62 protein-coding genes and 1 pseudogene (2 of these 63 only partly in view) are annotated in these 57,245 nt (G+C 36.3%); 30 read left to right on the forward strand and 33 right to left on the reverse strand.

The window, feature by feature from the left end; all coding sequences use genetic code 11:
* Both rsmG and IC610_RS04695 read right to left on the reverse strand, forming a co-directional pair.
* A protein-coding gene (rsmG, locus tag IC610_RS04690; protein ID WP_191735455.1) for a 16S rRNA (guanine(527)-N(7))-methyltransferase RsmG crosses the window boundary here: on the reverse strand, positions 1–417 show its 5' portion. 219 nt of this gene lie to the left of the window's left edge; the window shows 417 of its 636 coding nt (coding positions 1–417); the start codon lies at positions 415–417; its stop codon lies beyond the left edge, outside the window.
* 62 nt (positions 418–479) lie between these two features.
* Positions 480–1,301 (reverse strand): GLPGLI family protein, encoded by an 822-nt coding sequence (locus IC610_RS04695; RefSeq protein WP_191735456.1) that lies wholly within the window; start codon positions 1,299–1,301, stop codon positions 480–482.
* Positions 1,302–1,459: 158 nt separating this feature from the next.
* Between IC610_RS04695 and IC610_RS04700 the strand changes: the two genes are divergently transcribed.
* The 4 genes from IC610_RS04700 (at position 1,460) to IC610_RS04715 (ending at position 4,220) form a co-directional block, all read left to right on the forward strand.
* Positions 1,460–2,653: a pyridoxal phosphate-dependent aminotransferase gene (locus IC610_RS04700; RefSeq protein WP_191735457.1), complete on the forward strand. Its 1,194-nt coding sequence runs from the start codon at positions 1,460–1,462 to the stop codon at positions 2,651–2,653.
* Positions 2,654–2,899: 246 nt separating this feature from the next.
* Positions 2,900–3,532, forward strand: a complete 633-nt coding sequence (locus tag IC610_RS04705) for a peroxiredoxin (protein WP_056030238.1) — start codon at positions 2,900–2,902, stop codon at positions 3,530–3,532.
* A 122-nt stretch (positions 3,533–3,654) separates the two neighbouring features.
* Positions 3,655–3,960, forward strand: coding sequence for a thioredoxin family protein (locus IC610_RS04710; protein WP_056079399.1), 306 nt, complete (start codon positions 3,655–3,657; stop codon positions 3,958–3,960).
* Between the two features lie 11 nt (positions 3,961–3,971).
* Positions 3,972–4,220: a DUF6952 family protein gene (locus tag IC610_RS04715; RefSeq protein ID WP_191735458.1), complete on the forward strand. Its 249-nt coding sequence runs from the start codon at positions 3,972–3,974 to the stop codon at positions 4,218–4,220.
* Positions 4,221–4,561: 341 nt separating this feature from the next.
* Here IC610_RS04715 and IC610_RS04720 read toward each other — a convergent pair whose 3' ends face one another.
* Positions 4,562–6,964, reverse strand: a complete 2,403-nt coding sequence (locus IC610_RS04720; protein WP_191735459.1) for an alpha/beta hydrolase family protein — start codon at positions 6,962–6,964, stop codon at positions 4,562–4,564.
* Between the two features lie 97 nt (positions 6,965–7,061).
* Complete coding sequence (locus IC610_RS04725) at positions 7,062–7,772, reverse strand: DUF6261 family protein (RefSeq protein ID WP_191735460.1); 711 nt, start codon at positions 7,770–7,772, stop codon at positions 7,062–7,064.
* 326 nt (positions 7,773–8,098) lie between these two features.
* On the opposite strand from IC610_RS04725, the gene IC610_RS04730 reads away from it, so the two are divergent.
* Positions 8,099–8,962: a hypothetical protein gene (locus IC610_RS04730; protein WP_191735461.1), complete on the forward strand. Its 864-nt coding sequence runs from the start codon at positions 8,099–8,101 to the stop codon at positions 8,960–8,962.
* A gap of 203 nt (positions 8,963–9,165) precedes the next feature.
* Here IC610_RS04730 and IC610_RS04735 read toward each other — a convergent pair whose 3' ends face one another.
* The 4 genes from IC610_RS04735 to IC610_RS04750 are packed head-to-tail and all read right to left on the reverse strand — an operon-like array spanning position 9,166 to position 11,127.
* Entirely contained in the window at positions 9,166–9,756 is a 591-nt protein-coding gene (locus IC610_RS04735; protein WP_056080269.1) for a Crp/Fnr family transcriptional regulator, read from the reverse strand.
* On the reverse strand, positions 9,753–10,139 hold the full coding sequence (ytxJ, locus tag IC610_RS04740) for a bacillithiol system redox-active protein YtxJ (protein WP_191735462.1): 387 nt from the start codon (positions 10,137–10,139) through the stop codon (positions 9,753–9,755). Before ytxJ ends, IC610_RS04735 begins: the two co-directional genes overlap by 4 nt.
* Positions 10,136–10,597: a DUF1569 domain-containing protein gene (locus IC610_RS04745; protein WP_317173350.1), complete on the reverse strand. Its 462-nt coding sequence runs from the start codon at positions 10,595–10,597 to the stop codon at positions 10,136–10,138. The genes ytxJ and IC610_RS04745 overlap by 4 nt, the downstream gene beginning before the upstream one ends.
* Positions 10,591–11,127 carry a YfiT family bacillithiol transferase gene (locus IC610_RS04750; RefSeq protein ID WP_191735464.1) on the reverse strand — a complete coding sequence of 179 codons (537 nt, stop codon included), beginning with the start codon at positions 11,125–11,127 and terminating at the stop codon, positions 10,591–10,593. The genes IC610_RS04745 and IC610_RS04750 overlap by 7 nt, the downstream gene beginning before the upstream one ends.
* Positions 11,128–11,415: 288 nt before the next feature.
* Here IC610_RS04750 and pncA point away from each other — a divergent pair, with 288 nt between their 5' ends.
* A complete protein-coding gene (gene pncA / locus IC610_RS04755; RefSeq protein WP_191735465.1) occupies positions 11,416–12,021 on the forward strand; it encodes a bifunctional nicotinamidase/pyrazinamidase in 606 nt (201 codons plus the stop codon).
* A gap of 36 nt (positions 12,022–12,057) precedes the next feature.
* On the opposite strand, the gene IC610_RS04760 is transcribed toward pncA, so the two are convergent.
* The 3 genes from IC610_RS04760 to pdhA form a co-directional block, all read right to left on the reverse strand.
* On the reverse strand, positions 12,058–13,302 hold the full coding sequence (locus tag IC610_RS04760) for a PQQ-dependent sugar dehydrogenase (protein ID WP_191735466.1): 1,245 nt from the start codon (positions 13,300–13,302) through the stop codon (positions 12,058–12,060).
* 135 nt (positions 13,303–13,437) lie between these two features.
* Positions 13,438–15,063 carry a pyruvate dehydrogenase complex dihydrolipoamide acetyltransferase gene (locus IC610_RS04765; protein ID WP_191735467.1) on the reverse strand — a complete coding sequence of 542 codons (1,626 nt, stop codon included), beginning with the start codon at positions 15,061–15,063 and terminating at the stop codon, positions 13,438–13,440.
* Positions 15,064–15,143: 80 nt separating this feature from the next.
* Positions 15,144–16,148, reverse strand: coding sequence for a pyruvate dehydrogenase (acetyl-transferring) E1 component subunit alpha (pdhA, locus tag IC610_RS04770; RefSeq protein ID WP_191735468.1), 1,005 nt, complete (start codon positions 16,146–16,148; stop codon positions 15,144–15,146).
* A gap of 125 nt (positions 16,149–16,273) precedes the next feature.
* Between pdhA and IC610_RS04775 the strand changes: the two genes are divergently transcribed.
* Positions 16,274–16,876, forward strand: coding sequence for a phosphatase PAP2 family protein (locus IC610_RS04775; protein ID WP_191735469.1), 603 nt, complete (start codon positions 16,274–16,276; stop codon positions 16,874–16,876).
* A 9-nt stretch (positions 16,877–16,885) separates the two neighbouring features.
* Entirely contained in the window at positions 16,886–17,353 is a 468-nt protein-coding gene (locus tag IC610_RS04780; RefSeq protein WP_191735470.1) for a BlaI/MecI/CopY family transcriptional regulator, read from the forward strand.
* A gap of 312 nt (positions 17,354–17,665) precedes the next feature.
* Here the strand turns inward: IC610_RS04780 and IC610_RS04785 are convergent, their stop codons facing one another.
* The gene (locus IC610_RS04785) at positions 17,666–18,061 is read right to left on the reverse strand and encodes an RNA recognition motif domain-containing protein (RefSeq protein ID WP_056080296.1); all 396 of its coding nucleotides are present in this window, start codon (positions 18,059–18,061) and stop codon (positions 17,666–17,668) included.
* A 254-nt stretch (positions 18,062–18,315) separates the two neighbouring features.
* On the opposite strand from IC610_RS04785, the gene IC610_RS04790 reads away from it, so the two are divergent.
* The 11 genes from IC610_RS04790 to IC610_RS04840 all read left to right on the forward strand — a co-directional run bounded on the left by IC610_RS04790 (position 18,316) and on the right by IC610_RS04840 (position 28,607).
* On the forward strand, positions 18,316–18,732 hold the full coding sequence (locus tag IC610_RS04790; protein ID WP_191735471.1) for a DUF6157 family protein: 417 nt from the start codon (positions 18,316–18,318) through the stop codon (positions 18,730–18,732).
* A 69-nt stretch (positions 18,733–18,801) separates the two neighbouring features.
* Positions 18,802–19,215 (forward strand): acyl-CoA thioesterase, encoded by a 414-nt coding sequence (locus IC610_RS04795; protein WP_056080302.1) that lies wholly within the window; start codon positions 18,802–18,804, stop codon positions 19,213–19,215.
* A complete protein-coding gene (locus IC610_RS04800; RefSeq protein WP_191735472.1) occupies positions 19,199–19,759 on the forward strand; it encodes a helix-turn-helix domain-containing protein in 561 nt (186 codons plus the stop codon). The genes IC610_RS04795 and IC610_RS04800 overlap by 17 nt, the downstream gene beginning before the upstream one ends.
* 89 nt (positions 19,760–19,848) lie before the next feature.
* Positions 19,849–22,371, forward strand: a complete 2,523-nt coding sequence (locus IC610_RS04805) for a copper-transporting P-type ATPase (protein ID WP_191735473.1) — start codon at positions 19,849–19,851, stop codon at positions 22,369–22,371.
* A gap of 1 nt (position 22,372) precedes the next feature.
* Positions 22,373–23,185, forward strand: a complete 813-nt coding sequence (locus tag IC610_RS04810; protein ID WP_228462850.1) for a DUF72 domain-containing protein — start codon at positions 22,373–22,375, stop codon at positions 23,183–23,185.
* A gap of 48 nt (positions 23,186–23,233) precedes the next feature.
* The gene (locus IC610_RS04815) at positions 23,234–23,893 is read left to right on the forward strand and encodes a YggS family pyridoxal phosphate-dependent enzyme (protein WP_191735474.1); all 660 of its coding nucleotides are present in this window, start codon (positions 23,234–23,236) and stop codon (positions 23,891–23,893) included.
* Positions 23,894–24,156: 263 nt separating this feature from the next.
* Positions 24,157–25,341 carry a sigma-54-dependent transcriptional regulator gene (locus IC610_RS04820; RefSeq protein WP_056080317.1) on the forward strand — a complete coding sequence of 395 codons (1,185 nt, stop codon included), beginning with the start codon at positions 24,157–24,159 and terminating at the stop codon, positions 25,339–25,341.
* A gap of 71 nt (positions 25,342–25,412) precedes the next feature.
* A complete protein-coding gene (locus IC610_RS04825) occupies positions 25,413–26,777 on the forward strand; it encodes an MATE family efflux transporter (RefSeq protein WP_191735475.1) in 1,365 nt (454 codons plus the stop codon).
* 114 nt (positions 26,778–26,891) lie between these two features.
* Positions 26,892–27,449 (forward strand): hypothetical protein, encoded by a 558-nt coding sequence (locus tag IC610_RS04830; RefSeq protein WP_191735476.1) that lies wholly within the window; start codon positions 26,892–26,894, stop codon positions 27,447–27,449.
* Between the two features lie 120 nt (positions 27,450–27,569).
* Positions 27,570–28,082: a GNAT family N-acetyltransferase gene (locus IC610_RS04835; protein WP_191735477.1), complete on the forward strand. Its 513-nt coding sequence runs from the start codon at positions 27,570–27,572 to the stop codon at positions 28,080–28,082.
* A 3-nt stretch (positions 28,083–28,085) separates the two neighbouring features.
* Positions 28,086–28,607: a GNAT family N-acetyltransferase gene (locus IC610_RS04840; RefSeq protein WP_191735478.1), complete on the forward strand. Its 522-nt coding sequence runs from the start codon at positions 28,086–28,088 to the stop codon at positions 28,605–28,607.
* A 71-nt stretch (positions 28,608–28,678) separates the two neighbouring features.
* On the opposite strand, the gene IC610_RS04845 is transcribed toward IC610_RS04840, so the two are convergent.
* The 10 genes and pseudogenes from IC610_RS04845 to IC610_RS04890 all read right to left on the reverse strand — a co-directional run bounded on the left by IC610_RS04845 (position 28,679) and on the right by IC610_RS04890 (position 35,487).
* Positions 28,679–29,257, reverse strand: a complete 579-nt coding sequence (locus IC610_RS04845) for a glutathione peroxidase (RefSeq protein ID WP_191735479.1) — start codon at positions 29,255–29,257, stop codon at positions 28,679–28,681.
* Between the two features lie 15 nt (positions 29,258–29,272).
* Positions 29,273–29,935, reverse strand: a complete 663-nt coding sequence (locus IC610_RS04850) for a hypothetical protein (RefSeq protein ID WP_056080331.1) — start codon at positions 29,933–29,935, stop codon at positions 29,273–29,275.
* Between the two features lie 295 nt (positions 29,936–30,230).
* Positions 30,231–30,344 (reverse strand): annotated as a pseudogene (locus IC610_RS20250) (3-deoxy-manno-octulosonate cytidylyltransferase); the annotation flags it as partial.
* 65 nt (positions 30,345–30,409) lie between these two features.
* The gene (locus IC610_RS20230; RefSeq protein ID WP_394368291.1) at positions 30,410–30,586 is read right to left on the reverse strand and encodes a hypothetical protein; all 177 of its coding nucleotides are present in this window, start codon (positions 30,584–30,586) and stop codon (positions 30,410–30,412) included.
* 2 nt (positions 30,587–30,588) lie between these two features.
* Positions 30,589–31,311, reverse strand: coding sequence for a 3-deoxy-manno-octulosonate cytidylyltransferase (gene kdsB, locus IC610_RS04865; RefSeq protein ID WP_191735480.1), 723 nt, complete (start codon positions 31,309–31,311; stop codon positions 30,589–30,591).
* 92 nt (positions 31,312–31,403) lie between these two features.
* Positions 31,404–32,021, reverse strand: a complete 618-nt coding sequence (locus IC610_RS04870) for a hypothetical protein (protein ID WP_191735481.1) — start codon at positions 32,019–32,021, stop codon at positions 31,404–31,406.
* 48 nt (positions 32,022–32,069) lie between these two features.
* Complete coding sequence (locus IC610_RS04875) at positions 32,070–32,636, reverse strand: hypothetical protein (protein WP_191735482.1); 567 nt, start codon at positions 32,634–32,636, stop codon at positions 32,070–32,072.
* A gap of 67 nt (positions 32,637–32,703) precedes the next feature.
* Positions 32,704–33,708: a peptidylprolyl isomerase gene (locus IC610_RS04880; RefSeq protein ID WP_191736208.1), complete on the reverse strand. Its 1,005-nt coding sequence runs from the start codon at positions 33,706–33,708 to the stop codon at positions 32,704–32,706.
* 78 nt (positions 33,709–33,786) lie between these two features.
* Positions 33,787–34,296 (reverse strand): FKBP-type peptidyl-prolyl cis-trans isomerase, encoded by a 510-nt coding sequence (locus IC610_RS04885; RefSeq protein ID WP_191735483.1) that lies wholly within the window; start codon positions 34,294–34,296, stop codon positions 33,787–33,789.
* Between the two features lie 117 nt (positions 34,297–34,413).
* A complete protein-coding gene (locus tag IC610_RS04890; protein WP_056080348.1) occupies positions 34,414–35,487 on the reverse strand; it encodes a branched-chain amino acid aminotransferase in 1,074 nt (357 codons plus the stop codon).
* Between the two features lie 83 nt (positions 35,488–35,570).
* On the opposite strand from IC610_RS04890, the gene mnmD reads away from it, so the two are divergent.
* Both mnmD and IC610_RS04900 read left to right on the forward strand, forming a co-directional pair.
* Positions 35,571–36,245 carry a tRNA (5-methylaminomethyl-2-thiouridine)(34)-methyltransferase MnmD gene (gene mnmD, locus IC610_RS04895; RefSeq protein ID WP_191735484.1) on the forward strand — a complete coding sequence of 225 codons (675 nt, stop codon included), beginning with the start codon at positions 35,571–35,573 and terminating at the stop codon, positions 36,243–36,245.
* A gap of 126 nt (positions 36,246–36,371) precedes the next feature.
* Positions 36,372–36,788: an NUDIX domain-containing protein gene (locus tag IC610_RS04900; RefSeq protein WP_191735485.1), complete on the forward strand. Its 417-nt coding sequence runs from the start codon at positions 36,372–36,374 to the stop codon at positions 36,786–36,788.
* Between the two features lie 19 nt (positions 36,789–36,807).
* Here IC610_RS04900 and IC610_RS04905 read toward each other — a convergent pair whose 3' ends face one another.
* Positions 36,808–37,515, reverse strand: a complete 708-nt coding sequence (locus IC610_RS04905; protein WP_191735486.1) for a DUF4294 domain-containing protein — start codon at positions 37,513–37,515, stop codon at positions 36,808–36,810.
* Positions 37,516–37,568: 53 nt separating this feature from the next.
* On the opposite strand from IC610_RS04905, the gene chrP reads away from it, so the two are divergent.
* Together chrP and rpe are read left to right on the forward strand one after the other, a co-directional pair.
* Entirely contained in the window at positions 37,569–38,645 is a 1,077-nt protein-coding gene (chrP, locus tag IC610_RS04910; RefSeq protein WP_191735487.1) for a chryseobasin maturation metalloprotease ChrP, read from the forward strand.
* Between the two features lie 59 nt (positions 38,646–38,704).
* Complete coding sequence (rpe, locus tag IC610_RS04915; RefSeq protein ID WP_191735488.1) at positions 38,705–39,355, forward strand: ribulose-phosphate 3-epimerase; 651 nt, start codon at positions 38,705–38,707, stop codon at positions 39,353–39,355.
* A gap of 281 nt (positions 39,356–39,636) precedes the next feature.
* Here the strand turns inward: rpe and IC610_RS04920 are convergent, their stop codons facing one another.
* From IC610_RS04920 to IC610_RS04945, 6 genes are all read right to left on the reverse strand, one after another.
* The gene (locus IC610_RS04920; RefSeq protein ID WP_056029264.1) at positions 39,637–40,053 is read right to left on the reverse strand and encodes a nucleoside-diphosphate kinase; all 417 of its coding nucleotides are present in this window, start codon (positions 40,051–40,053) and stop codon (positions 39,637–39,639) included.
* A 316-nt stretch (positions 40,054–40,369) separates the two neighbouring features.
* Complete coding sequence (rsgA, locus tag IC610_RS04925; protein WP_191735489.1) at positions 40,370–41,302, reverse strand: ribosome small subunit-dependent GTPase A; 933 nt, start codon at positions 41,300–41,302, stop codon at positions 40,370–40,372.
* Between the two features lie 107 nt (positions 41,303–41,409).
* Positions 41,410–42,489 carry a chorismate mutase gene (locus IC610_RS04930; RefSeq protein WP_191735490.1) on the reverse strand — a complete coding sequence of 360 codons (1,080 nt, stop codon included), beginning with the start codon at positions 42,487–42,489 and terminating at the stop codon, positions 41,410–41,412.
* Positions 42,490–42,869: 380 nt separating this feature from the next.
* Entirely contained in the window at positions 42,870–43,355 is a 486-nt protein-coding gene (locus IC610_RS04935; protein WP_191735491.1) for a hypothetical protein, read from the reverse strand.
* A gap of 128 nt (positions 43,356–43,483) precedes the next feature.
* The gene (dnaX, locus tag IC610_RS04940; RefSeq protein ID WP_191735492.1) at positions 43,484–44,569 is read right to left on the reverse strand and encodes a DNA polymerase III subunit gamma/tau; all 1,086 of its coding nucleotides are present in this window, start codon (positions 44,567–44,569) and stop codon (positions 43,484–43,486) included.
* 87 nt (positions 44,570–44,656) lie between these two features.
* Positions 44,657–45,295 (reverse strand): TetR/AcrR family transcriptional regulator, encoded by a 639-nt coding sequence (locus IC610_RS04945; RefSeq protein ID WP_191735493.1) that lies wholly within the window; start codon positions 45,293–45,295, stop codon positions 44,657–44,659.
* A 559-nt stretch (positions 45,296–45,854) separates the two neighbouring features.
* Here IC610_RS04945 and IC610_RS04950 point away from each other — a divergent pair.
* The 7 genes from IC610_RS04950 to IC610_RS04980 all read left to right on the forward strand — a co-directional run bounded on the left by IC610_RS04950 (position 45,855) and on the right by IC610_RS04980 (position 51,577).
* Positions 45,855–47,318 (forward strand): phytoene desaturase family protein, encoded by a 1,464-nt coding sequence (locus IC610_RS04950; RefSeq protein WP_191735494.1) that lies wholly within the window; start codon positions 45,855–45,857, stop codon positions 47,316–47,318.
* A gap of 9 nt (positions 47,319–47,327) precedes the next feature.
* Entirely contained in the window at positions 47,328–48,164 is an 837-nt protein-coding gene (locus IC610_RS04955) for a phytoene/squalene synthase family protein (RefSeq protein ID WP_191735495.1), read from the forward strand.
* A 6-nt stretch (positions 48,165–48,170) separates the two neighbouring features.
* Positions 48,171–48,632, forward strand: coding sequence for an SRPBCC family protein (locus IC610_RS04960; protein WP_191735496.1), 462 nt, complete (start codon positions 48,171–48,173; stop codon positions 48,630–48,632).
* Complete coding sequence (locus IC610_RS04965; protein ID WP_191735497.1) at positions 48,629–49,087, forward strand: sterol desaturase family protein; 459 nt, start codon at positions 48,629–48,631, stop codon at positions 49,085–49,087. Before IC610_RS04960 ends, IC610_RS04965 begins: the two co-directional genes overlap by 4 nt.
* The gene (locus IC610_RS04970; protein ID WP_191735498.1) at positions 49,084–49,791 is read left to right on the forward strand and encodes a lycopene cyclase domain-containing protein; all 708 of its coding nucleotides are present in this window, start codon (positions 49,084–49,086) and stop codon (positions 49,789–49,791) included. The genes IC610_RS04965 and IC610_RS04970 overlap by 4 nt, the downstream gene beginning before the upstream one ends.
* Positions 49,763–51,052 carry a cryptochrome/photolyase family protein gene (locus IC610_RS04975; protein WP_191735499.1) on the forward strand — a complete coding sequence of 430 codons (1,290 nt, stop codon included), beginning with the start codon at positions 49,763–49,765 and terminating at the stop codon, positions 51,050–51,052. The genes IC610_RS04970 and IC610_RS04975 overlap by 29 nt, the downstream gene beginning before the upstream one ends.
* A 108-nt stretch (positions 51,053–51,160) precedes the next feature.
* Positions 51,161–51,577 (forward strand): hypothetical protein, encoded by a 417-nt coding sequence (locus IC610_RS04980; RefSeq protein ID WP_056080396.1) that lies wholly within the window; start codon positions 51,161–51,163, stop codon positions 51,575–51,577.
* A 60-nt stretch (positions 51,578–51,637) separates the two neighbouring features.
* Here the strand turns inward: IC610_RS04980 and IC610_RS04985 are convergent, their stop codons facing one another.
* The 4 genes from IC610_RS04985 to IC610_RS05000 form a co-directional block, all read right to left on the reverse strand.
* The gene (locus IC610_RS04985) at positions 51,638–52,327 is read right to left on the reverse strand and encodes a YetF domain-containing protein (RefSeq protein ID WP_191735500.1); all 690 of its coding nucleotides are present in this window, start codon (positions 52,325–52,327) and stop codon (positions 51,638–51,640) included.
* Positions 52,328–52,381: 54 nt separating this feature from the next.
* The gene (locus IC610_RS04990) at positions 52,382–53,233 is read right to left on the reverse strand and encodes a helix-turn-helix domain-containing protein (protein ID WP_191735501.1); all 852 of its coding nucleotides are present in this window, start codon (positions 53,231–53,233) and stop codon (positions 52,382–52,384) included.
* Between the two features lie 121 nt (positions 53,234–53,354).
* Positions 53,355–54,845 (reverse strand): hypothetical protein, encoded by a 1,491-nt coding sequence (locus IC610_RS04995; protein WP_191735502.1) that lies wholly within the window; start codon positions 54,843–54,845, stop codon positions 53,355–53,357.
* An 84-nt stretch (positions 54,846–54,929) separates the two neighbouring features.
* Positions 54,930–57,245: the 3' portion of a glycosyltransferase family 117 protein gene (locus IC610_RS05000; protein ID WP_191735503.1), read on the reverse strand. Its footprint extends 1,173 nt past the window's final position; 2,316 of the gene's 3,489 nt are visible here — the last part of the coding sequence; its start codon lies off the right edge, out of view — the gene reads right to left on this strand; the stop codon is at positions 54,930–54,932.

A 57,245-nucleotide genomic window follows, 5' to 3' on the forward strand; every position in this document is an offset into this window, starting at 1 on the left:
CACTGCCCTGCTGACCACAAAGTGGAATTTTTCTTTCAGTTTTTCAGCCCTTCCGTGAATCGCTGTTACGTTGGTTAATCCCGCACCTTCCGCCACTGCATTCACAACCGTGATTTTCTTACCAATAGAATCGATCAGCGTAAACTGAGTTTCAGGAAATAAGATTGCCAGTGGAATTCCGGGAAAACCTCCGCCAGTGCCAATGTCCAAAACTTTTGTTCCCGGAGCAAATTCCATCACTTTTGCGATTCCCAGGGAGTGCAGAATGTGCTTTTCATAAAGCGACTCCATATCTTTTCGGGAGATCACATTGATCTTTTCATTCCATTCCTTATAAAGTTCTTCAAGTTTTGCGAACTGTTCTTTCTGAACGTCAGTGAGATCGGGGAAATATTTTAATAATAACGCTGTAGACATCTTAAATAGTATATTTGAGCAAAAATAAAGTTTTTGATTTCTTAAATCAAGTTTAAAAGCAATTAATCTCTTTCAATCCTGTTTTTAGATTTGGAAAGTATTGCTGAAAGTGCTGCATCAAAATCTTTGGCTTTGGTAAGTCTGTCTTTCTTAATTGTGCTTGTATAGCCATCTTTCAGCTGTAGAACTACAGTTCCTTCTTTCGAATTGATATTCATATTATCAATTTCATCGGAAGCAAAACGATAGTCTGTCCACAGTTTTCTGAATTCTTTCTCGCTGATTTCCTTATTGGTTTTAGGCAAAAAACCATAGTTTGATTTCGTCTTTTTGATTTGAATTAAATTAAACTGATGGTCAAGTTCTGTGTCCTGAATCTGCACCACGAGCCCTGGAAGTCCTGAAAACTTGTATGGCCCGTCGCTTACAGGATAATCTTTGCTGAACCACGCCTCCCATTTTCTTCCTCTGTAATCCGCAACAGCTTTCTGACAGTTCACTTCACCAATCTTTTTAAATTCATTCTGAATTTTCCACACCGGAAATTTTTCTTCTCTGATGACAAGATTGGCAGTCTGGAACTTATCGTAAAATTTTATGCTTTTCGGGGAATAAATCTTGTGAACGGTGTAGGTAAGATTTCTGTCAAAATTTTTATATTCAGAAAACACCTTTGAGTCTTTCGTAGCAGCATAAGCCGAATCTTTCTCAAATTTTGCCGCGTTGTAAAAATACGATTCCTTTCCATCCGTATCAAGATTCATGTAATCAGTTACCAGTGAGTCTTTTATAATAACGTCCGGTCTGAATTTGTATTCATAAACAAAGCGGTAATTTTGTGCATATAAAGATGTTGTAATCAATAGCAGAAGCAGTCTCAGCATAATTTAAATTTTCTCAAAACTAATCAAAAATCTCTTGAAAGAGTGAATTTTTTAGATTTTAATGATAAATTTTCAGTTAAAAAATAAACAGATCTGTGATAATTTAGTTTTTAATCACGGTCATAATTTATATATTTGTTCGAAAGACAAAAAATTTCATGAATAAACTATCAGATAGAGTGAACAGACTGGGTTACTCGCAGACTTTTGTGATGTCTAACAAGGCAAGAGAAATGAAAGCCGAAGGCATCGATGTAATCAGCTTAACTTTAGGTGAACCAGATTTTGACGTTCCCGACAATATCAAACAGGCCGCTTTTGATGCCATCAACGAAAACTACAGCCACTACTCGCCCGTACCGGGATTTTTGGAACTCAGACAGGCGATTTCAGATAAATTAAAAAGAGACAATCAATTAGATTATAAACCTTCACAGATTTGCGTTTCCAACGGTGCAAAACAGGCCATCATCAATGTTTTGGCAGCAATTGTAAATGACGGAGATGAAGTAATTCTTCCTACACCATACTGGGTAAGCTACGACGAAATGGTAAAAATGATGGGCGGAGAATCTGTAATGCTTCCGACATCTTACGTTACCGATTTTAAAATCACGGCAGAGCAGCTTGAAGAAGCAATAACCGATAAAACGAAAGCCATTCTTTTCAGTTCGCCTTGTAATCCTTCAGGTGGTTATTACACTTACGACGAGTTGAAATCCTTGGCAAAAGTAATTGCAAAATATCCTCACGTAACGGTAATTTCAGACGAGATTTACGAATACATTAATTACGAAACCAAAACCACTTCCATCGCACAGTTTCCTGAGGTTTACGAGCAAACCGCAGTAATCAACGGAATGTCTAAAGCTTTTGCGATGACCGGCTGGAGAATCGGTTATTCGGCGTGTCCGGAATGGTTGGCTAAAGCCTGTGAAAAAGTACAGGGACAGATGACCAGCGGTGCCAACACTCTTGCACAAAGAGCTTCAATTGTAGCTTTAAAAACTGATCCTTCTGAGTATAAATATATGATTGATGCTTTCGAGCAGAGAAGAAATTTAATGTTTGAACTGATGAAGGAAATCACAGGTTTCAAGGTTCTTTTACCTAAAGCTGCCTTCTATTTCTTCCCAGATATCTCTTACTACATCGGAAAAACTTTAGACGGAACTGAGATAAAAGACGCAGACGATTTTGCGATGTTCCTTTTGGAGAAAGCGCACGTAGGCTGCGTTGGCGGAGTTTCTTTCGGCAGCCCAGAGTGCATCCGGTTTTCTTATGCAGCGTCAGAAGAAGAACTGAGAGAAGCGATGAGGAGAATTAAAGAAACTTTAGAAAAAGCGATTTAATATTAATTTGTTTTAAAATATATTTCAGATTTAGGTTTAAACTTAAATCTGATTTTTTTTGATAGATAAAAACTTTACTTTCGTAAGAATATCAAATTGCAACCAGCTGAACGGCATGAAATTCTGAAAATATCTGCTGTTGCATGTCAAAAATAATTATAGATTTTATTTATTAGATTACTTAAAATCAATAGACGAAAAGTAATATATTTGCACCAGAAAAATTTAAATAAAAACAAGAAAATTATGTCTTTAGTAGGAAAAAAATTCCCAAATGTAACGATTGACGCAATGTCTGAAATGGGTGATGATTTAAGAATCAATGTATTTCAGGAAGCTGCAGAAAACCAACAGAAAGTTCTTTTATTCTGGTACCCGAAAGATTTCACTTTTGTGTGCCCGACTGAGCTTCACGCTTTTCAGGAGGCTTTACCTGAATTCGAAAAAAGAAATACTAAAGTAATCGGTGCTTCTTGTGATACGAACGAAGTTCATTTCGCATGGTTAAATGTATCAAAAGACAACGGCGGAATCGAAGGTGTCACTTACCCGCTTTTGGCTGATACTCACAGACAGTTGGCAAACTTACTTGATATCGTAGATCAGGATCTTGATTTTGATGAAGAAGGAAATGAAGTTTTCACAGGATCAAACGTAACTTACAGAGCTACTTACCTTATCGACGAGACTGGAAAAGTATTCCACGAAGCAGTGAACGATATGCCTTTGGGAAGAAACGTAAAAGAATTCTTAAGAATGATCGACGCTTACACTCACGTTCAGAAGCACGGTGAAGTTTGCCCTGCCAACTGGGAAGAAGGAAAAGACGCTATGAAAGCTGACAGAACTTCTACTGCTGAGTATTTAGCTAAAAATTAAAAATTTTTAATCTAACAATGTAACAATCCAGCAATGTAACAATAGGATACCATGCGATAATATTGGTAAATTGTTACATTATTATATTGTTACATTGTTAAATTTTATTCTAAAATTTAACAATGTATACAGAATTAACAGAAGATACTTTGCAGAGCATCGTGGGCGATAACGAGAAAGTTGTTGTACAGTACGGAGCTACATGGTGCGGAAACTGCAGAATTATGAAGCCGAAATTCAAAAAACTGGCTTCGGAGAATGATGCAATTCCTTTTTTATATGTGGATGCAGAGAAACTTCCTGAAAGCAGAAAACTGGCTAAAGTGGATAACCTTCCTACTTTTGCCATCTTCAAAAACGGTGAACTGGTTAATCAGGTGCAGTCTAACAAAGCTGAAAGTTTAATTGAATTATTCAGCGAACTGTAAATTAAAATCAAATGAAATTACCGATTATCAGACAGTTTTTTCAGAATCAGACTCCTGAAAATTTAGAAAAAACTTTAGAAGTTCTTGAAAGCTTCACAGAATTCAGAGGAACCACCGAAGAAGATATGAATGTTGCCGGAGAATTGATCACCAACATTTGCGGCGCTCTGGAAGTTCACGCCAACGTACAAAACGGAATGAGCGAGAAAGATGCCTTAAACTTTTTTGCACAAAAGGTTTTAGGATCGATTGATAAATAAGACTTTACTTTGGCAAGCTCAGGATAAACTAACTAAAGCTAAAAGTGTTACAGTAGTAAAACAGCCCAGTATTAGAGATGTCACACTGAGCCCGTCGAAGTGTTCAGTGCAAGATGTTTTACCGATCTTAAAAAACACTGCCCCTGAAAGTTTAATCTTTCAGGGGCAGTTTGTTTTAAAAGCCGTTTTGAACTTATTTGTATTTTATCAAAATTTCCTTCGACAGGCTCAGGATGACACAAGCGTGATTTTGATAGTACTTTCTTGGCATTTTTCCACCCTTTAGGGAGGGGGAAAAGAAAAATGCTTTGAAAATTTTGTATTTAAATACTCTTTTACGATTATTTCTTCAGACACTTCTCCAAAAACTGATCCTGTTCCCAAAGCAAGTGCAGAATGTTTTCTTTGGCAACATATCCGTGCGCTTCTTTAGGCAGAAGAACCATTTTCACAGGTGCTCCCAGATTTTTTAATGCCTGAAAATATCTTTCCGTCTGCAAAGTAAATGTTCCGGGATTGTTATCTGCATCACCATGAATCAACAATAGTGGTGTTTTCATTTTATCAGCGTTCATAAATGGTGACATTCCGTTGTAGATTTCCGGTACGTCCCAATAATTTCTCTGTTCGCTCTGGAAACCGAATGGCGTCAGAGTTCTGTTGTACGCACCACTTCTTGCTATTCCGCAGGCGTAATCTTTGGAATGCGTCAGAAGATTTGCCGTCATAAAGGCACCATAAGAATGACCTCCTACAGCCACTTTTTTTCTATCGATGTAACCCAACTGATCCACGGCATCAATTGCTGCTTTTCCGTTGGCAACCAACTGAGTAATAAAAGTATCGTTCGGCTCCGTTTTTCCTTCTCCAATGATTGGGAACGCTGCATCATCCAAAACCGCATACCCTTTTGCCGTCCAGTAAACGAATGAACCATAATATGGGAACGTAAAGTCGTTCGGGTTTTGCGTATTCTGCCCTGCCGTATTTTTGTCTTTATATTCCGTAGGATAAGCCCAAATCAACAATGGTAACTTCTCTTTCTTCGCCTTTCTGTCATAATTGGCAGGCAAATAAAGGGTTCCCGTCAAAGTAACACCGTCATTTCTTTTGTAGGTAATCACTTCCTTGTACACATCTTTAATGCTTTCAAAAGGATTGGCAAACTGCGTTACCGGCTCAGATTTATTGGATTTGATATTCTTCTTAAAATAATTCGGATAAGAACTCGCCGACTGCTGAATGGTGAGAACATCGCCTTTTCTAGGATCAATAATATCGATGATTTCTTCCTTGGCATTTTTCAGATTTGAGGTGTAGAGTCTTTTCTTTTTTAATGATTTCATATCCAGTTCATCCACAAAAGGATGCTGACCGTCTTTCGTAAAGCCCGCCCCAATCAGGTAAGCCTTTTCCCCTTTCATATTCACCACATATCTTCCAAAATCATTTTTGGTCGTGTTGAAACTTCCAGGATCGCTGTATACATCCTGATAATTTCTGTCCTCAATGACTTGGGATTTTCCGTTGTTCAGGTCGATCAGATACGATTTTGTATTTCTTATGTCATACCAGCCTTCAGAAACAATGGCGTAATGATCGTTGGTCCAGCTCGTGCCTTCGTAACGCTGTTTGGTTTTAAAGAAAGACTTCGGACTTCCGTTAAAAGGAGCATCCAAAGTGAAAACTTCATCTCTGAACTCGACGGTTTTCGACTGATCGCCACCATCCAATGCTTCGGCATACACCAATGTTGCTGGCATATCGCTTCTCCAGCTCATGTCTCTTTTCCCCATTCTTACAGAGGAGAAACCTTTTGGCATAATTTCATTCAAAGGAATCTCATTGACTACTTTTACTACATTTCCGCTCGCGTCATAAACGGTTGAAGTCATTGGAAAACGGTTCAGAGGAACGATGTACGAATAAGGTCTCTTTATCGTAGTCGCCATCAGATATTTGCCATCAGGAGAATAAGACAGACCGGCATACAGATCTTTTTCCTTAAATTTTTTCTGATTTCCGTTAAGGTCTGTATGGAACAGTTCAGAACTCATCAGGTTGTCGAAATTCTTTTCGTCCTGAGGATTTTTAAGCAAATCCTGATAGGTTCTGTTCTGCGAAACCTTTCCGTCGGCAGTGGAAACAATCGGACCTGTCGGTAAGTCTTTTGAAGCGTCCATCAGTTTCGGTCTGTTGGCCGGAAGAACTTTCAGTAGGAAACTCTGAGAATCCTTCATCCATACGTAAGGCGAACCATAATTGGCATTCAGATTATCCTGACTGATTTTTTTAGCTGTGGCTGTTTCCAGATCGATCACCCAAAGTTCAACACCTTTGTCGGTGGTATTGGTAAACGCCATCCTTTTTTCGTCAGGCGAAAAACTTGTATTCGTGATTTTTGGATTCTGTGGCAATCCTTTCACCTGAACTTCCGTTTTATCATTCATCTTCCGCACTTTCAGATTGTTGATGTACGTTACTGAACTTGAAATATTGGTTACCGGATTTATTCTCAAACCGCCTAATTTCATTTCCTGCTGATTGAGATCATCAAGGGTCTTATACGTTGGTCTGTACACAAAAACAACCCAGTCTTTCTTCGAATTGGTCTGAACACTTGGCGGTCTCTCATAATCTGCCAGCTGCAGAATCTCCGCAGAAGGTTTCTGATAGCTGATATTTTCCTGCGCTTCATAAAAATTCAGAAAAGCCAGTAAACAGATGGTTAATTTGATCTTCATTATCTTTTTGATTTTTGACGAAATTAATGAAAAATTGTTTTTGTTGAATATTTCTTATAAAATAAAAACAGCCATTGTTATGTGGCTGTCTTCAGGGTTAATTAGAATTACCGTTGGTGTTTTCTTCGGAGGGTTTTTGCTGAGAATTTTTTGCTGCAGTTACAAACTCATTTATTTCAGCATACAATAATTTCCAGTCTTCGACAACCTTCATGGCAGTCAATATATTGATAAAAGATTTTAAAACTTTCTCTAAATCTCTTCGGATAGCTGTTGCGCTTTTCATTTGTCTCAAACTGGCATTGGCACCCGCTTGTTCGGCAAATATTTGCTCAAAAGCATCATGTTTAGATTTCATTTCATTCAAAGCCGGAACTAATGACAGTGTATTGACCTTTTGAAAGTTCTCTGGTTTTTCGAGATCCTCGAATAGTTTTTTCATTTGAGCAGACTGTGTAGAGTAACTTTCAACATCTAAACTAAGTCCGTACAGCTTAAAAATCTGATAAAGTTCTTCAGCATACAAATGATTAGGTAAGGTTTGCATTTTTCTGTAGGCATTGAGATAGTTCTTCAGAATTCTGAAAGCATGGTCTCTTTCTAAATCTGCACTTGCTACATTTACTCCTTTTCCACTGTAGATTTTTTTGGTGTAAACCTTGTCGTACTCTGCATACATTATTTTTAATTCTGCAAGTAAAGGATGATTGCTGATTACCGGAAAGTTTCCCGTTTCTGAAGAATTGATAATTCTCTGAGCAAGAGTAGCCAAATCTTTGGTACTCAATTTTGATAATGTAATTTTCATGTAATGTGTTTTAAAAGTGAATAATTCATTTACTAAAGAATTTAAATGTAAATAAATTATTGATTTGTTCCAAAAATTTTATGGGAAACAAGAAGAGTTAGTGTTTTGTCTCAAATGAAGTCTGGGAAACCTCCGCCAATTGTGTTTTGTTACGGAGACTTGATTTTAAAGAAAATTGAAGATTGTTTTGTTACGAAATGGTTGTTTTCTTATTTGTGGAGAAATTTTGGAGGCTTGGATATGGATATTGAAAGTATCCATTTAGATTCATTGGTTGTATTAACGTTAGTGAGTATTTAATATCTTTGATATTTAGATAAAATATCATGATGACTAATAGATTCTTTGAGAAAATTGTAGAAAGGATTAATTCAGATTCCGAGAAATATAAAAATGTGTTTCCTATAATTTTAATTCTTCCAACATTCATCGGTGGTTTATGGCAAATCTTAGAATTAATTTTTATTGACCCATCTTTAATAAGATTTTTTTCTATTACGCAATTAATCGCAGATGGCATATTAATATTATCCATTACTATCATTTTAGCACTTTATCTGCATCTTTTAGATAAGCATTTTGATTTCAAAAATTTAGTAAAGTTTGATTTATTAAATACCCAATTTAACCCTTACCAATTATTGGCTGGTCTGGTTCTAATAATATGCACATCATCATATTATTATATCGGATTTAATGATGTTGGTTTAGATTACATTGAGAATTCAAGAATAGGTGCATTATTAATTCAACTTTTATTGGCAGGTATTTTCTTACCGTTATTCTTAAAAGGAATTTTAGTATTTTCACGTGAAATATTGATAATATCTTTTTTTAAGAATCAGGAATTAAAAGTAAAACGTCTTAAAGAATTTAAAAATAAAAAAGGAGCATTATATTACTTAGTTCATTTCATATCACTGATCCTAATGTCAACAACTTTAATGCTGTTTATCATTTCAATAATTGTTTTAGTTGAGTTTCGAAATAAAACTATTTATCCTCAAAATTTAGAAAACCTTAAAAATATTTTTAAACAAATACATGATGAGTTTGGAAAAAATCAAAAGGCATCGATTTTATATTTTAATGATACTTACATTTTCGTAGAACTTGAAAATAACAGAACCGAAGAGAAAACTCCCAAACGTATTAAAATTTATAAAACAGATGATGTATTGTTTAAATAAATTCATAACTAAAACTTAGAAAAACTCCAAAAATTAAAAACCCACCAACGTAAAAGACCTCAAAATAGATTCAGAAAAACCTTGACAACGTTTGCTATAAATAAAAAATCTCCTTTAAAATAATTAAAAGAGATTCTTAAATTTTAAAAATTATTTTTCAAGTTGAGATCAACTTTAAGGTCTTACAATTGAATTCAAAAATCTTAATCCGTAATGAAATTCTTCCTCGCCAGTTCCTTTCTCACACGGCTCAGACTTTCGGGGGTGATGCCAAGATATGATGCAATCATCCACTGCGGAACTCTCAACATCAGATCCGGATACATTTTTGTGAATTTCATATAACGTTCTTCAGCGGTTTCGCCCAAAAGAGAATTGATTCTGTCCTGCAGACTTTTTACATGCTTCTGTATGATGAGATCGTTTCTTTCTATGCTGTTGGGAAACTCTTCCAAAAGCTTGCTGAAGAAGTCCGGATTTAAAAATAAAACTTCAGAATCTTCTACCGCTTCAATAAAATATCTTGATTTCTCATTAAAATAAAGACTGCTTCTGTCTCCGATAAGCCAGTTCTCCGGAGCAAACTGTATGATGTGCTCTTTGCCGTTTTTATCGATGGAAAACATTCTCAGCAAACCTTTTTCCACAAAAAAAGTATTGCGGCAAACTTCACCTTCCTGCAATAAAAATTCGTGCTTACCTACTTTTCTGGATTCGTACTGAATGCTGCAGAGATTCACCTTCTCGGCAGGTACTTCAAATACATTGGCTAAATAATTCTGTATATTGCTCATGCTGTGATTTGGCTTATGGAAATATCCTGGTGTGACGCTGAATTTTTTACTGACCCGTTTTCCAATACAAGAAGCTGCGGGCTTTCATGTCTTACTCCGAAATCGTCGGCGATTTTATTTGAAATGGCACGGTAGGCAATCAGATCCAAAAAGTAGAATTCTGCTTCTGCATTTTCATTTTCACGAAGTTCAGCTTCAAAATTTTTCAAAACAGTTTTGCTGATAAAACACCTTGTTGAATGTTTGAAAATGGCCACTGTCTTATTTTCCGAAGTTTCAATTGCTTTGGTTAAGTCATTTTCGCTCTCAATTAATTTCCATATAGGCAAACTGCTGTCGCTTTCCTCTTTTTTATCGCCGAATATTTTACCGAATAAACTCATACATTAAATTGTTTTAAATGATGATTAAGATGTTTGTACTCCAGAAATCCCCAGTTTTCATCGGTCATTTTTCCAAATAACTCATGCTTTGAAAGCATTTTCCGGTGGCGCCTGAATTCTTCATACTCATCAAGGGTCTTCAGAAGCTCTCTTTTTGAAACATTAAAATCACAGTCAAAATTAATGATTAGTTTTTTAAAAGTAGGCATATTCGGTGGAATTCCGTTGTTGAAGGTTTTCATTTCGTATTTTGTAAGAATTCCTATCCAGCGAAAAAGGAAAAATGTTTTGGGAAGCACAGTTCTTTTCATCGGAACTTTCAGCACCTGACTGCAGTGCGTAAGCATTTGGGCAGCGGTCATCCTGCCCCATTTTCGTTCAGCGTCTGGTTTTAAATTTAAAATCCTTTGTTTAATCTCCAGAAAATCTTTCTGATTGTGCAGACTTTTTCTTACCACCCTTCTGTGTTTTTCAGATTTTCGATATGTGCAAAATGATGGTGGCAATGCCATGAATACATAGCCAGACAAATTCTCAAATTGTAATTCCTGCCCTGTTCAGGATGATGAAAAGTACGTTCAAACTGTCTGTTGGTGAGAGATCTCAAAAGATGATACCATCGCTGATGTATTCCTTTCAGCATTCTCATCGCCGGTTTGATGCTTAGTGATGCGCTGTCCTGAAGTTCTGCCCATTTGGCTTCGTGATACGGTTTGATCACAGGATTTTCTTCCGTTAAGGCAAGTTTAAATCTTATGAAAGCGTTGGCATGGCTGTCGGCTAGGTGATTGACCAGTTGTCGCACAGTCCAGCCTTTTTCACGGTATGGTGTATCGAGCTGCTCATCAGAGAAATCCTCAATCAGAGTTTTCAGTTTTGACGGAAAATTTTTGATTATTTTAATGTGTTCTTCCAGTTGGGTATCCGGAATTTCATCAGGCTCATCAAATTGTCCGATTGGGAATCTTTTTAATTCAGGAATGCTCATGTGTCCGGTAGTTTCAGTTTTTACAGTTTGAATTTGAATGCTGTGCTGTCATGTTTGAAAGCATCAGCCTTCTATTTTTATTTGAATAATTGATGAATAATACGACTCCGGTCAAAGTACAGTTTAAAATTTCAGTGTACAGTGTCTATTTGTCCGATAAATATGATTTGGATAAATTTTTGAGTTTAGTCTGCTGTAAATTTATCAAAAATAAGAGGAGCTTTACAATGAATTTTGCAGTATTTTTATGCTTAAATATTAAATCTCCCATTTAAAAAATTATTAAATATGAAAAAAGCTCTGATCGTTGTAGATGTACAGAATGATTTCTGCGAAGGCGGCTCTCTTGCGGTTCCGAATGCCAGTGAAATTATTCCTTATATCAATTTGCTTATGGAGGAAAATCAGTATGACCAGATTGTTTTTACTCAGGATTTTCATCCGGCAAATCACAAAAGTTTTGCGTCGAACAACAACAGAAAGGTGGGTGAAAGCATAATCCTGAACAGTGTTCCTCAGTTCATGTGGCCGGATCACTGCGTTCAGGGAACTGACGGAGTAAAATTTCATCCTGATTTAAATATCGAAAAAGCCACGCACACCGTTCAGAAAGGCACCAATTCTGAGATCGACAGCTACAGCGGTTTTCAGGACAATAATCACTTTATGAAAACGGGACTAGATGATTTCCTGAAATATCACGACATAAAACTGGTTGAAATTGTTGGACTTGCTTTAGATTACTGTGTGAAATTTACAGCAATGGATGCTGTTGCCAACGGATATGTTACCTGCGTTCATTTTAACGGAACCCGGGCCGTGAATGTAAGACCGGACAACGGTAAAGATGCAATCTACGAACTGCTCCAGAAAGGCGTGACCATTTTAGGTTAAAACAAAAAAAATCTCCACTTCGGAGATTTTTTTGGTCTATTGTTTTGATATTTTATAAAGCCTGCCGCCATCTGTAATGGCATATAAAGATCCGTCAATGCCTTGGGTAACGTCTCTGAAACGCTGATCTTCTGTAGCCAGAAGTCTTTCTTCACCGTAGATTTTGTTGTCTTTGATGACAAGTCTCACAATGTGTTTTCCTGATAAAGCTGCCACAAAAAGATTGTTTTGCCACTCCGGAATAAGGTTTCCTCTGTAGAACGTCATACCGCTTGGTGAAATCACAGGATCCCAGTAGTAAACAGGTTGCTGCATCCCAGCCTGCTGCTGAATTCCCGATCCGATGGTTCCGCCGTCGTATTCAATTCCGTAGGTTATCGTTGGCCAGCCGTAGTTGGCTCCTGCAGTAACTTTATTGATTTCATCACCACCTCTCGGGCCATGTTCACTCTGCCACAGTTCACCCGTTGTAGGATGAATCGCCATCCCCTGAGGATTTCTATGACCAATGCTGTACAATTCCGGTAACGAACCGCTTCCTGCAAAGGTAGGATTTCCTGCCGCCGGCTGGCCGTCTTTTGTAATTCTTATAATTTTACCGATAGCCGCACTCACCGACTGCGCTAAAGGTCTTGTAGATATATCTGAACGTTCACCCGTACTTACAAGCAGATTTCCTGTAGAATCAAATAAAATTCTTCCTCCGTAATGCAGATTTCCGGCTGAAGCTGATGGATTTGCTCTGTAGATTACCGTTGGATTTTCGATAGCTGTTTCACTGGCTGAAAGTTTTCCTTTTGCTACGGCAGTGACAGTTCCTCCCGTTACATTTTCAGAAAACACCCAGTAAATCATTTTATTGCTTCCGAACTGTGGATCAAGACACAATCCCAAAAGTCCTCCCTGCCCATTTGAATTAACAGAAGGAATACCTGTAATGGCTGCTCCCACTGTACCTGCGCTTGAAACAATACGCATCGTACCGGCTTTCTGGGTGATCAGCAATCTTCCGTCCGGCATTGAAGTGATTCCCCACGGCGCTGTTAAGGCTGACGAAATAACTTCTGTTTTTACAGGTGTAACTGTTTTTACACTGTTGGCTCTGGTCTGTCCGGTGAAGGCCGGTGCATAACCTGTATTTGCAGGATTGGTTTCTATAGGCGGATAAAGTGTTTCCATAACCTGATCCTCAGGATCCGGAAGATTTTCTTCCATTTCCGAAGTACAACTGAATGTGAAAAATGCGGCTGCAACCCAAAGGTGACTGGTTTGTAATTTCATAATAAATTGTTTTGCGTGTTGGTTTAAATACCCCAACAGGTCAACAAAATTTAAGCCATTGAAATCTGAATTTCATTTAAATTAAAAAAACCTCCCAAAAAATGAGAGGTTTGTATTCATAAATCTAAAAAGTGTTTATACCAATAAAGATAAAGGACTTTCTAAATATGTTCTTAATGTCTGTAAGAATTGAGCTCCGGTAGCACCGTCCACTACTCTGTGGTCACATGCTAATGAAAGTTTCATTGTATTTCCTACTACAATCTGACCGTCTTTTACGATAGGTTTTTCAATAATTGCACCTACTGATAGAATTGCAGAGTTCGGCTGATTAATGATACTTGTGAAAGTTTCAATACCGAACATTCCAAGGTTTGAAATAGAGAAAGTAGAACCTTCCATTTCGTTAGCCTTAAGACCTTTGCTTTTCGCTCTACCTGCCATGTCTTTTACGCCTGCAGAAATCTGAGTGTAAGTCATCTGATCTGTATTTTTCAGTACCGGAACTACAAGACCGTCAGGAATTGCTACTGCCACACCAATATTGATGTTTCCTCTGTGAATGATTTTGTCACCTGCCCAGCTCGAATTTACCTGCGGATGTTTTCTCAAAGCGATTGCTGTCGCTTTGATAATCATATCGTTGAAAGAAATTTTAGTATCCGGTAAAGCATTGATTTCTTTTCTAGCCTCAATTGCCTTATCCATATTGATCTCCACCATTAAGTAATAGTGAGGAGCAGTAAATTTGCTTTCAGAAAGACGTTTTGCGATAATATTTCTTACCTGAGAGTTTGGAGTTTCAGTATCTTCACCCTGAACAAAACTTACGGCAACCTGTGCTGCTGCGCTTGGAGCAGATGTTGCAGCCGCAGCTTTTTCAGCAGGCTTGTAATTTTCTATATCTTTCTTAACAATTCTACCGTTTTCACCAGAACCCTGAAGTGCATTAATGTCAACTCCTTTATCCTGAGCCATTTTTTTAGCTAAAGGCGAAATTGCCACTCTGTCTGAAGAAGAAGCGGAAGCCTGTGCAGCCGGTTTTTCCACAGTTTTTGTTTCAGATTTTTGTTCTGCTGGTTTCTCAGAAGATTTTTCTGATGATTTCTCAGCTGGCTTTGAAGATCCAACGGCAGAAACATCAGTACCTTCAGGACCGATAATTGCCAACACGCTGTCAACAGGAGCTGCGCCGCCTTCTTCTACACCTTGCTTTAAAAGAACACCATTAAATTCAGATTCAAAATCCTGAACTGCTTTATCTGTTTCGATTTCAGCAAGAAGGTCACCTTCTTTTACTGTATCGCCTACGTTTTTGTGCCATTTAGCCACCTTACCTTCAGTCATTGTATCTGAAAGTCTCGGCATTGTGATTACTTCTACGCCTGCAGGAACTTCTGCTGAAGTCTGCTCTACGCTTGTATCTTCGTTTTCAGTCTTAGATTCTTCTTCAGATTTTTTCTCTTCAGAAGCACCTTCAGCTGCAGGAGCACTTCCTCCCGTCAGTGAAGAAATATCTTCACCTTCTTTACCGATAATGGCCAAAACAGAATCTACAGCTGCACCATTTCCTTCTTCTACACCTACAAATAAGAGTGTTCCTTCGATTTCAGATTCAAAATCCTGTACTGCTTTGTCGGTTTCAATTTCGGCTAAGATATCTCCTTCCTTTACCTTATCGCCTACTTTCTTATGCCATTTTGCCACTTTTCCTTCCGTCATTGTATCGGAAAGACGTGGCATTGTAATTACTTCTGCCATGATTTATATTGATTTGAATTTTGAGATTCGAGATTTGAGATTAGGGAAACTCAAATTTCAGATTTCAAATTAATTTAATTTTATTGATTTTCAAATTTATCTAAAAACGGATAATTCTCCTGAGCGTAAACGTACTCGTAGATTTTCTCAGTATCAGGATATGGAGAGTTTTCCATAAACTCAATACATTCTTCCACGAAATCTCTTGATTTGTTATCCAAAGCCTCCAATTCCTCTTCTGTAGCCCAGTTGTTTGATAAAATTCTTGCTTTGATCAACTCGATAGGGTCATCGCCTTTAGCAATAGCAACTTCTTCTTTAGATCTGTACGGTTCAGCATCAGACATAGAGTGCCCTCTGAAACGGTAAGTTCTTGCTTCGATGAAAGTAGGTCCGTCTCCTCTTCTTGCTCTTTCGATAGCTTCGTAAGCAGCTTCAGCCACTTTTTCAGGATCCATCGCGTCTACAGCAAGACATGGCATTTCATAACCTAAACCTAATTTATAAATATCTTCGTGGTTGGCTGTTCTTTTTACAGAAGTTCCCATTGCATACTGGTTGTTTTCAACAACGAAAATTACCGGAAGTTTCCAGTTCATTGCCATGTTGAAAGTTTCGTGAAGAGATCCCTGTCTTGCAGCACCGTCTCCGAAGAAACAGATATTTACAGCTTTTCTGTCGAAATACTGATCTGCGAAAGCAATACCTGCTCCCAAAGGAATCTGGCCTCCTACAATACCGTGACCTCCGTAGAATCTGTGTTCTTTACTGAAAATGTGCATAGAACCACCCATTCCTCCTGAAGTACCTGTAGCCTTGCCACAAAGTTCTGCCATGATTCTTTTAGGGTCTACTCCCATTGCCATCGGGTGGATATGACATCTGTATGCGGTAATCATACTGTCTTTTGTTAAATCCATTGCATGCGTAAAACCTGCAGGAATAGCCTCCTGACCGTTATACAAATGTAAAAAACCTCTGATTTTTTGTTTTAGATAGAGAGAACGGCATTTGTCTTCAAACCTTCTCCACATAGTCATATCTTCATACCACTTCAGGTACACCTCTTTAGAAAATTCCTTCATGCGTTAGCTTTTGCTTATATTTTACAAATAGTTGAGCAAAAATATAAAAAAAACTTTGTTTTTATTACATACACAGCAATTGTTTTTTTTGTTATAATATTATATTTACATTATCAAATTTTAAAATGGAAGAAAAACAAGCTTCACCTTTGCACAAAATATCCAGAATCATTTCCGATTTTTTTAATCCGCTGGTTTCCCTTATCATATTTTTTGTCTACATGAGCGTTCATGAGTACAGTCTGAATCAGGCGCTGAAACATTTTCTTCCTATTTTACTGATGGTAATAATCCCAGTAATAGCGTGGATTACCTACAATGTGAAAACAGGAAAATACACCAACATGGATGTATCCAACCGTGTGCAGCGCAAGACCCTTTACATATTTATCGGCATCTGTGTAGCGGCGTACTTATTTTATTCCTATCTGAAACACGGAAGATTTGATTTTGTAATGCTGTTTATTTTGGTTTTGCTTCTTGCGTTACAAGTCAGTAATTATTTTATTAAAAGTTCCATGCACACTGCTTTCAATATTTTTGTAGCGGCGTTGTTTTTTAATATTGATACTTCAATGGGAATTGCATGGCTATTTATAGCTGGTTTGGTAGGTTTAACGAGAATTATTTTGAAGAGACACACTCCAAAAGAGGTTGTTTTAGGCGCTCTTATCGCTTTTTTGGTTTCTTTTCTTTATCTTTATTGCGATATTCAATTCAGAACCTAAATATTTTTTATGAAAATCAATCACCTTACTTCTGCGGAAGAAAATCTGATGAAGCTTTTCTGGAAGCTTAATTCTTTTTATCTAAAAGATGTGATGGAGCATCATACTGAACCTAAACCGCATCAGAACACCGTTTCTACCTACCTGAAAATTTTGGTTGAAAAAGGCTATCTGAAGACAGAAAAAGAAGGAAGAATTTTTAAATACAGCGTTCTTGTACCTTTTGAAGATTACAGAAATTTTTTAATGAAGGAAATTGCCAACAACTTTTTCGACGGTTCCGGAAAAGAAATTCTGGAATTCCTTTTCAGAGAGAATCTTGTTGCAAAGGATGATTTTAAAGAATATCTCGGAGAAGATATAGAAATAAAACCTCCAAAAATCAAAGAACCCAAACTGGAAATTGCGGAAGAGATTCTCAATCCTAAAAAAGATAAAAAAGCAAAGGATAAAAAGAAGAAAAAGAAAAAAGACTGACTGTAAGTTTTTGTTGAAATCGAAGTAAGATTACTCCTGAATGATTTCGTGCTGATTTTAATTCGAAAAAAAAATCAAATATTCTATCTAATCATAAAATAAATTCAGCAGTTATTGTCAATCCTAAAAATACTGTTTATTTCAGCGTGCTGAATCCTTTCCTGCTGACTGATAAAAACCCCGTTAAAACTATGGTGACAGTAACTACGGATATTCATTAAAAAAAAATGACAGACTTTATCAGCCTGTCATTTTTATGAATCTTTATATTCTGGAGATAAAAAAAAGCGGCTTAAAAGCCGCTTCTATATTTTACCAACGATTTCCGCCACGGTCGTTTCCACCACCGTAACTTCCACCACCGTTACCTCTATTATTTCCGTAACCGCCGCCACCGCCGCTTCTGTTACCTCCACCGTAGCCACCGCCACCGCTTCTGTTGTTATCAAAACTTCTTCTTGGTTTATCTTCTCTTGGCTTAGCTTCAGAAACGTTTAACGCTTTTCCGTTAAATTCTTTCTCGTGCAAAGCTTCGATAGCCTGTTGTCCTTCCTCGTCACCCATTTCGATAAAACCGAAACCTCTTGAGCGACCAGTTTCTCTGTCTGTGATGATTTTAGCTGAAGAAACTTCTCCAAACTCTGAAAATAGATCTTGCAACTCATGTTCTTTAGTTGCGTAATTGATGTTTGAAACAAAAATGTTCATTGTAAAAAAAATTAAATTAGTAAAGATTTGGTATATAAAAGAAAAACAACATACAGTAATGAACAAATATTGATTCCAAATATAAACGTCTGCAAGATACAATTAAAAATTTCAAAACCAAATATTTTTTTATGGATTTGATATTATGTTAAAATTAGCATGTAATGCCTTATGTTCAGACTGTTTTGGCAAAATTTTCAGCCTCTCTTTTAAATTGTTTTTCGTAAATTCGAAGTTATAATTGAGATTTAAGGATGAAAATTCACACTACAAACTATCAAAACACTTTTATTGAGGTTGCGGAAGACTGTCCTGTATCTGTTTCTCAGATCCCGCCTGCTAAAAAGGTTGAAACCGCCGCTGAAATTCAATACAATTTAATAAAAAACAATCCTTACCTCTTTACTTCCGACGACATCGTTTTTGAAACTTTTGCACTGAAGAACAATTTGACTGATGCAGAAAAGCCAGAAGAGCGCAACAAATTTTTCTCAAAAGGTCAGCCTTGCCTGAGATCATCTGCTCTTTCCAAAAGATATGGTTTTGGGATTCATCACGATCAAAACAGTAAAATCGCACTCGTTCCTGTGGAATCTGACGGTTACAAAGAGCTTTGCGAAGACGCATCTGTAAAAAAAGTGAAAGCCATGTGCTCAAAAAAAATTATTTAAATCATTTTTAGCAATCATCAAAATTTTCAAAACTATTTACTAAACTATTAAACAACAATCGATAAAAAAATGAACTATCATACCAGAAAATGGGTGAAACCCGAAGACCTTAATCCCAACCAATCGCTTTTTGGAGGAAGACTTTTGCAGTGGATTGACGAAGAAGCCGCTTTGTACGCCGTAATTCAGCTTGAAAATAAGAAAATCGTAACAAAATTTATTTCAGAAATCAACTTTGTAAGTTCTGCAAAGCAGGGAGATATTATTGAAATCGGTATTGAAGTAACAAGATTTGGCTCTACATCGGTGACATTAGCCTGCCAGGTAAGAAATAAAATGACGCACCAGACGATCATCACCGTAGACAGAATTGTAATGGTAAACCTCGATGAAGACGGAAATCCGGCACCTCACGGCAAAACCAAAGTAGAATTTGTAAAAGACAGGCTCAAGCCAAAGGAAAGTGATGAAGATTTTCATTAAAAATATGGTGTGCAACCGTTGTATTTCGGCAGTTTCAAAAATTTTTGAAGATGCCGGAATTGCCACTGTTTCAATCAAACTCGGTGAACTGGAAACTGAATTACCCGTCACCGAGGAAAATTTAAAAATCATAGAAAAGAATTTACAGCAGACCGGATTTGAAAGAATAAAAGACTCCACGCAGCAGATTACTGAAAAAATTAGAAATCTGATCATTACAAAAATCAGCAGTCTCGATATTGCAGACGATTTTGTGCTGTCTGAGTTTCTTTCATCCAATCTGCACAAAGATTACAGTTTAATTTCAAAAACTTTTTCGCAGCATGAGAATGTGACTTTAGAACAGTTTTTTATTCTTCAGAAGATAGAAAAGGTTAAAGAATTACTGCTTTACAATGAATTTACACTCACAGAAATCTCGTCAAAGCTTGGTTACAAAAGTGTTCAGCATCTTTCTGCACAATTCAGAAGCATTACAGGCTTCACTCCTACTGAATTTAAAAAACTGAAAGTTCACAACCGACGAGCTTTGGATTTGATTTAAAATTAAAACTTTAATTCTGTAAACATAATCCTCAATTCTGTAACAGAATCCCGTTTGCTTTCCTGAAATTTGTATTGTAAATTCAAACAATGGAAAACAAATCTCATCAACATAAGAAACCGCATCCCAGCGAAAGAATTTCACCGAGCTCAGTCTACTACTGCCCGATGGAATGTGAAGGCGACAAGGTCTATTTTCAGAAGGGAAAAAGATGTCCGGTCTGCAATATGTTTCTGGTTCCTGTTGAGGAAAAGCTGGAAAAAGATCCCAATTACAAGCCTAAGTTTTCTTCAACAAATCTTCCCGAAAATTTTAAAGACAATATCGGGAAATACTACTGCCCGATGTTCTGCGAAAGCGATAAAGTGTACGACAGCGACATTGGCTGCCCAGTCTGCCACATGCATCTTGAAGAAATAACTGAGGAATTGGTTGAAAGCGGGATGTCAGATGCTGGAAGTGATCAGTCATCAAAACACGAAACTGACAACGCGGGAAAATATTACTGTCCCATGTTTTGTGAGGGAGATAAAGTCTATGATTCCAACTTTGGATGTCCGGTTTGCGGTATGGATCTCGTAAAATATCCTGATAAAAATGGCGACGATTCAGATGATAATTATTCTGTTTTAAAACGGAAACTTTTTATTTCTCTGGCATTTACAATTCCTGTTTTTATTCTTTCAATGGGTGGAATGCTGATTGATTTTCCTTTTTCGCACACCGTTCAGGGCTGGATTGAATTGTTTCTGACGCTTCCCGTTCTGTTTTATTCGGGATGGTTTCTGATTAAAAGAGGTTGGATTTCTTTTAAAACATGGAATTTAAACATGTTCAGCCTGATTGCGCTGGGCGTTTCTGCAGCTTTTCTGTTCAGTATTGTTGCATTAATTTTTCCGGAAAGTATTCCACATGAAATCCTTGGTCATAATCATGCAATTCCTCTGTATTTTGAAGCCGTTTGTGTGATTTTAACTTTGGTTATTTTAGGTCAGCTGATGGAAGCTTTTGCTCATAAGAAAACAGGAAATGCCATCCGCGAACTGATGAGTTTATCGCCTGATGAAGCCAATTTAATGATGAATGGCGAAGAGAAAAAAGTCCCTCTTTCCGAAATAAAAATTGGGGATATTTTAAAAGTAAAACCAGGTGAGAAAATTCCGGTGGATGGGAAAATTATTGAAGGAAATTCAGTGATAGACGAAAGTATGATCACGGGTGAACCAGTTCCTGTCGAAAAAAGTATAAATGCGAACGTAAGTGCAGGTACCATCAACGGAAATCAGGTTTTTATGATGAAAGCTGAAAAAGTAGGTGATGAAACGCTGCTTGCAAAAATCATTAAAATGGTCAACGATGCCAGCCGAAGCAGAGCTCCAATTCAGAAACTGACTGATAAAGTGGCGAAAATATTTGTTCCTTCTGTTATTTTAATATCAGTCTTAACCTTTGTATTGTGGCAAATTTTTGGACCTGAAGATCAGAAAACTCTTTTTGCTTTCGTAAATGCTGTTGCTGTTTTAATTGTTGCATGTCCGTGTGCTTTAGGCTTGGCAACGCCGATGTCTTTAATGGTTGGCATTGGTAAAGGAGCTAAAAATGGCATTTTGATTAAAAATGCCGAAGCACTTGAACAGATGAATAAAGTAAATGTCCTGATCACCGATAAAACAGGAACTTTAACCGAAGGAAAACCATCACTTGAACATATTGAAACGTTGAATAATAATGCAGATTTAATTTTAAATTTAGCTTATTCACTCAACCAAAATTCCGAACACCCTTTGTCAGATGCTGTGATCAAAAAGGCAAAAGATCAAAATATTGCTGCGGAAAAAGTCAGCAGTTTTGAAAATATTACCGGCAAAGGTGTGAAAGGAATTATCAATCGAAAAACGGTTTATCTCGGCAACGAAAAACTTTTGAATTCAAACCAAATATTTATTCCTGAAAATCTAAAATCTAAAGCAGTCGAAATTCAGTCGAAAGCACATACAATCTCTTTTCTGGTTCAGGAAAATGAAGTTTTAGGGTTCATCATTTTCACAGATAAAATAAAAGAATCATCTAAAAAAGCTGTACGGCAATTGCAGGATGAAGGTATTGAAATCATCATGATGACCGGCGACAATGAAAATACAGCAAAAGCAGTTGCGGATGAACTAGGAATTAAAAATTTCAAAGCCAATTGTCTTCCTGAAGATAAGTTGAATGAAGTGAAAAAACTTCAGTCTCAGGGAAAAATAGTAGCCATGACCGGCGACGGCATCAACGATTCTCCTGCCCTTGCCCAGGCAAACATTGGAATTGCCATGGGAACAGGAACTGATGTTGCCATAGAAAGTGCTGAAATCACTTTGCTGAAAGGCGATCTTCTGGGTGTTTTTCAGGCAAAATTGCTGAGTGAAAAACTGCTTAAAAACATTAAGGAAAATCTGTTTTTTGCCTTTGTTTATAATATTTTGGGAATCCCGGTTGCAGCAGGACTTCTGTACCCGATTTTCGGAATTCTTCTGTCTCCGATGATTGCGGCGGCAGCGATGAGTGTAAGTTCTCTGTCTGTGATTTTAAATTCATTAAGATTAAATGCTGTTGATCTGAAAATTAAATGATTTGAATTCACACATATCTAACGGAATTGCCGATATTTTCCAGACAGAAAAAGGTAATGAATCATTTGAAGTTAAGATAAAAATGGAAAAAGAAAAGATTTACATAGGTTGCTCAGGTTTTTACAACAATGATTGGAAGGGTTCTCTGTTTCCTGAGGAAGCCAAAAGCAAGGATTTTCTTACACTTTATTCGAAAGAATTTAACTGTGTGGAAATCAATTCTACATTTTACAGGAAACCAACAGCAAAAACATTGTTAAAATGGTTTGACGAAACTCCTGATGATTTTAAATTCTTTATTAAAATGCCAAAGACAATTTCTCATGAAAAACGGCTGAAAGACTGCAGAGAAGAAATCCTTAATTTCTGCAATCATATTCAAAGTGGTTTAAAAAATAAGCTTGCGGGATTCTTATATCAGTTTCCACCGTCGTTCAAGAATTCTGGTGAAAATTCAGATGTAATAAAAGACAGTTTAGATCCTAATTTTTTGAATGTCATTGAGTTCAGGCACGAATCGTGGTGGGAGAACGAGGTTTTCGAAGCTTTAAAACTAAACAATATTGTTTTTTCCGGCGTGAGCTTTCCCTCTGATCTTCCCGATGAAGTAATTATCAGTAATTCTGATGTTCTGTACTACAGACTTCACGGAAAGCCAGTCCTCTATAAATCTGAATACACAGAGGAATTTCTTGAGAATCTGGCAGCGAAATTTAGAGATAACAGTCTTAAATCTTATGTCTTTTTCAATAATACATGGGGAACTGCTGCTATAAAAAATGCTTTGTATCTGAAAAGAATTTTGGAAGAATAAAGCTGTATTTAAACTTAAAATCCAACAAAAAATCAGAAATTTGCAGTTATGAGTTTACAGGAAAATTACCACAACATAAAAAGTCAGCTTCCCGATACTGTGGAATTGGTTGCTGTTTCAAAAACACATCCGGTGGCGGCTATTCAGGAGGTTTATGATTTCGGACAGAAGGTTTTTGGCGAGAATAAAGTGCAGGAACTGACAGAAAAATATCCTCAACTGCCAAAAGATATTCAATGGCATCTGATCGGACATCTGCAGACCAACAAAGTGAAATATATTGCTGAGTATATCGACACCATCCAAAGTGTGGATTCTGAAAAACTTTTGAATGAAATCAATAAAGAAGCTGCCAAAAATAACCGCACAATCAAAGTTTTTTTACAGGTAAAAATCGCAGAAGAAGATTCAAAATTTGGTCTTGACATTTCAGAAGCTGAAAATCTGTTTCAAAAATTCATCAGTGGAGATTTTCCGAACATTGAAATTACGGGACTGATGGGTATGGCCACTTTTACAGAAGATGAAGATCAGATTAAAAAAGAATTTTCAGTTTTAAAAAACCTCTTTGATAAACTTAATGAAAAACATACTTTAAAAACCCTTTCAATGGGAATGAGTGATGATTTCCCTGTTGCAATTGAATGCGGTGCCAATTCTGTACGTGTAGGTTCAGCGATTTTTGGAAGAAGGGATTATTCACAGTAAATCTTTTTGCGCTCATGGATATTTCATGTAAATTTTCCCGCAGATTTTCGGAGATTTAATGCGCAGATTTCCGCAGAAGTTTAACGATAGAGGTGTTACAATAATTTTCGGTGTTCATAATTTTTCAGTTCAGCGCTCTCTTTCTCAAAGGTAATTTCCAGAATATCTTCTGTTAAGATTGACAGATACCAGTGTTTTACATCAAAAGACTATTTAGGAACAATATTTGCTGATAATCCGGCAAAATTAATTAAATTGCGACTATGCAAAAAATCCTTATCGTAGAAGACGAAAAAGCTATTTCCGGAGTACTTCACAGTATTCTTTCTGATGAACTGACCGAATATGAATTTGTGATTGCCGAAGACGGTCTCGAAGGAATTAAACATATTGAAAAAGAAGATTTTGCGCTGGTAATTTCTGATATCAAAATGCCGAAATTATCAGGAACGGAACTTCTGAAACAAAGCATGGCGCTGAAACCTGAAAGCACTTTTATCATGATTTCCGGTCACGCCGACATCGATTCTGCGGTTTCCTGTCTGAAAGACGGAGCTTACGATTTTATCTCAAAGCCAATCGACATCAACAGACTGATTACAAGTGTGAAAAATGCTTTGGTTAAAGAAACACTTAAAAAAGAAAATAAAAATCTTCAGAACGAAAACAAAACGCTTAAGAAGAAAGTTAACAAAAAATACCAGATGATCGGTGAGTCTGAACCTTTAAAAAAGATCCAGGAGATGATTGAAAAGGTGGCAGTTTCTGATGCAAGAGTTTTGATCACAGGTCCCAACGGCGCCGGAAAAGAACTTGTGGCTCACGCTATTCACAATTTGAGTGAAAGATCAAGAGGTCCAATGGTGGAAGTAAACTGTGCCGCTATTCCTTCTGAACTGATTGAATCTGAACTTTTCGGTCACGTTAAAGGTTCGTTTACCGGAGCAATTAAAGATAAGCAGGGAAAATTTGAACAGGCCAACAACGGAACTATCTTTTTAGATGAAATCGGTGATATGAGTCTGATTGCTCAGGCTAAAGTTTTGAGAGCGTTGCAGGAAAGCAAAGTTTCGCCGGTAGGAAGTGACAAAGAGATCAAGGTTGATGTGAGAGTACTTGCAGCAACCAATAAAAATATGGCTAAAGAAATCGAAGCCGGAAGATTCAGAGAAGATTTGTACCACAGACTTTCTGTAATTGAAATCTATGTACCGCCGTTGGATGAAAGAAAAGCAGATATCAAGCTTTTAGTAGATCACTTCTCAGGACTGATCTCCGACGAGCACGGAACTGCACTTAAGAAATTCGATGATTCGGCAATTAAGGCGCTGGAAGCACTTTCGTGGACAGGGAACATCCGTGAGCTGAGAAACGTAGTGGAAAGATTAATCATTCTTGGTGGAGCTACTGTTTCGCAGGAAGACGTTGCAAGTTTTGTGAGAAAATAAATTAATACTTAATTCTCTTAAATTATAAAAATTTGCAGTATTTATGCTGCAGATTTTTTTTTGTTACTATTATGAACTTTTTAAATAAAAATTACACGAAAGAAGCCCTCACACTGGCTCTTCCGGTAATGCTTACACAGGTTGGGCAGGTTTCTGTAAACCTTTTTGACAACATTATTGTCGGTCGACTTTTGGGAGCAGATGCACTGGCTTCTGTTTCTTTGGGTAACGCCGTATTTTTCTCAATGTTTGTTTTGGCATTGGGTTTTTCGTTTGCCATTCCGCCTTTGGTTTCAGAGGCGCATTCTCAGCATGATCACAAGACCATCAATTCGGTATTCAGTCATGGTTTTGTTATTAATATGACTGTCGGAATTATTCTGATGCTGGTTCTGTTTGCGGGCCTGCCACTACTCTATCATTCCGGTCAGCCGGCAAAAATTATTCCTGATACGGTAGACTTTTTATGGATTATGGCAATCAGCATCGTGCCCTTTATGGCATTTCAGACTTTGAGAGAGGTTTCTGAAGGTCTGTCGTACACCATCGGGGTAACAAAAGCGACTATTATTGCCAATGTAATCAACATTGCTTTAAATTATGTTTTCATCAAAGGGCTTTGGATCTTCCCAGAAATGGGAGTAAAAGGTTCTGCTCTGGCGAGTTTGATTGCCAGAATATTCATGGTGGTTTTTCTGTATTTCGTCCTGATTAAAGAACCGAAAACCAGGCAGTACATCAAAGATTTTTCATTAAAAGTAACAGTATTTTCAAAGAATATGTTTGAGAAAATGGTAAGATTAGGCTTTCCGACTGCTCTGCAGATGTTTTTTGAGGTGACGGCTTTTGCAGCAGCGGCTTTCATTTGCGGACTGGTTTCTGCTCACGATATCGCTTCGCATCAGATTGCACTGAGCATGGCGTCGTTTACTTTTAATCTCTGTATCGGTTTCAGTGTAGCGTCAACCGTGATGATCGGAAGAAAACTGGGCGAACAGAATTTTATTGAATTAAGAAAAATCGGAATCAATAATATTAAAATTGCATTTCTCTTCATGTGTCTTTGCGGATTGTTTTTTATTTTCGGAAGAAATATTCTTCCCACATTTTTCACAAAACCTGAAGAAACTGAAGTTATTTTGCTGGCATCAAAATTACTGATTATCGCCGCTCTTTTCCAGTTATCAGACGGAATTCAGGTGACGGCTCTGGGAATGCTGAGAGGTTTGCAGGATGTGAAAGTTCCCTCCATTTACACCTTTATCGCTTATTGGCTGATCACAATTCCATTAGGATATTTTCTTTGTGTAACAATGAAAATGGGTGCTTTCGGGATGTGGATAGCGCTTGGCTTGGGTTTAACAATTTCCGCAGCAATGCTCGTGAAACGTTTTCTCAATTTATCTGCAAAGCGGATTAAACAGAATAAATTATAATTGAAAGGCGGTCTTCGGATCGCTTTTTTTTGTATACATTTTAATATATCTATGAATAAAAGTATTTACAGTAGTTTGGCATCAATTTAGACAGGCAGAGTTTAAATTATATTTATGAAAAAATTACTTTTAAGATTTGTCCTTGTATTTGGATTATTGGGAACAACTACACTTTCGCTTACAAGCTGCGATAAAGATGACATTGAAGTTCCGGTACCATTTGATATCCCTTTAACGCTTGAAAAGGATTTACCATTTGCAACTGTCAACACAAGTTCTTATCTGCGTTATCCGGAAATTCCTCTTAACATCGATGTAGATGCTAAGATCAAGGAGAAAAATTCTAAATTATCTGTAGAAAATCTGAAATCTGTGAAGCTTACCGGTTTTACTATTGATTACATAAGCTCTACATTAGGAAATAAACTGAATATCATCAATGGTGCAAAAGTATTTATCAAAGCTCCAAATCTTCCGGAAGTTTTAGTCGGAACAGTTGAAAACAACACCAATCCCAATACTCTTACTATCAATACTACGGATACAGAACTGATTGACTACTTAAAATCAAAACAAAATTCTTTATTTTTAGAAATTAAAGGAGCTCAGACTAGTCTTGATGAATTGAAGGTTAATTTAAAACCAGTTTTTAAAATCACCGTTGGATTATAAAAGAATTGGAAATTAAAATTTATTAATAATTATAAAGAGTTGCAGTAATGTGACTCTTTTTTTGATTAATACCTTTGGGGAACAGGGCGACAATCAAAAATGGTATTATATTTACAGCTTATGAAAACAATACTCGAAACAAAACGCCTTGCCCTCCGCGAATTCAATATTAATGATGCCGAACATTTTTATCATTTAAATTCAAATCCAAACGTCATCCGATACACCGGAAATTCAGCTTTTAAAAATATTGAAGAGGCTCGGTCTTTTCTTGAAAACTACTCAGATTATCAGAAAAACGGTTTCGGAAGATGGGCGGTTATCGAAAAATCGAGTGGCGAATTTCTGGGTTGGTGTGGCTTGAAATACGATGAAAAATTGGATGAGACAGATATTGGCTTTAGGTTTTTTGAGCATTTCTGGAATAAAGGTTTTGCCACAGAAAGTGCTGTAGGCTGCATCGATTATGGTTTTAAAGAATTAAATTTAAACAAGATCGTTGGAAGAGCGATGAAAGAAAATACAGCTTCCATTAAAGTTTTACAGAAAACCGGACTTGAATATGAAAAAGATTTTGATTTTGATGGAAATAAAGGTGTAATTTATTCAGTTATAAATAGAAATATTAAATAAATCATGCACGAAATTATATTAAAACAAGTTGGAATTGAAGACATTGCCCCACTGCAGAAAATTGCAGAGGAAACATTCTTCGATACATTTGCGCCACACAACACAACAGAAAATATGGAGCAATACATGACCACAGGTTTCACTACAGAAAAGTTAACGGCTGAACTTCAAAACCAAAACTCCAAATTCTATTTTGCCGTTTTACAGGATGAAGTGGTTGGTTATTTAAAAGTGAATTTCGGAAATGCGCAAACCGAGCTGCAGGATTCCAACTCGCTTGAAATTGAAAGAATTTATGTTTCAAAAGATTTTCACGGTAAGAAGGTAGGACAGATTCTCTATGATAAAGCGCTGGAGATTGCGAATAAGTTAGCCTTGAAGTACGTCTGGCTTGGAGTCTGGGAAGAAAATTCCAGAGCCGTGCAGTTTTATAAGAAAAACGGATTTGTAGAATTCGGCAGGCATATTTTCAGATTCGGAAATGAAGATCAGACCGATCTGATGATGAAAAAAATGCTGTCATAACAGGATTACTCATTCAGGTATAAAAAAAGCAACCCAAATCAGGTTGCTTTCATTTATAATCCAAAAGTATTTTACTTCAAATACTTCACAATCGCCTCATCCGTAGGCTTCACATCACTTTTAAAAGAACCGATGAGCTTACCGTTTTCATCCAAAAGAAACTTGGTGAAATTCCAGAGAATCTGACTGTCTTTTACACCATTCAGGTCTTTTTCAGTAAGATACTTGAAGATCGGCGCAGTGTCGTCGCCTTTCACAGAGACCTTTGCAGCTAATGGAAAAGTTACACCATAGTTTTTCTCACAGAATGCACCGATTTCAACGTTTGAACCGGGTTCCTGCCCGCCAAAATTGTTGGCAGGAAAACCTACTACAACAAGCTTATCGCCGTATTCTTTTGAGATCTGCTCCAGATCTTTGTACTGAGGCGTGAAACCGCACTCTGACGCAGTGTTGACAATAAGAATTTTCTTTCCTTTAAAATCTGCAAAGTTGATGGTTTTGCCTTCTTCAAGAGCATCTACTTTATAGTCATAAATTGATTTTCCCATAAGTTCTTTGGTTTTGGTTTTTGAAGTCTCAGACTTTTTCTGAGCACAGCTGTTGATAAATGCCACGAAAGAAAGCAGCATAATAAACAATTTTTTCATATTGATTCAGGTATTTTAAAATTTAAAAGTATTGGCTGGGAAGACCTTGTTAATCTCCACTTTGTTGAGAATCATCACGTAGTCACCGTCTTTTTTGGCGCTCGATGACTCAATTCTGAAAGGCATCATCAAATTTCCGACCTTTTTGTAATCTGAGTACAGTAAAGTATCATCTTTTTTTATTTCTTTTAAAAGCATAAAGTTTTTGGTGTCAAAATAATAGATATTTTTATTCACGTTCTTAGTAAGTTCCACCTTGTGACAATAGATATTCCCGATTTTTTCTTTGCCTAAATACTGTGCTTCAAAACCTTTGTTTTCCCAGTCGATAAAGTCGTTATCGAAACTTTCAGCTACATATTCTTTGTACTCCTGAAGTTTGTTGGCCGCATAATTCATTGCGTACCCTTTATTTCCGTCGTATCCTTCGATAGCTGTTTCTTTTCCGCTGATGGTAATGACCGTTTTTGTTAAATTGGGACGTGTCTGATAAATCTTTATGGGATATTCATCTTTCACTCCCAAAATCACTTTACCCTGCAGCAACACTGAATTTAAAAGCTTCCACTGCGTTAAACCACCCGACAGTTCGATGTTTTTATCAATGATTTCCTTCGCGGTCTGCGCAAAAATCTGTTGTGAAAATATGAGGACGAATATTAAAAGAAGTTTCTTCATTAAATCAATTTTATCAAGTCAAATATAAGTTTTTTTAATTTGAAAATTTGAGAATGAATTAATTTGAAAATGCAAAACTATCAACAGCAGTTTCAAATTATCTAATTGATACATTTTCAAATTAATTTCCTTGCTTTCTCCAGATCTTCCGGCGTATCAGACCCTACACAGATCAAATTCGTTTCTCTAAGTTTAATTTTCATTCCGTATTCCAGATATTGGATAATTTGAGAATGAATTAATTTGAAAATGCAAACGATCAACAGCATTTTCAAATTATCTAATTGATACATTTTCAAATTAATTTCCTTGCTTTTTCCAAATCTTCCGGCGTATCAATGCCTACTCCAACGAAATTGGTTTCAATTAATTTAATTTTCATTCCGTATTCCAGATATTGGAAAATCTGAGAATGAATTAATTTGAAATGCAAAATGATCGACACCATTTTCAAATTATCTAATTGATACATTTTCAAATTAATTTCCTCGCTTTCTCCAGATTTTCCGGCGTGTCAAACCCTACACCGATAAAATTCAATTCTATAAGTTTAATTTTCATTCCGTATTCCAGATATTGGAAAATCTGAGAATGAATTAATTTGAAAATGCAAACGATCAACAGCATTTTCAAATTATCTAATTGATACATTTTCAAACTAATTTCCTTGCTTTCTCCAGATCTTCTGGTGTATCAATCCCGACTCCCACAAAATTGGTTTCAATTAATTTAATTTTCATTCCGTACTCCAGATAGCGGATGCATTCTATTTTTTCGGAAATTTCGAGAGGCTTCATTTCGAGTTTTGAAAACTGAATCAAAGCATGTTTTCGAAAAGCGTAGACGCCAATGTGTTTAAAGTAATCTACATTGTAAGAAATTTCCCTGTGAAAAGGAATCACAGAACGGCTGAAATAAAGGGCAAAACCATTATTGTCGGTAATCACTTTTACATTATTTGGATTTTCAATTTCCTCTTTTTCATGAAGTTTTATTTTTAATGAAGCCAGAGAAATTTCCTGATTTTCATCTTCTTTAAAGACTTCAATCAATTGCTGCAGCGGTTCAAGTTTTAGAAAAGGTTCATCGCCCTGAACGTTGATGACGATATCGCAGTCAATATTCTGAACGGCTTCAGCAATACGGTCGCTGCCGGTTTCGTGTTGCCCTGTCATCACTGCTTTTCCGCCATTACTTTCGATTTCATTAAAAATCAATTCAGAATCTGTGGCGACGAAAACTTCATCAAACAAACCTGTTTCCACAACATTTTGATAAGTAGTTGTAATGACAGTTTTTTCTCCTAAAATCTGCATCAGTTTTGCAGGAAAACGGCTTGCTTCGTAACGTGCGGGAATGACAGCTATAATTTTCATAAATCTTGTTTAAAAATGAGAGACAAAAGTCGCAAAAGTTTTTGAGATGACGTTGCAAACGGTAGATTTTGTCTGCAGGCTGATTGATTAATTTAAAAAGTTACTTTTTCAGAATGCTGTAAAAAATGAAGCAGGAAAATGATTCCATAAATCCAGGATATATATAAGAATGAATAAAAAATTCCAAACCCGAAGCTTTTTACTAAATCATCTTTACAGTGTTTTGAATTTTTAAAGACTAAACGCAATGCACGGAAGAAAATCCAGTAAAGCATTGCTATCAGGATAAGAACTGTAGCCCAAATAAAAATTCCTAGAAATAATAGAAGAAATACAGCAACCAAACCTATAAAAAACCACAAAACAACTGATAAAATAACTCCGGCACAGCCGTCTCCATCGCCAATATCGGGTAAACCTCCATCGAAACCTTCAAACTTTGGTCTTTTGTCGGCAATACTTTTCAGCTTTTCTCTGTTGACGATAGCTCCTACATTCTCTTTTAATTTTAAACCAAAATACAGTCCCAAACTCACAAAAAGAAAGAAGGCTCCAGCAAGAATGGAAGTAGAAATGATCGAATTCTGAAACAGTGTTCTGTGAGACTGAATACCAGAAATCCAGACACAAAGAATGACCAAAGTGATAATTCCAAGTGTGAGAAGACCCAACATTTTGGTTTCAACTGTAAATCTGTTCTTCAAATTCATCAGAAAGCTTTAAAACTAAAATTCAGGCTAAAAATCAAATCGACTACTTTAAATTTTATCTAAAATTTTCTTCGGTAAAACTTTATTCAACTGAGATTTCATTTCCTTTTCCACCAAAACATATTTCCAGTTTTTTCTGTCTTTAGAGATGGCGCAGGCTTTTGTTTTTGCATTGATGTAATAAGCCATTTCATTGGGATAATAGACCACACTTCCGTTTCCGTATTTCTGAACGAGCATCTTTTTAATATTATTTCTCATTTCCTCCTGCATCCCTTCAGCATTGCAACGGATTCTTGTAGAGTAATTTACAATAGAAAAATGTTCCCCGTTCACCAATTCTGAGTTTCCAACCTGTGTTACGTTATAGTTGATGATTTCGACCTTCATGATCGGATTGTTGTAGGTCATATTTAAAATCATTGTCATCTGATCTTTTGGCAAAACAGTAAAAAACTTTGGATAAATACCTTCGACGGCCTTATCAATATCTTTTGATTTCAGATTTCCCAGAAAAGAGGAAAATGATTTCGAAATGATTTGCTGATCATTACTCTGCGCAGAAAAACACACGCTCATCAGTACGAAAAGGCTTAATAAAAATTTTGTTTTCATAAATTTTTTCAGTAAAAATATAAAAAAAGCCACTCTTGCGAATGGCTATATGATTATTTGTTGGTGATTATTTAATTTTAACCAATTCTACGTCGAAAACCAACCACGCATTTGGCGGGATAACACCTCCTGCACCATTTGCTCCGTAACCCATCGCTGGCGGAATTAATAATGTAGCGGTTTCACCTTCTTTAAGTAAAAGAATTCCTTCGTCCCAACCTTTGATTACTCTACCCATTCCGATAGGAATTTCGATAGGTTCATTTCTTTTGAAAGAAGAATCGAATTCTGTACCGTCAACCAGTTTTCCTGCATAATGCACGGAAACATTGTCACCTACTTTTGGAGAAGCTCCGGTAGTAGTTTTTGTGATTTTATAGTAAAGACCAGATTCAGTTTTCTGCATTCCTGCTTTCAGATCTTCCATTTTTTTGTTCGCTTCAGCTTCAGCTTTTTCAGCCATCGCTTTGTTGTTGGCAGCGATTTTAGCTTTCCCTTCAGTGAAAGTTTTCGCAGCATCGTAGTTTTTATACTCATCACCTTTGCTGAAAATCCCCACTTTTTCAAGTACTACATCAGTTTTTGGTTTATCCTGAGGACCTTTTTCTACGTTTGCAATTGCGTCTACAGTCTCAAGACCTTTCACCACTTTACCGAAAATAGTGTGTCTTCCGTCTAACCAAGGTGTTGCCACTTCAGTGATAAAGAATTGAGAGCCATTGGTGTTCGGACCTGAGTTCGCCATAGAAAGAACACCTTTCCCTGTGTGTTTAAGGTCGTTTTTTTCGTCTTCAAACTTGTAACCCGGATCTCCCATTCCTGTTCCCTGAGGATCACCTCCCTGGATCATAAAATCTTTGATTACTCTGTGGAAAATAGTTCCGTCATAATAAGGAACACCTTTCGCTTTCGCTTTGTTGTCGATTTTTCCTTCTGCAAGACCAACAAAGTTGGCTACAGTTACAGGTGCTTTTTTATCTTCCAACTTCACGATCATGTTTCCTTTCGTTGTCTGAAGATTAGCATAAAGTCCGTCATTAAGACCTTCGTAAGTTTCTTTGTCTACGTTCATTTTTTTATAGATTGGAGTGCAGCTCATCAGCGAAACGCTTGCCGCTGCAAGAATTATATTTTTATTAAAAAGTTTCATTTATATTAATTTGAGTTTTATGATTAAAGGAACATCGTTATCAATTTTGTTTTCGTCCCCAAAGGTTCCGTAAGCCAGTGATGAAGGCACAAGCAGCGTAATCTCCTCTCCCGCTTTCATGTATCTGAGAGCGTTCTCCACGGCTTTCAGTTCATCAAAATGACCGAATTTTGCATTTTCTCTGGCGAATGATTTTTCATAAATTTTAGTCATATCAAAATCGTAGAGTTCGTAGGAATAGGAAACCGGAGCGTCATCCATCTGCTTCTGTCTGTCATCGAAACCGGCAACATCTACCCAGTAATTCAGCTTTGTAGGATAAAACTTTGTCTGTTGACCAGAAATCCAGTCCTGAATCTGCTGTCTTTCCAGAGTATTGAGATTTTTGGTTCTCTCTTTAGAAGTTTTAAGGTCAGACTGACTCAGCACTCCGCCTACCGGAGGATAAACTGTAGTATTTCTTTTACAGGCAACAAAAGCCAAAACCGATAGAATAACTAATTTTTTCAAGAGCAGAATGTTTACATATTAATTTTATAAACCGTTGCGAAAATACGCAATTATGCGAACATATAAAAACAAAAAAAGCCAGGAAAAATCCTGACTTTATATTTATTATCGAGTTGCTTAAACGGTCTCAAGAATATTTTTCTCTACCAAAACTCTCCATCCGAAAGGATCTTCGGTAAGATTGGTCTGAAGATTTACCAAATCATTCTTAAGGGTTACAGCGAAACTTTCTTCATCTGAAAGTGCCGGCAATTCAAGTTTTTCACCCTGATATCCCAATGCCTGGAACACCGTCGTTACTACTGCAGTTCCTACACCCCAAACTTCTTTTAAAGAGCCGTCTTTCTGTGCAGCAACTACATCTTTTACTTTAATTGGTTCAACTTTTACTTCAAAGCCTCTCTTTTTAGCCAACTGAATGAAACTGTCTCTGGTAACACCATCTAAAATTTTCTCTGATGTTGGAGGAGTATAAATTGTATCATTGATTCTTACAAAAACATTCATTGTTCCGCTTTCCTCAAAATATTCGTGGGTCGCGTCGTCTGTCCAGATAATCTGATCGTAACCTTCTTCAATTGCCAACTGTGTTGGGTAGAATGACGCTGCATAGTTTCCTGCTGCTTTTGCAGAACCTACACCGCCGCTTGCTGCTCTTGAGTAATGATCTGAAATTTTTACAGAAACCGGTTCTGTGTAATACATCTTTGCAGGAGTTGTCACAATCGCAAACATATATTTATTGGCAACTCTTGCTTTCAAAGCTTCTTCCGTTGCGAAAATCAAAGGTCTTATGTATAAAGAATTTCCTTCGCCCTGCGGAATCCATTCTCTGTCGATATTTACAAGGGCTTTTAAACCTTCAATAAACATTTCCTCAGTTACTTCCGGCATTGCAAGACGCTTCGCAGATTTATTGATACGCTCAAAATTCTTTTCAGGCCTGAAAAGGAAAACCTGTCCGTCTTTGTCTTTGTAGGCTTTCATACCTTCAAAACAAGCCTGTCCGTAATTTACTCCCATCATCGCCGGAGTAAAAGGAATCGGACCGTAAGGAACCACTTTCACATCACCCCATTTCCCATTCTCATACTCACAGATCACCATGTGATCAGCAAAAGTATTTCCGAAGGAAAAGTTGTTAGGGTCGAATGTAGAAATTCTGGAGTTTTCTGTCTTTTGAATTATCATTTCTTAAATTTTTTATGATGTTCTACAAATTTAATATAATTTTTTAAATATAAAAATTTTACGTTAAATTTGACAAAAAAAGCATGAAAAGGGAGATTAAAACAACAAACGACGGCAGCAAGACATTATATATCAATGACTTAAATGAAAACTACCATTCACACCACGGTGCGTTGCAGGAAGCAGAACACGTGTTTATCAAAAATGGACTGAATTTAATAAATGATTGCGAAATTAATATTTTAGAACTCGGTTTTGGAACAGGTTTGAATGTTTTGGTAACAATTAATGAATATTTAAAAACTGACAAAAATCATAAGATTAATTATTTTTCGCTTGAAAAATATCCGATAAATGAATCAGAAATAAATGATTTAGCGTATTTTGAACTTTTTGATAACGCAGAATTAAAAAATATTTATCAGAAAATTCACAGTACAGATTGGGAAAATCTCCAGGAAATTGTTCCTGGTTTCAGTTTAAAAAAGATTCAGTGTGACTTCTTTGATCTGAAAAACACAGACTTACCTGAAATAAATCTCGTCTATTTCGATTGCTTTGGGGCTAGAGTGCAGCCTGACCTGTGGGAGATGCCGCTTTTTGAAATGGTTTCAGATAAAATGAGTGTAAACGGATTGTTAACAACATATTCATCCAAAGGCAGTGTCCGAAGGATTTTAAAGGAACTCAATTTCAACGTGGAAAAAATGCAGGGACCTCCGGGAAAGCGGGAAATGATTAATGCATGGAAGCTTTAGATTTAAGATTTGAGATTTGAAATTTGAGATTTAAAAATTAAGATTTTAGAATGAGAAGATGATTAATATGGTTTTTTCTCTTTCAGGCAAAACAAAATCTTTAAATTAGCATGACAAATATTATATATGGTAGATAAAATCAATGTAAGAGTATATGCCTGTGCTGTAAAAGATAAAAAAGTGCTTACCTTATTCGAAGAATACGCCGGCGAGCCCTTGATGAAACTTCCCGGAGGCGGACTTGAATTAGGAGAAGGTCTTACAGACTGTCTTCACAGGGAATTTGATGAAGAGTTAAACGTCAAAATTGAAATCCTTGAACACTTTTATACTCAGGAGCATTTTCTCACTTCAAGATTTCGTGATAACGAACAGTTGCTTACGATATACTATTTAGTGAAAATTACCAACGAAGAAGATTTCCTCATCATAGATCCCTGCATCGAAAGAACCGAATGGGTTGATATTGACAGACCGGACAACCCTTTTCCCCTACCCGTTGACAAAATTGTCTTTGATAAATTAAAAGAAAAATTCCTGTAAAATTTACAGGAATTTATTTTTATCGCGGAGACTTAAAATCTTTGGCACCTGGATAAGGCTGCAGATAGCCGGAGTTCCAGTTGGACTGCAAAAGTGATTCTAAAAATTCGTCGGTTCTGTTTTTATGAGGATTGTATTTTTCCTTAAGATCAATATCTGCCACTTTTCCTTTTACATTCCACCAGAATGCGCTCCAGCCTCCACGAAGTTCTTTGATCACTTCAAAAACATTTTTACCGGTTGCGCGGCTCATCAGTTTCGCAAAAACCTGACCTTCCGTAGTTGTTAGATCCCGTAATTGTTTTTCATACTGGTCTGCAAGCATATTCTGCCGGTCTTTCACAAATTTCCGTTTGGCAGCAGAATCCATATCCTGCATATCTGCCTGAATATCGCGATACTGCTGAAGAGCTGTCAGAAAGAGAGGATAAACACGGTATAGCTTCTTATTAAGGAAAAGATAGAAATTTTTATCAAGCTGATTATTGAATTTTGGTCTGTTCACCAATCTCAATTCATCCATTATAACAACTGTTTCCCCGTTGATCTCGTAAATTTTTGCCTTTTGTCTTTCGTCATAAAAATATTTCTGACCATATTCATCCACTTTCAACTGATCCTGTGGATACTGACTTAAAGGTCTGATTCCGAGAGTATCAACAATTTGAGCGTGGGCAGATATCGCAAAAAAAATAAGAAAAGGGAAGAAAACTTTATTTAAAATCATTATTTTTACACTTCGTATCAAAAAAAATCAACGCAAAAATCATTCCTTTCTATATGAAATTCGAAAAGAAGTCTCTAAAGTTTTTAGAACAGTATCTTAACACATCATCCCCTACCGGATATGAACACAAAGGCCAGGAAGTATGGATGAATTACATCAAACCATATGTAGATAAAATTGAAGTCGATCACTACGGAACATGCTACGGCATTATAAACCCTGAAGCTGAATTCAAAGTGGTAATTGAAGCCCATGCCGATGAAATCTCATGGTATGTAAATTATATCACAGATGACGGATTAATTTACGTGATCAGAAACGGTGGTTCAGACCAAACGATAGCGCCTTCAAAAGTGGTTAGCATCCATGGTGAAAAAGGTATTGTAAAAGGAGTTTTTGGCTGGCCGGCAATTCACACAAGAAGCGCAAACCAAAACGAACCAACTCCAAAAATTGAAAATATTTTTATCGACTGCGGTGCAATTTCAAAAGAAGAAGTTGAAGAGCTCGGAATTCACGTGGGTTGTATGATCACTTACCCTGACGAGTTTTTTGAAATGAATGACCGTTATTTCGTTTGCCGGGCTTTAGATAACAGAATCGGTGGTTTTATGATTGCTGAAGTGGCAAGACTTTTAAAGGAAAATAAAAAAATAATTCCGTTCGGTTTGTATATCACCAACTCTGTACAGGAGGAAGTTGGACTTTACGGCGCAGACATGATTGCAGATACCATCAAACCTAACATCGCAATTGTAACCGACGTCACCCATGATACAACGACCCCGATGATTGAAAAGAAAAAAGAAGGCGATCAGAAATGTGGTGATGGTCCTGTGGTATTTTTTGCTCCCAGTGTGCATCATAAAATAAGAGAACTGATCATTGATACCGCAAAGTCGAAAAACATTCCTTACCAAAGAGCTGCAGCCAGCCGTGCGACGGGAACTGATACGGATGCTTTTGCCCATTCCAACGGTGGCGTACCAAGCGCATTGATTTCCCTGCCTTTACGCTACATGCATACCACGGTGGAAATGGTATCCAAAGAAGATGTTGGCAATGTGATTAAATTAATCTACGAAACTCTGTTGGAAATTAAACCTGAGATGAAACTGAAGTATCATTAAATAAAAAGAGCCAGGTAAAAAGAATCAAGGTAAAAGATAAAAGTAAATAGAAAGTAAAAATGAAAACTAAGCTTATAGCACCTTCCCTATTGTCTGCGGACTTTGGAAATCTTCAGCGGGACATCGAAATGCTCAACGATTCGCAAGCAGACTGGCTGCATATAGATGTCATGGATGGCAGATTTGTACCAAACATTTCCTTCGGATTTCCGGTGATGAAAACAATTCAGAAGCATGCCAAAAAATTTATGGATGTGCATTTAATGATTGTAGAGCCTGAAAAATATGTTGAAGAATTCATCAGTCATGGTGCAGACTTAGTTTCTGTTCATTACGAAGCCTGTACACATTTACACAGAACAATTCATCACATTCAAAGTTTAGGAGCCAAGGCTGGTGTAGTTTTAAATCCTTCAACACCGGTTTTAATGCTTGAAGACATTATTGCCGATGTAGATCTGGTTTTGTTAATGAGTGTAAACCCAGGTTTTGGCGGACAAAAATTTATTGAAAACACGTATAAAAAAATCGCTGAAACAAAAGATCTCATTCTGAGTAATAATTCTACAGCTTTGATTCAAATCGATGGTGGCGTGAATATCGACAACGCTTCAAAACTTTTTGATGCAGGTGCAGATGTTTTGGTTGCAGGAAATGCGGTTTTCTCAGCAGAAAGCCCGGAAAGAATGATTGAACTTCTGAAAGTCTAAAAAAACAATTTTTTACAACCCAAAAAAGGCTGCCAATAGGCAGCCTTTCTCATCTCTGGTAAAGAGAATTCTTGTGGTTACAGTTTAGTTTGCTTTAGTTTTTAATCATTGAAATAAACTTTCGTTTAATCCATTACAAATATCCTGAAATTTTCAGTACCAAACAATCCGTAAAAACACGGTATTTTTTCAGTTAAACAGTTACTTAATTTAGACGTCGAATTTAGACATAAAAAAATCCGGAAATATTCCCGGATTTATATATTTTTTTAAAGCTCTTCTTAGAAAATTTCTCTTCCAGAAAAATGAAACTGAGCTTCGATAAGTGCATTTTCATCTGAATCTGAACCGTGTACTGCATTCTCGCCGATGCTTCTTGCAAACATTTTTCTGATTGTTCCTTCTGCAGCTTCTGCAGGATTTGTAGAACCGATCAAAGTTCTGAAATCTTCTACAGCATTATCTTTTTCTAAAACCGCAGCAACGATAGGTCCTGAGCTCATGAACTCAACCAACTCGCCGTAGAACGGTCTTTCAGAATGTACTTCATAGAATTTTTTTGCGTCAGCAACTGTAAGCTGAGTAAGCTTTAAAGCTTTAATTTTGAATCCTCCTTCAGAAATCTTTCCCAAAATTGCACCAATATGTCCGTCTGCAACTGCATCTGGCTTGATCATGGTGAATGTAATGTTAGACATAAAATTGTTTTTAAATTATTTGCACAAAAATACGAAAAAAAATGAAAAATATGTTTTTAAGTTTTTTTTAACAATAAAATAACTTTTTTTAAGATTTTAGCGTCAATCCTTTGGCACAGTAATTGTTTATTAGATTGTGATTCTCATGTTTAATTTGAGTTTTCATGGTTATTAGTTTTTACCCAGCTTCGGCTGGGTTTTTTATTTGCACTAATAACGGCTTTTTCTTATCAAATCAGCAATTATTATAATTCTTACAAATCATCTTTCAAATATTCTTTTAGAAACATTGATTAACCAATAATTTCATATCTTTTTAGAAGCTGTTTGCTTCTTCTTCAGCGGCCTCTTCCATCAATTTGATGTAGTTAGAATATCGGGAATGCTGTATCTCTCCTGTTTCCAACGATTGCAGAACAGCACATTTTGGTTCGTTTACATGAAGACAGTTGTGAAACTTACACTCTTCTCTCTTTTTAAAAATTTCTGGGAAGTAATGTTGAATTTCTTCTTTCTGCACATCAATCATCGCAAACTCGCGGACGCCTGGTGTATCAATCACATTTCCTCCAAAATGCCAGAAGTGCATCTGTGCAAAAGTTGTCGTATGTTTTCCTTTAAGGTGAGTGTCTGAAATTTCTGAAGTCTTTAAATTTAAATCAGGCTGCAAAGCATTTACCAGTGTAGACTTTCCACAACCGGAGTGACCGAAGAATACCGAGGTTTTATCTTTAAGCAAATTCTGCAGATCGTCTAAATTTAATTTAGAATAGGAAGAAATCTCAAGACTTTCATAGCCAATTTCGTTATACAGAAACTCAATATCTTTTACATCTTCTACTTCTTCTTCATTCAAAACATCCATTTTATTGAAGAGAATCAGTGGCGTAATATTATAAGCCTCACAGCATGCGAGAAAGCGATCGAGAAAACCGAGAGATGTTTCAGGATGTTTTAAAGTGAAAATAAAGCATGCAATGTCGATATTGGAAGCAATAATGTGGGCCTCCTTTGACAAATTGACAGATTTTCTGATAAGATAATTGTTTCGCGGCTCTATTTTCGTAATCCATGCTACGTCATCCTGCTCCAGCTGAAATTCTACAAAATCACCCACAGCCAACGGATTGGTAAGCCTGGTTTTGATCAGCTTAAATTTTCCCCGTATTCTTGCTTCGAAGATTCTGTCGGTATCCAGTTCCAAAACCTGATACCAACTTCCTGTGGATTTGATGATTTTTCCTTTCATTTTTTATATTGATGCAAAGATAAATAATTAAGGCCTGAAAAAGCAGAACATTTTTCACCTTCTGCCTTTTCAGACCTAACTGAAAGTATTTTGACAATTTTTAAAAACTATCTGTTAATCATAACTTTGTTTTGCACCTCAATAGATTCTTCATGAACGGTTTTGAAGATTTTCTCAATAAACTCAGGAGACATACCGGTTTCGGTAGCTTTTTGAGTGGCATAATCTGTAATCTCCTTCCATCTTGCCGGCTGAAAAATGGCAATATCATTTTCCTTTTTAAGTTTACCTATTTTCTCAGAAATTTTCATTCTTTGTGAAAGCATTTCAATGATCTGAAAATCAAGGTCAGAAATCAATGTTCTGTGTCTTCCCATTTCACCTTCAAAACCAGCAAAATCAGAATTTCTGACTTTGAGATTTGAGATTAAATCTGCCAAAACTTCCGGTGTAATCTGTTGCGCAGCATCACTCCAAGCTTCATCAGGATTGCTGTGTGTTTCGATAATGGCTCCCTGATAACCAACGTTCAGCGCTTCCTGAGTGATATCTGCCAAGCCGGTTCTGTTTCCGCAGATGTGGGAAGGATCAATGAGCATCGGGATATTAGGATACTGACTTTTAAAATCCAGGGCAATCTGCCAGTTGGGATTGTTTCGGTATTTTGTTTTTTGGTATGTGGAAAATCCACGGTGAATAACGCCAAGATTTTTAATATCCTGTCCTAAAAGCCTTTCCAATGCGCCAATCCATAATGCCAGATCAGGATTCACGGGATTCTTTACCAGAACCGTTTTCACTGTGCCTTTTAATGCTTCGGCAATTTCCTGAACAGTGAAAGGATTAACGGTAGAACGCGCTCCAATCCACAGAATATCTACATCAGCTTCTAAAGCGGCAGCCACGTGATGAGCATTGGCAACTTCTGTGGCAGTTTTAAAACCATATTCTTCCTTTACTTTTTTTAACCAGTTGAGACCGATGACGCCAACTCCTTCAAAACCATTTGGTTTGGTTCTCGGTTTCCAGATACCGGCTCTGAAAATGGGAACATTTACATTCGTTTCTCTGATGCGTTTCGCAGTTTCAAGCATCTGAGCTTCACTTTCTGCGCTACAGGGCCCGGCAATCATCAATGGCTGAGAAAGATCTTCAACCCAACTGCTGTTTATTTCTTTTAATGTCATATTTATTTTTATTTTAAAATCAGGGATATATTTAAACTATAAAGCACTTTATAATTCTTTTCGAAATTGCCGTTAAAAAGTATTTAAGGAAATTGAAACTCAACAAAAAAGAGTCTCCGTTTTAGAAAAGAAATTTAATTATCTGCACCAATAATATCGGTAGCAAATACCTAAATTTCTGTAATAATTTGAAGAAAAACCAAAATAACCGCTGAAAGATTCAGCAGTCTGACACTCAGATGATGAGTTAGATAACATTGATGTATTCAGAAATTTTTTCATTTAAAATTTACCAATACCTGTTAATCAGTTGATTATATTGATTTACATATTATATTTTGCTGTAGTAAAGCAAAATTTACCTGACAAATATATAAAATTTATGTCAAATCAAACTTCATTAAATCATCAAGATCTTTCAGCAGAGGATTTTTCTCCATAAATTTTTCATAGATCTTTCTTTTCGTAAGAACTTCTACTTTAAGATTTTCAAAATCTCTTTTGTACTCGATATCGATAGAGAAATTGTGAACCTTTGTTTTAAAATGATTGAAAAACTCACCACTTATTTTATCAAATTCCGTTCTTGCCGAATCTGAAGGATACAGAACTTCAATTACATTTTCATCCTTTTTATTAAGTTTAAAACCTTTTATTGCATTGAAGACAAAGACATTCTTATTCTGAAGCTGTTTTAAAAGTAAATTCCATTCAGCCTGTAGATCAGTTTCAGTAAAATGATTTTTTGGTAAATCTTCATTTTTTGTGATGACAACTTCTTCCTTCTCAACAGTTTCAGTTTTGTTCATGAATGAAGAAATACTCAAACCACCTGTTGAAGCAGGCCGTGACAGTGGCTTGGCCACTTTTTTAGGAACATAGGTTTCTTCTGAAGAAATCTTTACTTCAGGAACCTTTGTTGTTTCTGTCTCAGTTTTTTTTTCCGGAACCGGTCTTTTTATTTCCTGTTTTTCATCAAGAAACGGAGCCAGTATTAAGAACTTTTTTTTTTAAGAACATCTGCTCCACCGGTAAGTGAAGACAGTTGCATCAGGGCAATTTCTACCGTAAGCCTCGGATTTTTTGAATTTTTGTAATTGATATCTGCATGATTACAAATTTCAATTCCATCAATCAGCAATTGCGGGCTCCAGCTTTTAGCCTGTTCTGCAAATTTGGCTTTGGTTTGTTCTCCAACTTCAATAAGATCAATGGTAGATGCATTTTGAGCCATCATCAAGTCCCTGAAATGATTTCCAAGACCTGCGATAAATGTATGAGAATCAAATCCACGCTTTACAATTTCATTGAACGAAGAAAGTACAGCTGGGATATTGTTTTCTCTGGCCAGATCAACAATATTCAGATACTGATCGTAGTCTAAAATATTGAGAACTTCAGCGGCTTTAGCCAGCGTAATATTTTTGTGTGAAAATGTAGATAGTCTGTCGAAAATAGAAAGTGCATCTCTCAACGCACCGTCTGCCTTCTGAGCAATCAGATACAGCGCATCATCTTCGTACTGAATAGATTCTTTTGCTGCAATTGTTCGCAAATGCTCCTGAATATCCAGAATTGTGATTCTTTTGAAATCATAAATCTGGCATCTCGAAAGAATTGTGGGAATAATTTTATGTTTTTCTGTAGTTGCCAAAATAAAAATGGCGTGTGCAGGCGGCTCCTCCAGCGTTTTCAGAAACGCATTAAAAGCTGCTGAAGACAGCATGTGAACCTCATCAATAATGTAAACCTTGTATTTACCAACCTGTGGTGCATACCTTACCTGATCTATCAGTTCACGAATATCGTCTACAGAGTTATTAGAAGCGGCATCAAGCTCATAAATATTATAAGCAAAACCGTCCTCAGAAACAGATCCGTCTTTTTCATTGATTTTGCGGGCAAGAATTCTGGCACAGGTAGTTTTACCCACACCTCTTGGCCCACAAAACAACAAAGCCTGAGCAAGCTGATTTTCTTCAATAGCATGTTCCAGAGTATCCGTAATGTGAGACTGCCCTACTACAGTGTCAAACTGCTGTGGGCGGTATTTTCTTGCAGATACTATAAAATTTTCCATTGCCCAAAAGTAAGAATAATTGTTTTAATCTAAAAATATAATATCTCAGATTTATAAACAAAAAAGTAAATCTTCATTACTGAAGATTTACTTTTTTCCTGCTTTTTTAGAATAGGCGTAATCAACGATTTCTTCAATAGCACCTTCAATTTCTTTTCTTCCGCTTTCAGATTTTAAATCGATTCCGCAGAAGGTAGACCCGTTGTAGGCTGTATAAAGATTTAAGTGATAGATCCCTGCAATCATCAGAGCTGTCATTGCACGGTATCTTGTAGCATCGTCACCAAAATGTGGATCTGTAATATTTTTGAACAATTCTTCACCGATAACTTCTCTTTCATCCATTACCTTTTTAAGTACCGATCTTCCTTCAGAAAGTTCCCAAACCAAAATCTTCTGAAGCTCTTTGTTCTTTTTAAGATTTTCAAACTGGTTTATCATTGCCATTTTAGACAATGTCTGACCTCCGTCTGCGAGATCTACATCATTTTCTCCGCTGAAATTACTCCAGTAGTCCTGAGATTTGATGTACTCATCGATCAGTTTGTCTGTGCTTCCAAAATATTCATAGATAAGTTTCTTATCGTATCCTGCTACTGCAGCGATTTTACTTACCATTAAACCTGAATAACCTTTGGTTTTTAAAATTTTTCCTACAGCTCCGAGGAGCTTTTGTTTGGTCTTTTCCTTATCACGGATCGGACCCTGTACTACTTTTCTTGGCATTTTTGTTTATTATTTATGCGATGTGCATTTTTTTCTGTTCATTAAAGATACGACTTATCATATCATTCAGTTTGCTGCATTCTTAGCATAATAATTTTAAATTCTGTACTTGTGTTCTTTTGAATAAATAACCTTTTCTCTTCGTGTTTTAATTTCAAAAAATAAATGTTAAAAATCAAACCTGACTGAACTAAATATCAAACAGCAGTTTAGTATTTTTCTGATCATAATTGTATTCTGTTCCGTTAAAGAAATTTGAAATTACCAATTAAAAATAATCCTCCTTCGATAAGTACATCAATTAAATTATATTTTTTGTTTTAAAAAACTAATTAAATATTGTGAGGTTTGGTTTAGTGCTCTATTCAAAATCTGTTCCAAGTTATCATAAGAAACAGTAAATAGCATGTGGTAAAGATATAAAATTCTTCAATGCGTGATCACTTATTTCAGTAAATTTTAAAGATATACCACATTTTTCTTCCAAACTACCCACCAATAAATGATTTTGGCAGAAATATTGAAGTTGTAAAAACACCGGAAATCTCAAAAATTAATTATGAAACGTAAAATTGCCGTCATTGGCTCAGGCTTTTCAGGCCTTTCTGCCGCATCATTCGCTGCTAAAGACGGTCACGAAGTACATATTTTCGAAAAAAACCACAGTTTTGGCGGGCGCGCAAGGCAATTTACAACAGAAAACGGTTTTGTATTCGACATGGGACCAAGTTGGTATTGGATGCCCGATATTTTTGATTCCTATTTTGCTGAATTTGGAAAGAAGACTTCCGATTTTTATGAACTTATTTCACTAAATCCTCAGTTTGAAATGGTTTTCTCTGATGAAAATTTGAACTTGCCTCAAAATTTTGATGAAATGAAAGCGCTTTTCGAAGCTTTAGAACCGGGAGCAGCTGAAAATCTTGAAAAATTTATGCAGGATGCCAAGTATAAATATGAGGTTGGAATGAAAGATTTCGTTACAAAGCCTTGTTTTTCCTGGACTGAATTTTTTTCAGTGAAAATTTTAAAAAGTGCGTTAAAACTTGATCTGCTTTCCAACTTCCGAAGTTTTGTCGGGAAATATTTTAAAAACAGTAAACTCCGCACCTTGATGGAATTTCCTGTCATCTTTCTTGGGGCATCACCTGAGAATATTCCTGCACTTTACAGTCTTATGAATTATGGTGGATACAGACTGGGAACTTTCTACCCGATGGGTGGATTTTATAAAATTATTGAAGCCATGATGAGCATTTGCGGAGATGTGGGTGTACAGTTTCACAATAATTCTGCAGTAGAAAAAATCATCAGCGAAAAAGGTAAAGTTAAATCCATCCTTGTCAATGGAGAACTGCTTGAATTTGATTCTGTGATTGCTTCCTGCGATTATCATCACACCGAAACAAAACTGCTTACAGATCAGGAAAAAAATTATACAGACGAATACTGGAAATCAAAAACCTTTGCACCTTCCTGCCTGATCTTTTATTTAGGAATCAGTGAGAGAATTAAGATTAAACATCACACCTTATTTTTCGAAAATGATCTGGATCTTCACACCAGCGAAATTTACAGTGATAAAAAATGGCCGTCAAAACCTCTATTTTATGTCTGCTGTCCGTCGCAAACCGATGATTCGGTTGCTCCGGAAGGCTGTGAAAATATGTTTTTACTAATGCCAATTGCAACCGGTATAGAAGATTCTGATGAAATGAGACAAAAATATTTTACTCAAATGATCGAAAGAATTGAAAAACATACTGTTACAGAAAATCTGGCTCAAAAAATAATTTATCAGAAAAGTTTCTGTCTGAACGATTTCAAAGAAGATTACAATGCTTATGAAGGAAATGCATACGGCCTTGCAAATACTTTGAGTCAGACAGCAGTTTTAAAACCTTCACTCAAAAATAAAAAAATAAAGAATCTGTACTATACCGGTCAGCTCACTGTGCCTGGCCCAGGAGTTCCCCCTTCGATTATTTCAGGAAAAATTGCAGCACACCAAGCCACCCTTTAATATAATGTTATGAAACAAAAATTTGATGACCTTTCTTTTAAGATCAGTAAACAGACCACACAGCAGTACAGCACAAGTTTTTCACTGGGAATTTTGGCGCTGTCACCAAAAATACGAAATGCAATCTATGCTATCTACGGCTACGTAAGGCTTGCCGATGAGATTGTAGACAGTTTTCATGGGTATGATAAAAATATTCTTCTCAACAGATTTAAAATACAGACTGAAGAAGCGTTGGCTGAAGGAATTTCGCTAAATCCGATTATGCAGGCATTTCAGGAGACAGTTTTAAAGTATAAAATTGAGCACAGACTGATCTATCAATTCCTTCGAAGTATGGAGATGGATCTTCAGAAAATCGATTATAATTCCGAACTTTACGACGAGTATATCCTGGGGTCTGCAGAAGTGGTTGGTTTGATGTGTCTTCATGTTTTTGTAAATGGTGATCAGGTAGCTTTTGAAAAGCTAAAACCTTTTGCCATGAAGCTGGGATCTGCATTTCAGAAAGTAAATTTTTTAAGAGATATGAATGACGATTTCGAAATTTTAGGGCGAACTTACTTTCCGGGAGTCAACATCCTCAATTTCAATGTAGAAGAAAAAAGGCAAATCGAAAAAGATATTGAAGAAGAATTCAAGCTTGCACTGGAAGGTATCAAAATGCTTCCTAAGACGTCAAAATTCGGAGTATATCTTGCTTACAGATATTACATTTCATTGTTTAATAAAATTAGACGGACACCTGCGACAGCAATTTTGAAAAAGCGGATCAGAATTTCCAACGGAAGAAAAATCTCTGTAATGATGAGCAGTTATCTTCAATATAAAATTGCTTTTATTTAAAAAACTATGGTTCACACACTCCACCGTACACAACAGCTCAAATGTGATATATCTACAGCATGGAAATTTTTCTCGGCAGCAAAAAATCTTTCCGAGATTACGCCTGATGATATGAAATTCATTGTACTCACAGAAGTAACCGATGATGAAATTTATGAAGGAATGATCATCGATTATTTCGTCTCACCACTTTTTGGAATTAAACTGAAATGGCAAACTGAAATTACTAAAGTCGATAAAGAAAAAAGCTTTACTGATTTTCAGAAAAAAGGACCTTTCAAACTTTGGAATCATCATCATGAGTTTGTGCCTAACGAAGAAGGTGTTCTGATGACGGATACGGTTACCTACGAACTTCCTCTTGGCTTTTTGGGTGAAATTGCCCATAAAATTATGGTAAAAAATAAGCTTGAAAATATTTTCAATTACCGCTACAAAATCCTTGAAACAAAATTTAACAAAAGATGAATTTTTTAATTGTCATCATCACATTTTTCACAATGGAAGGAATAACTTGGTGCATCCATAAATATGTGATGCACGGTTTTATGTGGTTTCTTCACAGAGATCATCATGATCATTCCAACGAAGGGCATATTGAATGCAATGATTATTTTTTCCTGATTTTTGCCATTCCCACTATCGTATTGATGTATTTTGGAACCATCAATGGTTTTAATGAATATTTCTACATTGCTTTAGGAATTACTCTCTATGGAATGTCTTATTTTTTTGTTCATGATATTTTTATTCATCAGCGGTTTAAAATTTTAAGAAATACACAGAATCCTTATCTTCTTGCGATTAGAAGAGCTCATAAGCAGCATCACAAACATACCGGAAAGGAGCATGGCGAATGTTATGGTTTTCTTTGGGTTCCTGTAAAATATTTTAAAATGTTTTTTAAAAAAAATAAAAAATGATGCAGTTCACTTATTTGCTGATTAATTTTTTTGCAGTCATTATCTGTTTTATTTTTTCATTTCATCCCAAAATAAAATTCAACAGATACTTCAGGGCTTTTATTTTGTCATCAATTTTTGTTGCGCTGTTTTTCATTGTCTGGGATATGATTTTTACAGCAAAAAAGGTGTGGTGGTTCAGTCATGAATATACGCTTGGAGTACTTGTTTATAATTTACCAATAGAAGAAATCCTCTTTTTTATCTGCATTCCGTTTTCGTGCATCTTCACGTATTTCTGTTTAGATAAATTTTTTAATTTTTCTTGGGTTAAAAAAATTGAGAACACACTTTTACAGATCATTTCATTTGTACTTTTGGCGCTCGCCGCATACTTTTATGAGCAGCTTTATACTTTCACGGCGTTTGTAGTCTGTGCCTTGAGTATTTTGGTTCTAAAATATATTCTGAAAGCCGACTGGCTGGGAAGAGCTGTAATAATCTATATTATTTTAAGTCCCGGTTTTTTGGTTGTCAATGGTTTGCTTACCGGAACCGGACTGCCTTCTCCTGTTGTGAATTACAATTCAGAAGAATTCATGGGATTCAGAATTCTCACCATTCCTGTTGAAGACTTTTTCTACGGTCTTGCATTGATTCTCTGGAATCTCTTTTTCTTTTTAAAGTTTAAAAAATATGAGCAAAATAAATATATTCTGGTTTAGAAGAGATCTGCGTTTAGACGACAACACTGCACTTTCTGAAGCTTTACAGCAGGACAACAAAGTTTTACCTGTATTTATATTTGATAAAGAAATACTTTCACATCTTGAAAATAAATCTGATAAAAGAGTAGATTATTTCCATCAGGCACTGGAAAAAATGAATGACGAGCTGAAAGAACACGGTAGCAGCATCAAAACGTATTTTGAGAAACCACTTGAAGCATTCAGAAAAATCACTGAAGAATTTGATGTAGAAACGGTTTTTGTCAACAGGGATTATGAGCCTCAGGCGATAAAAAGAGATGAGGAAATCAAAAAGTTTCTTGAGAAGAAAGATATAAAATTACTTGATTTTAAAGATCAGCTTATTTTCGACAAAGATGAAGTTGTAAAAGATGACGGTTCACCTTATACCGTTTATACACCTTATTCTAGAAAGTGGAAAGAAGCCTTTAAACAGGTAAAATTTCAAAATAGGAAAACCAATTTTTCAAACTTCAATCAAAATAAATCATTTAAAATTTTAAGTTTAAAGGAAATCGGTTTTGAGAAAACAGAGATAGAATTTTCTGAGCCCAAACTTTCCAAAAAACTTATAACTGATTATAATAAAACAAGGGATTTTCCAGGACTGGATGCAACAACTCATATCGGAGTTGCCCTGCGTTTCGGAACAGTTTCCGTAAGAAAATGCGTGGAGTTTGCTTCTGAACACAATGAAGTCTGGCTCAATGAACTGATCTGGAGAGAGTTTTTCATGCAGATTTTATATCATTTCCCAAAAGTCGTGAATCATTGTTTTAAAGATAAATATGAAAACATCCGTTGGCGGAATAATGAAAAGGAATTTAAACTCTGGTGCGAAGGTAAAACCGGCTATCCAATGGTAGACGCGGGAATGAGACAGCTTAACGAAACCGGTTTCATGCACAACAGAGTAAGGATGGTGACCGCAAGTTTTCTTACAAAACATCTTCTGATAGACTGGCGTTGGGGAGAAGCCTATTTCGCAGAAAAACTTCTGGACTACGAGTTATCATCCAATAACGGAAACTGGCAGTGGGCAGCAGGTTGCGGTTGCGATGCCGCTCCTTATTTCAGAATTTTCAATCCGGAAGAGCAGCAAAAAAAGTTTGACAAAGACGGAAAGTACCGTGGGGAATGGTTGCCGAAAGATTACAGTGAAGAGCCAGTGGTTGAGCATAAATCTGCACGCGCCCGAGCACTTGAGGTTTACAAAAAGGCGGTGAAAGAAAATTAAATTAGAAATCAATTAAAAGTTGATTAAAATCTGTCTGAATACCACAATAATATTATTTGGGGCATATAATTTGTAATACTGTCAATACACCATTAATACAGCATCACTATGAATATCACAGATCTTAAAATTACAAATTTGGTTAAATATAATAATCAGATTTATTCAGTAAAGGAAATTTTGCAGCCGAATGAAGGACAGTATTTTGTGAAAATTGATAATGATTTAGAAAGCTTCACAGTACCGGCTGAGAACATCAAGCCGATTTTGATTGATGAAGATTGGTTACAGAAGCTCGGTTTCTCAAAAACTTACAGCTCAGAGCAGAGAATAAGATATGAAAGACCTGAACAGTTCATCAAATATGATTTTGATCTGACTGCGAAGAAGCTTCTTGAAGGTTTAAAAATTTACGGAAACTCTGTGAGATGCAGATACATCCACGAAGTTCAGAATATTTTTTCAAGCCTTATTGGAAAACCAATTTTTAACAGCATCAAAAAGGAAAATACAGCTATAGTGTAAACTGCAAATTCTTTCCAAAAACAAAAAAGTTCTGATAATTTTTCAGAGCTTTTTTTATGTTTAAGTAATTCTTCTCCTGTTAACCGACAGCACCCAATGGTGTTTTCCGCAGTTCTTACACGAGTTGTCAGCACCCACTGATTTCACTTCTGTGAATCCGCAAAATGTGCAGGAATAATGCTTCTGTTCAGAAAAGGCGGTGACAGATTTTTCCAGTGAATGCAGAAGTACAGGAAGACCATATTTTACATCTTCATCTTCGTAGAAAAATACGCTGATCTCGCCTGAAGTCTCTTCAATTGCAGATTCTATCTGTCCGAGATGTGAGATGCTTTTCATTCTCAGTTCTGCAAAAAATTCATCACTGCCCAATTTTTCTTTCTTAAAATTTTCAATGGCAAAAACTCCGTTTTCAATAAGCAGAATAGGTTTACCTTCCAGCAATATTTCAATTTTTTTGGATCTTCCAATCAGATAAACTACCAGAGAATAAAATAAGATAATGACTGCAAATACGAATATTGAGGAGAGAATCCCTACTTCACGGTAAAACATCGGGTCGCCGGCTGCAGAACCCAATCCGATGATGACAACCAGTTCAAAAACAGAGAGTTGTTTTACACCTCTTTTTCCTAAAAGCCTGATTCCGAAGATAATTACGAGAAACATTACCGCAGTACGGAGGACAATCTGGAGGAGAAAATCCCAGCTTTCGGATCCCATGATGAGTTCATTCCAATCGATTTGCATATTTTTATTTTAAAACAAATTAAAACTTCAAAAAGCAAGCCGCAGAATTAACACCTACCCGATTTCACGCATTTCGCTTGGAATTTTTCCAGTGTGCTTCTTTAAAAAATTTGTGAAGTTTCCTTCGTCGTTGAAACCTAAGTTATAAGAAATTTCAGAGATGGTATTTGATGAAAATCTCAAAGCGTTTTCAGATTCTCTGATTACCTTTTCAATAATAAGCTGTTTTGCTTTTTTTCCGCTTACATATTCAGACATTTCTGTGAGTTTCCTCGCTGAAACCTGCAATTCTGCAGCGTAATAGGAAACTTTTTTCTGTTCTTTAAAATCTCTCTGCAACAGAACCCTGAAGCGGTTAACATAAGAGACAAATTCGAATTTTTCATCATCAATGATGATTTTTTCCTCTTCAGACTGAAAAGCATGTAGCAACAGAGATTCTATAAAGTTGTGCGCAGCAGAAATGTACAGACTTTCATCCCGAAGTTTAAAATCCTCTACTCTTTTTGAAAGGGATTTCTTTTCACCAAAGCAACTTTCACAGAGCGGTACAACAAAAAAATTGGAAGTCGAGTTGAAAAATATTTTTGAATTGATAAAAAAACTGTCCTGAGGCGTCTTTTCGTAAAAACCGGATCTGAAAATAATGCAAAGAGTTTTATCTGTAATTTCACCTAAAATCTGAAACGTTTTCCCAGGACCGATATAAACGACAGAACTTGAACTGACAATCCTTTCGCCAACATCCGTTTTTAAAGTAAACTCATCGGCAGAAATGATAATCGCAAAGTACTGATGACTCGCAAAAACCCGGGAGTGATTATTGATTGTAATAATTTCTGTAAGTGATTTGATGAAAAATCCTACTCTCTTTATTTGCTCATCAGCTTCTCCGTGTTGGGTCATTTCAGAAATTTTTGAAGATGCAAATTTAGCAATAAAACCCTTATTTGCAAAGGATTTAACGCTTTCAAATCTCTTAAATTTTAAAAGATTAACACAGATTCATCAAATTCGGTATCGAAATCTATTTTCTGATTTTTTCGTAGAGATTGTAATCGGTTCCTGATGGCTTTAAACGGTAAATTTTCTCCAGCAAAGGATTTTGACTCTGTAAATGGTCTTTAATTCTAAATTCTTTAACCAACTTATAATTTTCCTGGTAAAATGCAGAATCTTTCTCAGTAAAAAGATTTTTATAGGAAAGAAGATATTTTGGATTTCTGTTTTTAACGGTATTCAGCCAGTAATTGTCTTTATCCTTTACAATTTCATTTTGAATATCCTTATCCACCAAACCTACTTCGTCAATTGTTTTTAAATGTGAAAAGTAAGGAACATATCCTGCCGGCTCAAGCAAAATCCATTGATTTTTATCTTTTTCATAAATATCGAGATAAAGCCCGATGTGTCTGCGGTAATTCCACTCGCCGTTTCCTGTTGCTATTGAATGTACAGCCTGAAATGCAAGCATCGGTACAATGTAATAGACGGCAAATAATGACAGCCAAAGATTTCTCTTCTCTTTAATTTCAAGAATGAAAATAATAACCGGAACGAATAAAAGAATCTGCGGAACCCAGTAATACCAGTCGAAAAGACTTTTCTGAGAAAGAAAAATAATCTGTTTAACCCAGCCAAAAACAAAAATGATCCATAGAAAATAGTTTCTGTTGTTTCTTTGTCTCACAAGGTAAATAAAACAAAGCAATTCAAAAATTGCAATGATGATTGTGAAAGGATTAAAATCGTTTGGAAGCTTGATCATTCCCCAAAAATTGCCGTAATTAAGATTGAAGAAATCCCAGTTTTGTTTTAAAGTAAAGTTACCGTCATATCTGAGTTTTTTAGCAACAATCGTATTATTTACAACTTCGCCAAAGTAAAACCAGTTGAAGGTAAGTGAAACTGCAAGGGCTATAATTCCTCCAAAAATATAATTCCATCTGATTTTTTTTGTCCAGATGAGATCTACAAGAAATGTTATTCCGAGAAAAATCACCGTATCGATTCTTGTAAACATAATGAGCGCCGGCAAAAGCAGAACTGCCCATTTTTTCTCTTTTTTGAATCCGTAGTAAAGCAGAGCCATTTCCAGAAAAAATAGAATTCCATACTCCATCCCAAGAATTGAAATTTTTATGGAGGGTGGCAACAATCCGAAAAGTACGATGAATATTGCTTTGTTTTTGTTATCCTTAAAAATCAAATGCGAAAGCAAAACACTTCCGATGGTAAAAAGTATCGAATTGAAAATCAGTAACGGTTCGATAAAGTTTTCTTTACCAAAAATTAAATTGAAAAAATAGGAAACAAAAACATACAGATGCGTGGTTGAGGACGAAATTTTTGTTGCTCCGTTAAAACCGATTACGCCGTAATCCATAAGATTTTGAGCGACTCTCCATGTGATAAAAGCATCTTCCTGAATGTGATGTGTGAGAAGGAAAAATATTTTGACAATGAGTGCAATAAAAAATGCGAAAATGGGAAGCTTCTTCTGTCCGGATTCGGTCATCGTGTTCGTTGTTTGTGCAAATATAAACCTTATATATTTTAGATTCAAAACAAAAAAAACGGAACCGAAGTTCCGTTTTTAATATTACTGTATTGCTTTGATAAGTGAATTGTTAATCTGTTGTTCTTTTTGTCTCGCAAAGTTAGAATCTATCGGTTCAATCACATCCATGAGGTAAGAATAGTAGGAGGTAATTTTTTGGGCATTGTCCTCTATTTCATTTCTTGCCTTGTCTTTACCCATTGCCTGAGCTTTTTTCACGAAAGCATCGAATTTTTTATCAATAGGTTCCATAGATTTCACAAGATAATCGTAAGCTTTCTGGTTCTGACCGAGTTTTCTGTAAGCATCGGTAACCGCAGTTACCACTAATGAATATTCTGCAGGTTTTGATCTCATCTGTCTGCCGATATTTCTCTGCTCAGCCGGATCTAAAGTCAGATAAAAATCATATTCTTCAAAAATTCCTTTTTTCAGATTTTCTGCGATTTCCAAAGCTTTTTTCTCCTGTCCTGCCATGATGTATCCGTTCACCATCGAGCTCAGAGATCTTGGATCACTGTATTTTGATGCAGGAATTTCTTTAGACGCCAAATCAAGGATTTCCAGAGCTCTTTTCTTATCACCTTTTAATGCTAAAGCTGCTGCTGCTCTGCTCGCTGCACCTCTGTAGCCGATGATATTTGAAGTAGCAGTCTCATCAAAATGTACATTCAGATCTTTGAAGTTACCCCATCTGAAATTTTTCACAATGTTATAAAGAGAATTTCCGTCTACTCTTCCCATCTCACCGTCACTGCTTCTTGGTGTACGGATCGGAACCAATCTGTAGCTGAAACCGTCAAACTGCAGATACTCGTCCAAATAGAAAATATTTTCGCTGTCGTAAATTCCACCTGATGAGAAATTGAGTGATCTCTTCCAGTCGAAATTGGCAAGAATATCAAACATTATCAGATTGCTTTTGTACAGAGTATTCGCTTTGTAATCCACAGTTATATGATCCACAACATTTGGTAAATCTGCTGCTGTAATTGTTCCTGATTTTAAAGCATTCGCTTTATTCACAGGGATTACAAACTTATTTACCGGAAGGAAATTGTATTTTTCATACTTTTCTCCACCAAATATCTCCTTTAAAACTTCATCTTTCTCAGGAGATTGAATTTTAATGAACTCTATAGCCTCTTTTACCGTCATTGAATCTTTTTCAAGATATCCCTGGAAAGTTCTGATAACACTTTCTGCAGTTCCTTTTGCCTGAAGGGTTTCAAAAATATTTTTCCAGTCGCCAGGCTTCATCATGTAAATCTGATCATTCACGCCGTCACGGTAATCGTCATGTTTCAGCTGTCCCGGAACCGGCATTGCGTTGTAGGTTCTCCTTTTTACCTGATCAATATTCCACGGCGTTGCAAGCAAAGTGAAATTAACCACTTTTACATCGTCTCTGAACCTTTCCGTTTCCTGCATTGCCCAAACCGGATAGGTATCATTATCTCCATAAACAAATAAAATATCGTCTTTCGGTAAAGATTTCAACATGGAGTAAGAATAATCGTAAGCTGTATAACGGTCGCTTCTGTCGTGAACATTATAGTTCTGGAAGCCCATCATCAAAGGGATTCCAAGTAACACCACACCAAAACCAATATTGGCTAAATTAGATCTCACTTTAGACTGCAGATACCATAGAATTCCTCCGGCACCCAAACCTATCCAGATGGCAAAGGCGTAGAAGGAGCCGACAGTTGCATAATCTCTTTCACGCGGTTCGTAAGGCTTCATTCCTGTATAGAAAACGATTCCGATGCTTGTTAAAATAAATAATGACAGAAGCGCATAAAATCTTCCGAAATCTCTGTTAAGCTGGAAATAACATCCCAAAACACCCAAAAGCATCGGTAGGAAAAAGAATGCAACTGTACTTTCGTTTCTGAATTTTGACGGCATTGCATTCTGATCTCCATACAAAGCATTATCAATAAAAGGAATTCCTGAAATCCAGTTTCCACGTGTAATTTCCTGGTTTCCTTCAAGGTCATTCTGTCTTCCTGCAAAGTTCCAGAAAAGGTATCTCACAAAGTAATATCCGTTTTGGAACGTGATAAAATAATGCATGTTATCAACAAATGAAGGCCTCTGAACTTTAATTAAATTATAAGGTCTAACCTTTAAATAATCTGAAACAGAAATATCTTTTTCATCATATTTGGTTTTGAGTTCGTTGAAAATCTGCTGCGCTTCCGGACTGTCTGCCACATCAGGATTATCAAAATTAAATTCGAAAGACGGCGCGCCATACATAGCCATGTAATTAGCCATTACCGCTTTATCTTCATTGAACATTCTCGGCATAAGGCTCACATGATCCTTATTGAAAACATAATTAAATCTGTC

The organism is Chryseobacterium caseinilyticum, from assembly GCF_014837145.1.
Lineage (GTDB): Bacteria > Bacteroidota > Bacteroidia > Flavobacteriales > Weeksellaceae > Chryseobacterium > Chryseobacterium caseinilyticum.

Coding starts and splice junctions, on each gene's coding strand:
- IC610_RS04695 (WP_191735456.1), bottom strand. CDS start 1,301: ATGCTGAGACTGCTTCTGCTATTGATTACAACATCTTTATATGCACAA.
- IC610_RS04700 (WP_191735457.1), top strand. CDS start 1,460: ATGAATAAACTATCAGATAGAGTGAACAGACTGGGTTACTCGCAGACT.
- IC610_RS04705 (WP_056030238.1), top strand. CDS start 2,900: ATGTCTTTAGTAGGAAAAAAATTCCCAAATGTAACGATTGACGCAATG.
- IC610_RS04710 (WP_056079399.1), top strand. CDS start 3,655: ATGTATACAGAATTAACAGAAGATACTTTGCAGAGCATCGTGGGCGAT.
- IC610_RS04715 (WP_191735458.1), top strand. CDS start 3,972: ATGAAATTACCGATTATCAGACAGTTTTTTCAGAATCAGACTCCTGAA.
- IC610_RS04720 (WP_191735459.1), bottom strand. CDS start 6,964: ATGAAGATCAAATTAACCATCTGTTTACTGGCTTTTCTGAATTTTTAT.
- IC610_RS04725 (WP_191735460.1), bottom strand. CDS start 7,772: ATGAAAATTACATTATCAAAATTGAGTACCAAAGATTTGGCTACTCTT.
- IC610_RS04730 (WP_191735461.1), top strand. CDS start 8,099: ATGATGACTAATAGATTCTTTGAGAAAATTGTAGAAAGGATTAATTCA.
- IC610_RS04735 (WP_056080269.1), bottom strand. CDS start 9,756: ATGAGCAATATACAGAATTATTTAGCCAATGTATTTGAAGTACCTGCC.
- ytxJ (WP_191735462.1), bottom strand. CDS start 10,139: ATGAGTTTATTCGGTAAAATATTCGGCGATAAAAAAGAGGAAAGCGAC.
- IC610_RS04750 (WP_191735464.1), bottom strand. CDS start 11,127: ATGAGCATTCCTGAATTAAAAAGATTCCCAATCGGACAATTTGATGAG.
- pncA (WP_191735465.1), top strand. CDS start 11,416: ATGAAAAAAGCTCTGATCGTTGTAGATGTACAGAATGATTTCTGCGAA.
- IC610_RS04760 (WP_191735466.1), bottom strand. CDS start 13,302: ATGAAATTACAAACCAGTCACCTTTGGGTTGCAGCCGCATTTTTCACA.
- IC610_RS04765 (WP_191735467.1), bottom strand. CDS start 15,063: ATGGCAGAAGTAATTACAATGCCACGTCTTTCCGATACAATGACGGAA.
- pdhA (WP_191735468.1), bottom strand. CDS start 16,148: ATGAAGGAATTTTCTAAAGAGGTGTACCTGAAGTGGTATGAAGATATG.
- IC610_RS04775 (WP_191735469.1), top strand. CDS start 16,274: ATGGAAGAAAAACAAGCTTCACCTTTGCACAAAATATCCAGAATCATT.
- IC610_RS04780 (WP_191735470.1), top strand. CDS start 16,886: ATGAAAATCAATCACCTTACTTCTGCGGAAGAAAATCTGATGAAGCTT.
- IC610_RS04785 (WP_056080296.1), bottom strand. CDS start 18,061: ATGAACATTTTTGTTTCAAACATCAATTACGCAACTAAAGAACATGAG.
- IC610_RS04790 (WP_191735471.1), top strand. CDS start 18,316: ATGAAAATTCACACTACAAACTATCAAAACACTTTTATTGAGGTTGCG.
- IC610_RS04795 (WP_056080302.1), top strand. CDS start 18,802: ATGAACTATCATACCAGAAAATGGGTGAAACCCGAAGACCTTAATCCC.
- IC610_RS04800 (WP_191735472.1), top strand. CDS start 19,199: ATGAAGATTTTCATTAAAAATATGGTGTGCAACCGTTGTATTTCGGCA.
- IC610_RS04805 (WP_191735473.1), top strand. CDS start 19,849: ATGGAAAACAAATCTCATCAACATAAGAAACCGCATCCCAGCGAAAGA.
- IC610_RS04815 (WP_191735474.1), top strand. CDS start 23,234: ATGAGTTTACAGGAAAATTACCACAACATAAAAAGTCAGCTTCCCGAT.
- IC610_RS04820 (WP_056080317.1), top strand. CDS start 24,157: ATGCAAAAAATCCTTATCGTAGAAGACGAAAAAGCTATTTCCGGAGTA.
- IC610_RS04825 (WP_191735475.1), top strand. CDS start 25,413: ATGAACTTTTTAAATAAAAATTACACGAAAGAAGCCCTCACACTGGCT.
- IC610_RS04830 (WP_191735476.1), top strand. CDS start 26,892: ATGAAAAAATTACTTTTAAGATTTGTCCTTGTATTTGGATTATTGGGA.
- IC610_RS04835 (WP_191735477.1), top strand. CDS start 27,570: ATGAAAACAATACTCGAAACAAAACGCCTTGCCCTCCGCGAATTCAAT.
- IC610_RS04840 (WP_191735478.1), top strand. CDS start 28,086: ATGCACGAAATTATATTAAAACAAGTTGGAATTGAAGACATTGCCCCA.
- IC610_RS04845 (WP_191735479.1), bottom strand. CDS start 29,257: ATGAAAAAATTGTTTATTATGCTGCTTTCTTTCGTGGCATTTATCAAC.
- IC610_RS04850 (WP_056080331.1), bottom strand. CDS start 29,935: ATGAAGAAACTTCTTTTAATATTCGTCCTCATATTTTCACAACAGATT.
- IC610_RS20230 (WP_394368291.1), bottom strand. CDS start 30,586: ATGTATCAATTAGATAATTTGAAAATGCTGTTGATCGTTTGCATTTTC.
- kdsB (WP_191735480.1), bottom strand. CDS start 31,311: ATGAAAATTATAGCTGTCATTCCCGCACGTTACGAAGCAAGCCGTTTT.
- IC610_RS04870 (WP_191735481.1), bottom strand. CDS start 32,021: ATGAATTTGAAGAACAGATTTACAGTTGAAACCAAAATGTTGGGTCTT.
- IC610_RS04875 (WP_191735482.1), bottom strand. CDS start 32,636: ATGAAAACAAAATTTTTATTAAGCCTTTTCGTACTGATGAGCGTGTGT.
- IC610_RS04880 (WP_191736208.1), bottom strand. CDS start 33,708: ATGAACGTAGACAAAGAAACTTACGAAGGTCTTAATGACGGACTTTAT.
- IC610_RS04890 (WP_056080348.1), bottom strand. CDS start 35,487: ATGATAATTCAAAAGACAGAAAACTCCAGAATTTCTACATTCGACCCT.
- mnmD (WP_191735484.1), top strand. CDS start 35,571: ATGAAAAGGGAGATTAAAACAACAAACGACGGCAGCAAGACATTATAT.
- IC610_RS04900 (WP_191735485.1), top strand. CDS start 36,372: ATGGTAGATAAAATCAATGTAAGAGTATATGCCTGTGCTGTAAAAGAT.
- IC610_RS04905 (WP_191735486.1), bottom strand. CDS start 37,515: ATGATTTTAAATAAAGTTTTCTTCCCTTTTCTTATTTTTTTTGCGATA.
- chrP (WP_191735487.1), top strand. CDS start 37,569: ATGAAATTCGAAAAGAAGTCTCTAAAGTTTTTAGAACAGTATCTTAAC.
- rpe (WP_191735488.1), top strand. CDS start 38,705: ATGAAAACTAAGCTTATAGCACCTTCCCTATTGTCTGCGGACTTTGGA.
- IC610_RS04920 (WP_056029264.1), bottom strand. CDS start 40,053: ATGTCTAACATTACATTCACCATGATCAAGCCAGATGCAGTTGCAGAC.
- rsgA (WP_191735489.1), bottom strand. CDS start 41,302: ATGAAAGGAAAAATCATCAAATCCACAGGAAGTTGGTATCAGGTTTTG.
- IC610_RS04930 (WP_191735490.1), bottom strand. CDS start 42,489: ATGACATTAAAAGAAATAAACAGCAGTTGGGTTGAAGATCTTTCTCAG.
- dnaX (WP_191735492.1), bottom strand. CDS start 44,569: ATGGAAAATTTTATAGTATCTGCAAGAAAATACCGCCCACAGCAGTTT.
- IC610_RS04945 (WP_191735493.1), bottom strand. CDS start 45,295: ATGCCAAGAAAAGTAGTACAGGGTCCGATCCGTGATAAGGAAAAGACC.
- IC610_RS04950 (WP_191735494.1), top strand. CDS start 45,855: ATGAAACGTAAAATTGCCGTCATTGGCTCAGGCTTTTCAGGCCTTTCT.
- IC610_RS04955 (WP_191735495.1), top strand. CDS start 47,328: ATGAAACAAAAATTTGATGACCTTTCTTTTAAGATCAGTAAACAGACC.
- IC610_RS04960 (WP_191735496.1), top strand. CDS start 48,171: ATGGTTCACACACTCCACCGTACACAACAGCTCAAATGTGATATATCT.
- IC610_RS04965 (WP_191735497.1), top strand. CDS start 48,629: ATGAATTTTTTAATTGTCATCATCACATTTTTCACAATGGAAGGAATA.
- IC610_RS04970 (WP_191735498.1), top strand. CDS start 49,084: ATGATGCAGTTCACTTATTTGCTGATTAATTTTTTTGCAGTCATTATC.
- IC610_RS04975 (WP_191735499.1), top strand. CDS start 49,763: ATGAGCAAAATAAATATATTCTGGTTTAGAAGAGATCTGCGTTTAGAC.
- IC610_RS04980 (WP_056080396.1), top strand. CDS start 51,161: ATGAATATCACAGATCTTAAAATTACAAATTTGGTTAAATATAATAAT.
- IC610_RS04985 (WP_191735500.1), bottom strand. CDS start 52,327: ATGCAAATCGATTGGAATGAACTCATCATGGGATCCGAAAGCTGGGAT.
- IC610_RS04990 (WP_191735501.1), bottom strand. CDS start 53,233: ATGACCCAACACGGAGAAGCTGATGAGCAAATAAAGAGAGTAGGATTT.
- IC610_RS04995 (WP_191735502.1), bottom strand. CDS start 54,845: ATGACCGAATCCGGACAGAAGAAGCTTCCCATTTTCGCATTTTTTATT.